67 protein-coding genes are annotated in these 56,061 nt (G+C 45.4%); 7 read left to right on the plus strand and 60 right to left on the minus strand.

The genetic code is table 11. The features are described from left to right. The 5 genes from B3L97_RS06095 to radA all read right to left on the minus strand — a co-directional run. Nucleotides 1-310 (minus strand): hypothetical protein (locus tag B3L97_RS06095; protein WP_286934581.1); only part of this gene is annotated, 310 nt, incomplete at its 3' end. Then, nucleotides 310-2,796 (minus strand): leucine--tRNA ligase, encoded by a 2,487-nt coding sequence (gene leuS / locus B3L97_RS06100; RefSeq protein WP_286934582.1) that lies wholly within the window; start codon nt 2,794-2,796, stop codon nt 310-312. The genes leuS and B3L97_RS06095, both read right to left, overlap by 1 nt. Before the next feature lie 78 nt (nt 2,797-2,874). Beyond that, the gene (locus tag B3L97_RS06105) at nt 2,875-3,666 is read right to left on the minus strand and encodes a slipin family protein (protein ID WP_286934583.1); all 792 of its coding nucleotides are present in this window, start codon (nt 3,664-3,666) and stop codon (nt 2,875-2,877) included. Between the two features lie 2 nt (nt 3,667-3,668). Continuing rightward, on the minus strand, nt 3,669-5,036 hold the full coding sequence (locus B3L97_RS06110; RefSeq protein ID WP_286934584.1) for an NfeD family protein: 1,368 nt from the start codon (nt 5,034-5,036) through the stop codon (nt 3,669-3,671). Next, entirely contained in the window at nt 5,033-6,376 is a 1,344-nt protein-coding gene (radA, locus tag B3L97_RS06115; protein WP_286934585.1) for a DNA repair protein RadA, read from the minus strand. Before radA ends, B3L97_RS06110 begins: the two co-directional genes overlap by 4 nt. Nucleotides 6,377-6,520: 144 nt before the next feature. On the opposite strand from radA, the gene hisD reads away from it, so the two are divergent. From hisD to hisIE, 7 genes are read left to right on the plus strand one after another with little or no spacing between them, the layout of a single operon-like run. Continuing rightward, nucleotides 6,521-7,777: a histidinol dehydrogenase gene (gene hisD / locus B3L97_RS06120; protein WP_286934586.1), complete on the plus strand. Its 1,257-nt coding sequence runs from the start codon at nt 6,521-6,523 to the stop codon at nt 7,775-7,777. Beyond that, nucleotides 7,774-8,985, plus strand: a complete 1,212-nt coding sequence (locus B3L97_RS06125) for an ATP phosphoribosyltransferase regulatory subunit (RefSeq protein ID WP_286934587.1) — start codon at nt 7,774-7,776, stop codon at nt 8,983-8,985. Before hisD ends, B3L97_RS06125 begins: the two co-directional genes overlap by 4 nt. Then, entirely contained in the window at nt 8,973-9,623 is a 651-nt protein-coding gene (hisG, locus tag B3L97_RS06130) for an ATP phosphoribosyltransferase (protein WP_286846351.1), read from the plus strand. Before B3L97_RS06125 ends, hisG begins: the two co-directional genes overlap by 13 nt. After that, entirely contained in the window at nt 9,613-10,182 is a 570-nt protein-coding gene (locus B3L97_RS06135; protein WP_286846352.1) for an imidazoleglycerol-phosphate dehydratase, read from the plus strand. The genes hisG and B3L97_RS06135 overlap by 11 nt, the downstream gene beginning before the upstream one ends. 42 nt (nt 10,183-10,224) lie before the next feature. Next, a complete protein-coding gene (locus B3L97_RS06140; protein ID WP_286934588.1) occupies nt 10,225-10,947 on the plus strand; it encodes a 1-(5-phosphoribosyl)-5-[(5-phosphoribosylamino)methylideneamino] imidazole-4-carboxamide isomerase in 723 nt (240 codons plus the stop codon). Continuing rightward, on the plus strand, nt 10,938-11,702 hold the full coding sequence (gene hisF, locus B3L97_RS06145; RefSeq protein WP_286934589.1) for an imidazole glycerol phosphate synthase subunit HisF: 765 nt from the start codon (nt 10,938-10,940) through the stop codon (nt 11,700-11,702). The genes B3L97_RS06140 and hisF overlap by 10 nt, the downstream gene beginning before the upstream one ends. A 2-nt stretch (nt 11,703-11,704) precedes the next feature. Then, on the plus strand, nt 11,705-12,340 hold the full coding sequence (gene hisIE, locus B3L97_RS06150; protein WP_024822502.1) for a bifunctional phosphoribosyl-AMP cyclohydrolase/phosphoribosyl-ATP diphosphatase HisIE: 636 nt from the start codon (nt 11,705-11,707) through the stop codon (nt 12,338-12,340). On the opposite strand, the gene B3L97_RS06155 is transcribed toward hisIE, so the two are convergent. The 55 genes from B3L97_RS06155 to rpsH all read right to left on the minus strand — a co-directional run bounded on the left by B3L97_RS06155 (nt 12,337) and on the right by rpsH (nt 56,040). Continuing rightward, nucleotides 12,337-13,128, minus strand: coding sequence for a PHP domain-containing protein (locus B3L97_RS06155; protein ID WP_286934590.1), 792 nt, complete (start codon nt 13,126-13,128; stop codon nt 12,337-12,339). The two genes, hisIE and B3L97_RS06155, sit on opposite strands and share 4 nt — an antisense overlap. After that, complete coding sequence (locus B3L97_RS06160) at nt 13,100-13,441, minus strand: serine kinase (protein ID WP_286934591.1); 342 nt, start codon at nt 13,439-13,441, stop codon at nt 13,100-13,102. The genes B3L97_RS06155 and B3L97_RS06160 overlap by 29 nt, the downstream gene beginning before the upstream one ends. A gap of 13 nt (nt 13,442-13,454) precedes the next feature. Beyond that, nucleotides 13,455-14,753 carry a [Fe-Fe] hydrogenase large subunit C-terminal domain-containing protein gene (locus tag B3L97_RS06165; RefSeq protein WP_286934592.1) on the minus strand — a complete coding sequence of 433 codons (1,299 nt, stop codon included), beginning with the start codon at nt 14,751-14,753 and terminating at the stop codon, nt 13,455-13,457. 18 nt (nt 14,754-14,771) lie between these two features. Next, on the minus strand, nt 14,772-15,155 hold the full coding sequence (locus B3L97_RS06170; RefSeq protein ID WP_286846390.1) for an ATP-binding protein: 384 nt from the start codon (nt 15,153-15,155) through the stop codon (nt 14,772-14,774). Between the two features lie 54 nt (nt 15,156-15,209). Further along, nucleotides 15,210-15,575 carry a DRTGG domain-containing protein gene (locus B3L97_RS06175; protein ID WP_024822507.1) on the minus strand — a complete coding sequence of 122 codons (366 nt, stop codon included), beginning with the start codon at nt 15,573-15,575 and terminating at the stop codon, nt 15,210-15,212. A gap of 24 nt (nt 15,576-15,599) precedes the next feature. After that, entirely contained in the window at nt 15,600-16,799 is a 1,200-nt protein-coding gene (locus B3L97_RS06180; RefSeq protein WP_286934593.1) for a hypothetical protein, read from the minus strand. Nucleotides 16,800-16,808: 9 nt separating this feature from the next. Further along, on the minus strand, nt 16,809-17,306 hold the full coding sequence (locus B3L97_RS06185; RefSeq protein WP_024822509.1) for an adenosine-specific kinase: 498 nt from the start codon (nt 17,304-17,306) through the stop codon (nt 16,809-16,811). Nucleotides 17,307-17,359: 53 nt separating this feature from the next. Further along, complete coding sequence (locus B3L97_RS06190) at nt 17,360-18,190, minus strand: HAD-IIB family hydrolase (protein WP_286846361.1); 831 nt, start codon at nt 18,188-18,190, stop codon at nt 17,360-17,362. A gap of 90 nt (nt 18,191-18,280) precedes the next feature. Next, nucleotides 18,281-18,724: an OmpH family outer membrane protein gene (locus tag B3L97_RS06195; protein WP_024822511.1), complete on the minus strand. Its 444-nt coding sequence runs from the start codon at nt 18,722-18,724 to the stop codon at nt 18,281-18,283. Between the two features lie 121 nt (nt 18,725-18,845). Continuing rightward, a complete protein-coding gene (locus tag B3L97_RS06200; RefSeq protein ID WP_286934594.1) occupies nt 18,846-19,529 on the minus strand; it encodes a cytidylyltransferase domain-containing protein in 684 nt (227 codons plus the stop codon). Next, nucleotides 19,526-20,692 (minus strand): UDP-N-acetylglucosamine 2-epimerase, encoded by a 1,167-nt coding sequence (gene neuC / locus B3L97_RS06205; RefSeq protein ID WP_286934595.1) that lies wholly within the window; start codon nt 20,690-20,692, stop codon nt 19,526-19,528. The genes B3L97_RS06200 and neuC overlap by 4 nt, the downstream gene beginning before the upstream one ends. Further along, nucleotides 20,692-21,729 (minus strand): N-acetylneuraminate synthase family protein, encoded by a 1,038-nt coding sequence (locus B3L97_RS06210; protein ID WP_286934596.1) that lies wholly within the window; start codon nt 21,727-21,729, stop codon nt 20,692-20,694. Before B3L97_RS06210 ends, neuC begins: the two co-directional genes overlap by 1 nt. A 30-nt stretch (nt 21,730-21,759) precedes the next feature. Further along, entirely contained in the window at nt 21,760-22,776 is a 1,017-nt protein-coding gene (locus tag B3L97_RS06215; RefSeq protein ID WP_024822515.1) for a class I SAM-dependent methyltransferase, read from the minus strand. A 121-nt stretch (nt 22,777-22,897) separates the two neighbouring features. Beyond that, a complete protein-coding gene (locus B3L97_RS06220; protein ID WP_024822516.1) occupies nt 22,898-23,254 on the minus strand; it encodes a flagellar protein FlaG in 357 nt (118 codons plus the stop codon). 79 nt (nt 23,255-23,333) lie between these two features. Then, on the minus strand, nt 23,334-25,691 hold the full coding sequence (locus B3L97_RS06225; protein ID WP_286934598.1) for a flagellin: 2,358 nt from the start codon (nt 25,689-25,691) through the stop codon (nt 23,334-23,336). A gap of 123 nt (nt 25,692-25,814) precedes the next feature. Continuing rightward, nucleotides 25,815-28,346, minus strand: coding sequence for a motility associated factor glycosyltransferase family protein (locus B3L97_RS06230; protein ID WP_286934599.1), 2,532 nt, complete (start codon nt 28,344-28,346; stop codon nt 25,815-25,817). After that, nucleotides 28,340-28,600: a carbon storage regulator CsrA gene (gene csrA, locus B3L97_RS06235; RefSeq protein ID WP_024822519.1), complete on the minus strand. Its 261-nt coding sequence runs from the start codon at nt 28,598-28,600 to the stop codon at nt 28,340-28,342. Before csrA ends, B3L97_RS06230 begins: the two co-directional genes overlap by 7 nt. Beyond that, nucleotides 28,600-29,073 carry a flagellar assembly protein FliW gene (locus B3L97_RS06240; RefSeq protein ID WP_286934600.1) on the minus strand — a complete coding sequence of 158 codons (474 nt, stop codon included), beginning with the start codon at nt 29,071-29,073 and terminating at the stop codon, nt 28,600-28,602. Before B3L97_RS06240 ends, csrA begins: the two co-directional genes overlap by 1 nt. A gap of 30 nt (nt 29,074-29,103) precedes the next feature. Further along, nucleotides 29,104-31,797 (minus strand): flagellar hook-associated protein FlgL, encoded by a 2,694-nt coding sequence (gene flgL / locus B3L97_RS06245; RefSeq protein ID WP_286934601.1) that lies wholly within the window; start codon nt 31,795-31,797, stop codon nt 29,104-29,106. A gap of 11 nt (nt 31,798-31,808) precedes the next feature. After that, complete coding sequence (gene flgK, locus B3L97_RS06250; RefSeq protein ID WP_286934602.1) at nt 31,809-34,295, minus strand: flagellar hook-associated protein FlgK; 2,487 nt, start codon at nt 34,293-34,295, stop codon at nt 31,809-31,811. 12 nt (nt 34,296-34,307) lie between these two features. Then, complete coding sequence (flgN, locus tag B3L97_RS06255) at nt 34,308-34,757, minus strand: flagellar export chaperone FlgN (RefSeq protein WP_024822523.1); 450 nt, start codon at nt 34,755-34,757, stop codon at nt 34,308-34,310. A gap of 4 nt (nt 34,758-34,761) precedes the next feature. Then, nucleotides 34,762-35,046, minus strand: coding sequence for a flagellar biosynthesis anti-sigma factor FlgM (gene flgM, locus B3L97_RS06260; protein ID WP_286934603.1), 285 nt, complete (start codon nt 35,044-35,046; stop codon nt 34,762-34,764). Nucleotides 35,047-35,106: 60 nt separating this feature from the next. Further along, on the minus strand, nt 35,107-35,733 hold the full coding sequence (locus B3L97_RS06265) for a ComF family protein (RefSeq protein ID WP_286934604.1): 627 nt from the start codon (nt 35,731-35,733) through the stop codon (nt 35,107-35,109). 14 nt (nt 35,734-35,747) lie between these two features. Then, the gene (locus B3L97_RS06270; protein ID WP_024822526.1) at nt 35,748-36,173 is read right to left on the minus strand and encodes a GNAT family N-acetyltransferase; all 426 of its coding nucleotides are present in this window, start codon (nt 36,171-36,173) and stop codon (nt 35,748-35,750) included. Next, the gene (locus B3L97_RS06275; protein ID WP_024822527.1) at nt 36,157-36,378 is read right to left on the minus strand and encodes a hypothetical protein; all 222 of its coding nucleotides are present in this window, start codon (nt 36,376-36,378) and stop codon (nt 36,157-36,159) included. The genes B3L97_RS06270 and B3L97_RS06275 overlap by 17 nt, the downstream gene beginning before the upstream one ends. A 14-nt stretch (nt 36,379-36,392) precedes the next feature. Then, nucleotides 36,393-37,559, minus strand: a complete 1,167-nt coding sequence (locus B3L97_RS06280) for a DUF3084 domain-containing protein (protein ID WP_286934605.1) — start codon at nt 37,557-37,559, stop codon at nt 36,393-36,395. A gap of 97 nt (nt 37,560-37,656) precedes the next feature. Further along, nucleotides 37,657-38,094 (minus strand): YkgJ family cysteine cluster protein, encoded by a 438-nt coding sequence (locus B3L97_RS06285; RefSeq protein ID WP_286934606.1) that lies wholly within the window; start codon nt 38,092-38,094, stop codon nt 37,657-37,659. Then, nucleotides 38,084-38,410: a hypothetical protein gene (locus tag B3L97_RS06290; protein WP_024822530.1), complete on the minus strand. Its 327-nt coding sequence runs from the start codon at nt 38,408-38,410 to the stop codon at nt 38,084-38,086. The genes B3L97_RS06285 and B3L97_RS06290 overlap by 11 nt, the downstream gene beginning before the upstream one ends. Nucleotides 38,411-38,423: 13 nt before the next feature. Then, a complete protein-coding gene (locus B3L97_RS06295; RefSeq protein WP_286934607.1) occupies nt 38,424-39,542 on the minus strand; it encodes a flagellar basal body P-ring protein FlgI in 1,119 nt (372 codons plus the stop codon). Between the two features lie 14 nt (nt 39,543-39,556). Continuing rightward, nucleotides 39,557-40,138: a flagellar basal body L-ring protein FlgH gene (locus tag B3L97_RS06300; RefSeq protein ID WP_286934608.1), complete on the minus strand. Its 582-nt coding sequence runs from the start codon at nt 40,136-40,138 to the stop codon at nt 39,557-39,559. Continuing rightward, nucleotides 40,135-41,025: a flagellar basal body P-ring formation chaperone FlgA gene (flgA, locus tag B3L97_RS06305; RefSeq protein WP_286934609.1), complete on the minus strand. Its 891-nt coding sequence runs from the start codon at nt 41,023-41,025 to the stop codon at nt 40,135-40,137. The genes B3L97_RS06300 and flgA overlap by 4 nt, the downstream gene beginning before the upstream one ends. Before the next feature lie 48 nt (nt 41,026-41,073). Continuing rightward, nucleotides 41,074-41,862, minus strand: a complete 789-nt coding sequence (gene flgG / locus B3L97_RS06310; RefSeq protein WP_024822534.1) for a flagellar basal-body rod protein FlgG — start codon at nt 41,860-41,862, stop codon at nt 41,074-41,076. Between the two features lie 18 nt (nt 41,863-41,880). Beyond that, the gene (gene flgF / locus B3L97_RS06315) at nt 41,881-42,690 is read right to left on the minus strand and encodes a flagellar basal-body rod protein FlgF (RefSeq protein ID WP_286934610.1); all 810 of its coding nucleotides are present in this window, start codon (nt 42,688-42,690) and stop codon (nt 41,881-41,883) included. 21 nt (nt 42,691-42,711) lie between these two features. After that, complete coding sequence (locus tag B3L97_RS06320) at nt 42,712-43,764, minus strand: rod shape-determining protein (RefSeq protein ID WP_024822536.1); 1,053 nt, start codon at nt 43,762-43,764, stop codon at nt 42,712-42,714. A gap of 47 nt (nt 43,765-43,811) precedes the next feature. Then, nucleotides 43,812-44,633, minus strand: a complete 822-nt coding sequence (gene truA / locus B3L97_RS06325; protein ID WP_024822537.1) for a tRNA pseudouridine(38-40) synthase TruA — start codon at nt 44,631-44,633, stop codon at nt 43,812-43,814. Further along, entirely contained in the window at nt 44,630-45,445 is an 816-nt protein-coding gene (locus B3L97_RS06330; RefSeq protein ID WP_286934611.1) for an energy-coupling factor transporter transmembrane component T family protein, read from the minus strand. Before B3L97_RS06330 ends, truA begins: the two co-directional genes overlap by 4 nt. Beyond that, complete coding sequence (locus B3L97_RS06335; RefSeq protein ID WP_286934612.1) at nt 45,442-46,293, minus strand: ATP-binding cassette domain-containing protein; 852 nt, start codon at nt 46,291-46,293, stop codon at nt 45,442-45,444. The genes B3L97_RS06330 and B3L97_RS06335 overlap by 4 nt, the downstream gene beginning before the upstream one ends. Then, the gene (locus tag B3L97_RS06340) at nt 46,281-47,111 is read right to left on the minus strand and encodes an energy-coupling factor transporter ATPase (RefSeq protein ID WP_286934613.1); all 831 of its coding nucleotides are present in this window, start codon (nt 47,109-47,111) and stop codon (nt 46,281-46,283) included. The genes B3L97_RS06335 and B3L97_RS06340 overlap by 13 nt, the downstream gene beginning before the upstream one ends. 2 nt (nt 47,112-47,113) lie before the next feature. Continuing rightward, complete coding sequence (rplQ, locus tag B3L97_RS06345) at nt 47,114-47,467, minus strand: 50S ribosomal protein L17 (RefSeq protein ID WP_024822541.1); 354 nt, start codon at nt 47,465-47,467, stop codon at nt 47,114-47,116. 4 nt (nt 47,468-47,471) lie between these two features. Then, on the minus strand, nt 47,472-48,497 hold the full coding sequence (locus B3L97_RS06350; RefSeq protein WP_286934614.1) for a DNA-directed RNA polymerase subunit alpha: 1,026 nt from the start codon (nt 48,495-48,497) through the stop codon (nt 47,472-47,474). A gap of 12 nt (nt 48,498-48,509) precedes the next feature. Further along, nucleotides 48,510-49,139: a 30S ribosomal protein S4 gene (gene rpsD / locus B3L97_RS06355; RefSeq protein ID WP_024822543.1), complete on the minus strand. Its 630-nt coding sequence runs from the start codon at nt 49,137-49,139 to the stop codon at nt 48,510-48,512. Nucleotides 49,140-49,170: 31 nt separating this feature from the next. Further along, a complete protein-coding gene (gene rpsK, locus B3L97_RS06360; protein ID WP_034326853.1) occupies nt 49,171-49,563 on the minus strand; it encodes a 30S ribosomal protein S11 in 393 nt (130 codons plus the stop codon). Between the two features lie 33 nt (nt 49,564-49,596). Next, nucleotides 49,597-49,974 carry a 30S ribosomal protein S13 gene (rpsM, locus tag B3L97_RS06365; protein ID WP_024822545.1) on the minus strand — a complete coding sequence of 126 codons (378 nt, stop codon included), beginning with the start codon at nt 49,972-49,974 and terminating at the stop codon, nt 49,597-49,599. A 7-nt stretch (nt 49,975-49,981) separates the two neighbouring features. Further along, nucleotides 49,982-50,107, minus strand: a complete 126-nt coding sequence (gene rpmJ / locus B3L97_RS06370) for a 50S ribosomal protein L36 (RefSeq protein WP_084043922.1) — start codon at nt 50,105-50,107, stop codon at nt 49,982-49,984. A 121-nt stretch (nt 50,108-50,228) separates the two neighbouring features. Beyond that, nucleotides 50,229-50,450 carry a translation initiation factor IF-1 gene (gene infA / locus B3L97_RS06375; RefSeq protein ID WP_024822546.1) on the minus strand — a complete coding sequence of 74 codons (222 nt, stop codon included), beginning with the start codon at nt 50,448-50,450 and terminating at the stop codon, nt 50,229-50,231. A gap of 4 nt (nt 50,451-50,454) precedes the next feature. Further along, the gene (locus tag B3L97_RS06380) at nt 50,455-50,781 is read right to left on the minus strand and encodes a KOW domain-containing RNA-binding protein (protein ID WP_024822547.1); all 327 of its coding nucleotides are present in this window, start codon (nt 50,779-50,781) and stop codon (nt 50,455-50,457) included. Beyond that, entirely contained in the window at nt 50,766-51,542 is a 777-nt protein-coding gene (gene map / locus B3L97_RS06385; protein ID WP_024822548.1) for a type I methionyl aminopeptidase, read from the minus strand. Before map ends, B3L97_RS06380 begins: the two co-directional genes overlap by 16 nt. Continuing rightward, complete coding sequence (locus B3L97_RS06390; protein WP_024822549.1) at nt 51,539-52,195, minus strand: adenylate kinase; 657 nt, start codon at nt 52,193-52,195, stop codon at nt 51,539-51,541. The genes map and B3L97_RS06390 overlap by 4 nt, the downstream gene beginning before the upstream one ends. Nucleotides 52,196-52,212: 17 nt before the next feature. Continuing rightward, complete coding sequence (gene secY, locus B3L97_RS06395; protein ID WP_286846383.1) at nt 52,213-53,511, minus strand: preprotein translocase subunit SecY; 1,299 nt, start codon at nt 53,509-53,511, stop codon at nt 52,213-52,215. Beyond that, nucleotides 53,512-53,958, minus strand: coding sequence for a 50S ribosomal protein L15 (rplO, locus tag B3L97_RS06400; protein WP_024822551.1), 447 nt, complete (start codon nt 53,956-53,958; stop codon nt 53,512-53,514). It abuts the gene before it with no gap. A 12-nt stretch (nt 53,959-53,970) separates the two neighbouring features. Further along, complete coding sequence (gene rpmD / locus B3L97_RS06405; RefSeq protein ID WP_024822552.1) at nt 53,971-54,156, minus strand: 50S ribosomal protein L30; 186 nt, start codon at nt 54,154-54,156, stop codon at nt 53,971-53,973. 14 nt (nt 54,157-54,170) lie between these two features. Beyond that, a complete protein-coding gene (rpsE, locus tag B3L97_RS06410; RefSeq protein WP_024822553.1) occupies nt 54,171-54,683 on the minus strand; it encodes a 30S ribosomal protein S5 in 513 nt (170 codons plus the stop codon). Nucleotides 54,684-54,698: 15 nt separating this feature from the next. Further along, the gene (gene rplR / locus B3L97_RS06415; protein ID WP_024822554.1) at nt 54,699-55,064 is read right to left on the minus strand and encodes a 50S ribosomal protein L18; all 366 of its coding nucleotides are present in this window, start codon (nt 55,062-55,064) and stop codon (nt 54,699-54,701) included. 15 nt (nt 55,065-55,079) lie between these two features. Continuing rightward, entirely contained in the window at nt 55,080-55,619 is a 540-nt protein-coding gene (gene rplF / locus B3L97_RS06420) for a 50S ribosomal protein L6 (RefSeq protein ID WP_286846384.1), read from the minus strand. A 16-nt stretch (nt 55,620-55,635) separates the two neighbouring features. Further along, nucleotides 55,636-56,040 (minus strand): 30S ribosomal protein S8, encoded by a 405-nt coding sequence (gene rpsH, locus B3L97_RS06425; RefSeq protein WP_024822556.1) that lies wholly within the window; start codon nt 56,038-56,040, stop codon nt 55,636-55,638. Nucleotides 56,041-56,061: the final 21 nt, after the last annotated feature.

A 56,061-nucleotide genomic window follows, 5' to 3' on the forward strand; every position in this document is an offset into this window, starting at 1 on the left:
TCATCGACAGTTCTTCTTGTTTAGAAGGGCTCCCTTCGTAAACAAGAAGAACTGTCGATGACTCATCTCCTTGAAAGAAAGGGACCATTTCTTTAGGGAGGGGACCCAGATCCTCAGCAGACTCTACGACCAGCAGTTGTCGATCAACAAAAAGGCTTTGATTTTGTCCTACGGCTAGGACATCTTGCCAAAAGCCTCCTTCTTTTCTGCCAGAAAGCATGAATCCTTTTTTTTGATACCTTTCTATTGTTTCGGAAAGAAGGCGCCTCTGAGAAGCCTCAGAGGCGCTAATTATCACTATATGGGGCACTAGCCCTTCACCACCACATTAACAAGCTTATCTGGAACAACAATAATCTTCACTACGCCCTTTCCCTCTATTCGACTTCGTACCGCCTCTTCGCCCATAACCTTGTTTTGCAATTCTTCTTTTGAAAGGCCCGCAGGCAAATCTAATCTATGGCGAACTTTGCCATTTATCTGGACTACTATGGTGACTGAATCCAGAACAAGGGCAGAAGGATCAGCTTGGGGCCAGGGGAGCATGGACAGCTGCACATCATTGCCGACAAGCTGCCAGAGTTCTTCACTAATATGAGGGCAGAAAGGGTTAAGGCAAGCCAGCAATGCCTCTACTCCTTCTCTGATAAGAGCCCAATCTTTAGCGTCTTCTGGTTTACATGACGAAGTAGTATTTAAAAGTTCCATGAGCCGAGCAACAGCTGTATTAAACTGTCGTTCCTCTTCTATGTCTCGCGTTACACCAGCAATAGTCGTATGAATTTTCCTTTTGAAATCGCGACGATCCTGCTGGGTTAAACTCTCCATAGCCACTGGCTCTTTAGAAGCATTTTTTAACCCTTCGAGGTTTTCTTCTACATAACGCCAAACTCTGTTGAGGAATCGGTGGTTTCCTTCTACACCTTGCTCAGACCACTCCAGATCATTTCCAGGAGGAGCCGCAAAGAGAATAAAGAGCCGAGCCGTATCAGAACCGTATTTTTTAATAATTTCATCAGGATCTACAACATTCCCTATGGATTTCGACATTTTTGCCCCATCTTTAATGACCATCCCTTGAGTAAGAAGGTTGGTAAAAGGTTCCCGTGCCGTGCACAAACCAAGATCGGCAAAAACCTTCATAAAGAATCGAGAATAGATGAGGTGCATACAGGCATGCTCTATACCACCAATATATTGATCCACTGGCAACCAATAATCAGCGGCTTCCCGAGAAAAGGGTTTCTTATCATTCCATGGGTCAGTATAACGAAGCTGATACCATGAAGAACATATAAAAGTATCCATGGTATCTACCTCACGACGAGCAGGGCCTCCGCATATAGGGCAAACCGTATTACGCCACTCGTCGGCTTCTACCAAAGGAGACTGACCGCCTTCTTTAACCGTCAGATCTGTAGGCAGCAAGACTGGAAGGTCTTTTTCCGGCACAGGAACAACTCCACAATGATCGCAATACACCACAGGAATAGGAGCACCCCAATAACGTTGACGGGAGATAAGCCAATCTCGAATACGGAAGTTCACCTCGCGTTTGCAGAACTTCTTCTCCTCGCCCCAGTCGAGCATACGAACAATAGCTTCTTGAGTAGGCAAGCCACTAAACTCGCCAGAGTTAAAAGATAATCCGTCCTCTTCGAAAGCCTCTTTCATTGTTTCCCCGTCTAGCTTCTCTCCATCAGAGGGCTGAATAACGACTGTCACTGGAATATTATACTTTCTGGCGAACTCGAAGTCTCGCTGATCATGGGCCGGAACTCCCATAATTGCTCCCGTACCGTAATCCATCAAAATATAGTTCGCAATCCACAAGGGAGCTTCTTTGCCAGTTACCGGATTAGTGGCATAGAAACCTGTAAAAATTCCCTTCTTCTCTCCACCTACAGCCGTTCGGTCTATTTCGCTCTGGCTAATACACTCGTCTACAAAAGCCCTAATCTCAGATCCATTAGACGCTTTCTCTATAATAGTTTCTACAAGAGGATGTTCAGGAGCCAACGCCAGGAACGTAACGCCAAAAATCGTGTCAAATCGAGTAGTAAAGGTCTCGATTTGCTGGTCAAGTCCTTTCGCATGGAAAGTAAGACGAGCTCCCTCTGAACGCCCAATCCAATTTTTCTGCATTAGACGCACTCGTTCCGGCCAGCCAGGAAGATGGTCCAGATCGTCAAGAAGTTCCTGCGCATAATCTGTAATGCGGAAAAACCACTGCTCAAGATTTTTCTTCACGACTTTCGTATTACAACGCCAACAGTGTCCTTCGCTATCTACCTGCTCATTCGCCAACACTGTATTACATTTGTTACACCAATTTACCGGCGCCTTCTTCCGGTACGCCAACCCCTTCTTAAAAAACTGAAGGAAAATCCATTGCGTCCAGCGATAATAATCAGGTTCACATGTCTCTACACATCGTCGCCAGTCGTAGCTACAGCCCATCCGTTTCAACTGATCGATCATGTGTTCAATATTGTTCTTCGTCCACGTATACGGTGGAAGGCCATATTTTAGGGCTGCGTTTTCTGCAGGGAGGCCGAAGGCATCAAACCCCATAGGATGTAAAACATTGTACCCTTTCTTCCATAGGAATCGAGCCATCATATCACCAATGGAATAATTGCGGAGGTGCCCCATATGAAGAGCACCGCTAGGGTAAGGGAACATCTCAAGACAATAAAACTTCTTTTTGGAAGGATCGTTTTCTACGTTAAACGTTCCTTCTTCCTCCCATATTTTTTGCCATTTTTGCTCAATAGAATGGAAATCGTAAGCCATGCATCTGCCTCCTTGCACTCAATACATGAAATCGTATTTAGGGATTATATCCCTCAGACTTAAAATGTGCAAAAATTCTTACGACGGATCTTCCTCTTTTGCACGTCTAAGAAACGGTTTTATCAAATCCATAGGGAGCGGAAAAAACGTCGTAGAATTCTTCTCGCTGGCAATTTCTTTCAATGTTTGCAAATAACGGAGTTGTAATGTTATGGGAGAGACCTCCATCTGGCGAGCAGCTTCGCTCAAAGTTGTAGCTGCCTGCAATTCTCCCTCTGCATTAATAATCTTTGACCGCCGCTCTCGCTCTGCTTCTGCTTGTTTCGCCATCGCTCGTTTCATGGTCTCAGGCAATTCAAGTTCTTTCACTTCCACAGCGCTTACTTTGATTCCCCACGGATCTGTCCTCTCATCAATAATTTTCTGGAGAGCGCTATTGATCTTCTCTCTGGACGAAAGAACCTCATCTAGTTCCGCAGCGCCAATTACCGAGCGAAGAGTGGTCTGAGACAAAAGGCTCGTAGCCAGCATGTAATTTTCCACTTCAATAACAGAGTTAGTTGGATCCATAACCCTGAAGTAGACAACTGCATTCACCTTGATAGGAACATTATCTCGAGTAATAACTTCCTGTACTGGAACATCAAGAGTGACCACTCGAAGGTCTACTCTTATAATCTTATCGACAAATGGTATCACTATAACCAAACCTGGCCCTTTTGCCCCCGCTAGTCTACCAAGACGAAAGACGACAACTCGCTGAAATTCTGGGACTATCTTAATTGCCGATGCCAAGAAAAAAAGAAGAATAATGATAAACCCAAAAGAGCTGCCTAGATTAAAAAGGAAATATAAAAGACCATCCATCATATTTAACTCCCCTCTCTTTCGTTCAGAACAGATTCTTCCCGTTCTACAGCCACGACAAGAACCAAGCCCTCTACTTCAACAACCCGAACTGGCGTACCTGGCAAAAGTCTTTCCCCAGATTCGCTTCGCGCCTTCCAAAGCTCCCCATGGCACTTAACCAATCCATCCGGTTCCAATGCTTCAAGAACTTCCGCCCTATACCCAACAAGTCCTTCCTGACCAGAATAGGGCTGTCTCCTCATAGATTTCCAAATATATACTACGGCAACACAGAATAAAAAAGAGATGGCTACTGTCATTCCCACAATAACGCTTCGCGATACATTCAATAGCTCACCCCCTGGAGCACGGAAAAGAATTAGCCCTCCCGTCACGAGAGCTGCCATTCCGAACAAACTCAAAATACCGATCCCACCTACGAGAAGGTCAAGAATAATCACTATAACTCCCGCTAGTAGCAGAATAAGCCCTGCCCAATTAAAGGGAAGCATTCGAAGGCCATAAGCCCCCATAAGAGCCATTACAGCTCCAGATGTTCCCAACACAAATCCTCCCGGAGTCAAAACTTCCATAACAATAGCAAAAATACCTGCCGTTAAAAGGATATACGCCACATTAGGGTCAGAAAGGAACTGAAGCATTTTTTCCCGGGGAGTCATGTCTATTTTTACTATAGTAGCTCCTGAGACCGATAGCAAACGCTCTCTCCCCTGAACAACCACAGCACGTCCATCAATAAAGCGTAATAACTCTTCCTCGTCACTCGCAATGACATCTATTATATTGCTCTTCAAAGCCTCTTGAGCCGTAAAGGAGAGACTTTCCGTCACCATTTTCTCAGCAATAGAGGAATTTCGTTTCCGCATTTGAGCTAAAGATCTCATATGAGCGGCTAAATCATTTGTCACTTTTCGCTTCATCTCTTCATCGGGAACATCCTTGTCAGAAGCCACTACTGGATGAGCCGCCCCCACATTAGTCCCTGGCGCCATAGCTGCTATATGGGCAGCTTCTAAAAGGAACGCCCCTGCCGAAGCAGCTCGTGCCCCTTTAGGAGAAACCCATATCACTACAGGAAGAGGAGCATCAAGAAGAGAAGCTGTCATAGCTCTCATTGATGAGACAAGTCCACCTGGCGTATCAAGAGTAAAAACAACCGCTTCGGCCTGACTTTGCAATGATTCTTCCATAATACGACCCATATATGATTCCATGGAAATTCCTACTGTTCCTTCCAGTGGAGCTATAACAACAATACGGCCAGAGACAGTTGAAGCATTTAAAACAGTGGTCATAAAAACGAACAAAAACAAGGCCAGCAGCCACGTTCCAACTCCCTTTGCCAACTGCCACTGCTTCCAGAGTCTCACGGCATAACCTCCTTCAGAACATCTCGCAAAGTTCTTACCGCACGAATATCCATTTCGTGAGGGTATTCTCCCTTCTGCTGTGCGCTTACTATCGCTCTTTTAAACCCAAGTCGCGCAGCCTCTCGCAACCTTGTCCCAATGCGACCTACAGGACGGATTTCACCTGCCAATCCAACCTCTCCGAGGAAACAACAATCTGCGGGTAATGATCTGTCACAGACAGAGGATGCCAATGCTACTGCTACAGCGAGATCAGCTCCAGGATCCTTTATAACCAAACCACCAGTTACATTCATATATATATCAAAAGAACTGCTGGGAATTCCACCTCGTCTTTCGAGCACAGCTACAAGAAGATGAACCTTATTAATATCTATGCCCCTTGCCGTTCGTCTGGGGTATGGGAAACTCGTAGCGTTCGCCAATCCCTGAATTTCCGCCACAAAAGGAACTGATCCTTCCATAACCACCGTCATCGCTACTCCAGGCACAGAAACATCTGCCTTATTCCAATACAGCCCGCTGGGATCATCTACAGTCACGAGGCCTTGCTCCGTCATTTCAAAAATTCCAAGCTCATCGGTATTCCCGTATCTATTCTTTGTTCCTCGAAGCATACGATACGCCGACACATCGTCGCCAAAAAAAAGGAGAACTACATCTACCATATGCTCCAATAACATAGGACCGGCAATACGCCCTTCTTTCGTAATATGCCCTACCATCACAAAAGGAACATGTACTCCTTTAGCGCGATCCATGCACCGTTGCGCCACAGCTCGGACCTGAGAGGGTGTGCCCGGCCAGCCAGACTCTTCTGGATCTTTCATGGCCTGTACGCTATCAAGTACTATTAATTGATGGCCTTCTATGTGGGAAAGAGCCGTTTCCACATCACTATCACAAAAAAGATCCACATTTTTATTCACAGCATGGAGACGTTTGGCTCTAAGAGCCACTTGAGAAGCAGATTCCTCCCCTGAGATATAAAGCACGCGTTTCCCCTGGTCAGCCATAGCTCCGCACACCTGCAAAAGCAAAGTAGATTTACCTATTCCCGGCTGTCCGCCAAGAAGCGCCACTCCTCCTGGCACCCATCCTCCTCCTAGAACACGATCAAGCTCTAAAATTCCTGAAGGAATACGGGCTGGCGGTTGCACGTCAATAATATTCATTGCCGCTGCAGGTGACGTACGAGAACTCCCCTTCCCTAGCCCCTCCATCTCCTCTTTAACGTACGTTCCCCACATGCCACAAGCAGAACACCGTCCTACCCATGTAAGACTTACATTCCCGCAATTGGAACATACATATCGTGCTCCACCATCTTTTTTCGCCATTTCATCGTCCCTCTCATAGAAGTGACTAAATTGTATCCTTATTTTTTTTACATGTCGATACTTTACAGATATAGAAGATCATGATAACATGCCATTCAAATTAATTATCACATTATCATTTTACCATGATAAAGGATGGCATACATGCGCTATATAAAACAACCTCAAGTAGTTTCTTGCGATGGGAACAACACCTTTCAGCACGTTACACAAAATATTGTTATGCGGGTGCAAGAGGAAGGTTGGCCTGCTGTGAAAGAATATGCCCGCGATTTCGATAATCATAAAGGGTCTTTTTACGTCTCCAAAGAAGAAACGAACCAGGCCCTATCCTCTCTTTCCTCCTCTATTCGCAGCGCCCTGGAACGAGCTATCACAAATGTGCGGATTTTTCATAAACGACAAAAAGAAATGTTCCAACCCATATTGTGCCCAATCGAAAAAGGGGTCACGGCACGCTTACGTTTTTTGCCAGTCCGACGGGTTGCCATATATGCCCCAGCTGGACGATACCCTCTCCCGAGCACTGCTATTATGGGTATTGTTCCCGCTCAGGAAGCAGGGGTTCAGGAAGTGGTCTTGTTTTCCCCACCTACAAAAGAGGGAAAACTGGCTCCAGTAATTGCGGCTACTGCTGCCTTGCTGGGCATAGAAGAAGTATGGGCTCTTGGTGGAGCTCATGGTGTTGCTGCTATGGCTACAGGAGCAGGCCCTATCAAAAAAGTCGACATGATCGTTGGCCCTGGGAATGCCTATGTTACTGAAGCTAAGCGAATTCTATCTGGCATTGTAGGAATAGATGGACTGGCTGGCCCAAGTGAGGTCCTTATTATTGCTGATAATACAGCGCACCCTCTCTGGCTAGCTGCCGATATTGCCGCTCAATCTGAACACGATCCTATGGCCACTAGCACTCTTCTCTGTACCGATGAAGACATAGCAATACAAACACTTAAAGAATTGAATAAATTATTAGAAACCCTTTCTACGGCAAATATTGCAAAACAGGCTTGGGAAACAAATGGAACCATCGCTGTATGCTCTTTAAAAGAAGCTATTATCGAATGTAATAAACTCGCCCCCGAACATCTTCAGCTTTGTGTAGATACTCCAGAGACTGTTTTAGGGGCATGCACATCCTATGGTGCCGCTTTTCTAGGAAACTGGACACCTGTTTCCTTTGGAGACTATATTGCCGGGACAAATCATACTCTCCCAACCAGCAACAGGGCCCGTTATGCAGGAGGGCTCTGGACCGGTACCTTCTTACGCCCCATGACCTCACTACATATTGATAGGAACGGGGCAGAACTTTTAGCGGAAGACGGCATGAACCTGGCCCATATTGAGGGACTCGCCGCCCATAGTCTGTCTATGGCTTTACGGAGGAGCCGTCCATGAATCGTCTACCACGAGGCTGTATCAATGTAGGGGGCCCTGTAGCTATTTCTATGGATCGCTGCAGAAAAGTTTTTATGGATCTCTTTGCTCCTTTTGGATATGAACCTTTCTGGCCATCAGTTCTACAACTTCTGGAATCGGCTTGGTCACATCTCCCGCTCCCTTTTCGACGTCGACTTATTGCTCTCAACACACCCTATGGGGAACCATGCTGCCTAAAAGCCGATTTAACTTTAGCGGCAGTCGCTTATTTCGCTTCTCACTATGCCCCCGGACAACAACCCTTACGCCTTTGTTATGCTGATCGTATTTTTAAGAAGCCCGAAAGGCATGAGAACCGTATAGAAAGCTTCCAGATAGGTGCCGAGCTTTTGGGGTGGGAGGGAGAGGGCGCCGACATAGAGATACTCTGGCTCTTATTGCAATGGCTCGACGGGATAGGACTTGATCAGAGTGTTCTTGTTATTGGCGATGTAACCTTTCTTCAGTACGCTCTGACCAACGTAAAGGCTACGGTGGCAGAGCGCCTTTCAACATACCTTCAGGAGGGGAATCTCGTAGCGTATGAAAAGGCTCTCTCTACATATGACATTCCAGAATATAGCTATAACATTCTGAAACATCTTCCCCATCTGAAAGGGGGGGAAGGCATTTTAAATAGAGGAGACAGTCTCATCGGTTCGTCGCAACATTTGGCTCCTCTACGGAAAATATTTCACACTCTTGATGATCTTGGATATGCCGAGAGAATTACCTTAGATCTGAGTCTAATTCGAGAGCTTCATTATTATAGCGGTCCAGTCTTTCATATCTATGCCTGCCCATCTGGTCCTCTGATAGGTGGAGGCGGTCGCTATGATGGGCTCCTTGCAGAATATGGGCTAGGGGGCCAAGCAATTGGCTTCGCCGTTGACCTGGAAGAAATAGCCACTCTATCTCATCATTTCTCAACGCCCCGTTCCGCCATGATATGGAGCGCACTTCTTCCGCCAGAGTCTGCATTAAAGCGTGCTTCAGCCATATTCAAACGTGGCATAAGAGGAGAAATAAGCTGGAATAATAATGAGAAGCAATCTTATGATTCAGCTAAAGAAAGAGGCTATGAATGGTGGATCAATCTGGCAACAGAAGAGGTAACGAACCTGAAAACACACAAAAAAACGCCCCTTACACTATGGAAGAGGGGGGAGATACCATGCTCACAATAGCTTTACCAACAGGCCGCGTCATGAGAAATGCTATAGATTTTTGTGAAGAGATGGGGCTCCCAGTAGCAAAATTGAGAGAAACTGGACGTCAATTAGTTGTTCAAGAAGGGGATTTCCGTTACATACTGTCTAAACCTTCAGATGTTCCTCTTTATGTAAGCCACGGGGTTGCTAATATTGCTCTTGCGGGAAGCGATGTACTCAGAGAATGTACTGTGGATTACGTAGAACTAGCAGACACAGGGCGTGGACAGTGTCGGATCGTTATAGCCGGACCTCAAAAATTAAGAGCTCTCTTTTCTGGACACCCATCAGAGCTAATGTGGCTCAAAGTTGCTACAAAATATCCCCATATAGCTGACTCTTACTTTTCAGAAATGGGCGTTCAGGTAGAAATAATTCACCTTCACGGATCCATAGAACTTGCGCCAACTCTCGGCATGAGCGACTGTATTCTCGACATTGTTCAGACAGGAGACACGCTTAAAGCCAATAAACTAGTAGTACTTAAGGAAATAGCACCCGTCTCTCTTCGGCTTATAGCAAGCCGGCAAAGTGTCTCTTTAAAGTGGCAACAAACAATGGCTCTTCTTAAGACCATAACAAGACCGAAAGGAGAAACGTCATATGAGCACTGAACTAGAGCGGCAAAGCAGAGAAACATCCGTTTCTCTATGTATATCTATCCCAGGAGATACGTGGACTCTAGATATACCCTGCGGCTTTCTTCGTCATATGATCCATCTTTTTCTCTTTCATAGCAACATTGGGGCTATTATCAAAGCCACTGGAGACCTCGAAGTAGATGCCCACCATCTTACGGAGGATATAGGAATTCTTCTCGGCAGGGCTTTTCTGAAAGAGCTGGAAGGACAAACTATACATCGTTACGGCTGGTGCGCTATGCCTATGGATGGCTCCCTTGCTCTTGTAGCAGTAGACATTAGTGGGCGGGGACAATTCTTTTGGGATGGAACTTTCCCTACAGCCACATGTGGAGATTTTGATCTTGAGTTAGTTCCTGAATTTTGGAAGGCATTTTGCAGGGAAAGCCGCATGACAATCCATGGACGTTTGTTGGCTGTAGATAATAGTCATCATGGCACGGAGGCTCTTTTTAAAGGTATAGGGCGGGCAATGAAAGACGCCGTAACATCTACAGACAGTCTTCAATCCACAAAAGGAATACTATTATGATCGACACTCAAATATATTTTATAGAAATTGGAGAGGTTTTTCATGATTATTTATCCCGCTATTGATCTTTACAAAAACAAGGTTGTTCGACTTCGACAGGGAGATTTTAGCCAACCGGTGTATTATCCTCTCTCACCTCTGACTGCTGCCAAATCTTTTGTAGAAGCTGGAGCATCGTGGGTTCATATTATAGATCTAGAAGGAGCCCAAGAGGGGCATCCTGCCCATTTACACATAATAAAGCCTATGCGGGAACTAGGACTTTCTGTTCAATACGGAGGCGGGCTTCGAACTATCAAAGACGTAAAAGAAGCTTTTCAGGCCGGTGCTAGTCGCCTCTATGTCGGAAGCCTCATTTGTCAATACAAAGACATAGCAGAGCAGCTCTACAAAAGTTGGGGAGACCTCATTATTCCAGCTATAGACATTAAAAGAGGGAAAGTGACAGTCAAAGGATGGACAACAACTCTTCAGTATTCTCCCGCCCATCTCCTGGACTATATGTATTACATTGGCTACACCACCATGCTCGTAACAGCTGTTCAAAAAGACGGTACGGCAGAGGGTCCAGACAAAAATCTCTACATCAAGCTTAAGCAAAAATTTCCAGGCCTCTCTTTTATCGCTGCAGGGGGTATCGCTTCTCTAGTAGATATAGCAGAACTCAAAGCCATGGGATTAGAAGGAGCTGTAGTAGGACGAGCTCTTTATGATGGAATCATACATCTAAAGGATATTTTAAATGAGGTGGCTCTATGTCAATAAAACGCATTATTCCGTGTCTCGATGTAAAAAACGGACACGTCGTAAAAGGAATCAACTTTGTAAACCTAAGAGATGCTGGAAATCCTGCTGAAATGGCCCAACACTATGAGAAAGAACAAGCTGATGAATTGGTTTTCCTCGATATATCCGCCACACAGGAGGGTCGCAATACTCAAAAAGAATGGGTGAAAGATGTGTCCAACAACCTATCCATTCCTTTCACCGTAGGAGGTGGAATAGACTCACCTCTTATTGCCCAAGAACTCCTATCTCTTGGAGCCACTAAAATTTCTCTCAATACTGCTGCCGTACAAAACCCAGAGCTTATTCGTCTTTGCGTTGATCTTCTAGGAGAGGGCAAGGTTGTACTCGCAGCGGATGTTAAAGAGACCCAAAAAGGATTTTGGGAGGTCTTCATAAATGGAGGGCAAACCCCTACGGGACTTAATGCTTCCCAGTGGATGAAACAGGGAGTAGAAATGGGGTGTTGCGAAATACTACTTACGTCTATGGATCGTGACGGAACCATGAAAGGATACGATATTCCTCTCCTCTCTTCAGCAGCACAAAATCTTCCTGTCCCCATCATAGCTTCAGGTGGAGCCGGAACAAAAGAACACATACTCGAAGGACTCCAGATCGGATGTGATGGTGCTCTTGCAGCCTCCATCTTTCACTTTGGGGCTGTGCGTATTCCGGAATTAAAAAAATGGCTACAGGCTCATGATGCCTCAGTTCGCCTGAAAGAGGATTAAAAATGGATTTTTCAAAAGTATGTTTTGACGATCAAGGGCTTATACCCGTAATAGTGCAAAATAGTTCCAGCAAAGAAGTTCTTATGCTGGCTTATGCCAATCGCCAGGCATTGGAAGAAACGGAAAAGACTGGAGAAATGTATTTCTGGAGCCGCTCCAGACAAAAACTATGGCATAAAGGAGAAACAAGCGGCAATACGATGAGAGTGGCAGGTCTTAGTCTCGATTGCGATGGCGATACGATTCTAGCGGAAGTGGAACCAGCCGGTCCTGCATGTCATACAGGGGCACGAACTTGTTTTTTCCGATCCTTACTTGAAAATACAATATGCTCTGCTCCTCATAAATACACAGCCCATTTTTTGGAGAAGCTTTGGTTTTATTTAACTGAACGCCAACATCACGACCCTTCCAAAAGCTATACAGCTCAACTCATTCAATCTGGGAAGAAAAGAACCGCCCAAAAAGTAGGAGAAGAAGGGGTGGAAACAGCGTTGGCTATTGCCGCTGGAGATACGGAAGAGGTCATCTATGAAGCTGCAGATTTAATCTACCACCTCATGGTAGGATTGCTTTCTGCCCATGTTTCTTTTTGGGACGTAATAGAGGAACTAAAAAGACGCCATAAAACTGCTTAATTAGGCCATGGGGAAAGAACACATCGCCCTTTTTTTTTGCCGAGGGCCAACACAATTTCATCAAAAGACGCCTCTGCTAAAAGGAGTACGGAACCATTCTCTGCTACGAGGCTCTTCAGCCAGTGAGAATCGGAGGATCGTAAAAAAGTCCTTCCCGGATACTGAGCCTGAAGTGCCTCTACTTCATTAGGGAAACATCGCCAGGAGATTTCAAGAGCATCGACAGGAAAGGATGATGGGATTGGTCCCAAAACAGCAGGATAGGAAAAAGAAGGCCGATCAATATGAGCCAAAATAACAAGGCCACCCTGTCTTTTCGCTTCAAGAGCTACCTCATCTACAGAATATCCAACCCCTTGGACTAAGAGTATCTCCTCTTCGTAAAGAATATCGTTCTTCTCAGAAATAACCAATTGATCTCCAAATATCTCGGGGCGATTGTGGATAAAAGGCATACGCTTCCAAAGCCAATTCTGAAAGATTTCCGCCGTTTTATAATCTCTAAAGAGGGTAACGATATGAATATCTTCTATTGTCTGGACCTCTATACCTGGAATAACCACAGGATTACTTTGTGCTGCCCTAAGCACAGCAGGTACATTCAAAGCAGAATTATGATCTGTTACAGCTATAATCTCTATCCCCTCTCTCCGGGCCTTCAGCACGATGTCTGGAGCACCCATTTCCAGCTCGCCACATGGAGAGAGAACCGTGTGGATATGAAGATCCACATGAAAAGGTTTAAGTGGCATGGAGATCTTATACAGATGCCCGCAATCCCATTTCATATAATTGCCCGCATATTTCAAAAACAGGCAAGGGAGAACATGCCAGAGTCAATTGTTCCTCGCGGCACCTCTCTATTAAATCTTCTGCTGGGCGACGTCCTGTGCCTATGATAATCAAGGGAATATCTTTTAAAACAGCAACTGCCGCTATATTCAAATGAGTCTGGACAGTGATCCATACCCATCTTTCTTTTGCCGAGGCCATGACAAAACTTAATAAATCGCCAGCAATAGCTCCCTCTACATTTACATCCTCTCTACCTTTTGCTACAACTTCAAGACTAAGTTTCTCTACTACAGTCTGAGTATTCAAAATCGCCCCTCCTTTACGAGCCAAAAGCATGAGGCACTCTCCCTGACAAATTAGAAATCTCTTTACTCAAGTCAAGAATTCGTTCACGAAGCTTAAAAATGCAATCCGTCATTTCACCCTTCCCTCGCACTATATCTTCAGCCATGGCTCGACAGGATGGACGACCACATGAGCCACAATCAATATGGGGTAATTCCGCATAAATAGCATTCATATCTTTGAGCTTCGCCATCGCCTCACCTAAGTCGCTAGAAAGAGGAAGCCTCTGTTTAGGTTCAATTGTCTGTTCCAACTGCCAAATCCCTTTTTCATACCAACTGATGATCCGAGCCATTTCTTCCTCAGAAATGCTCCAATCCATCTTCATGTCGTCTATACGCAATCGTGAAAGGAACCGGGACTCATGAGTACCTACCCCTCCAATACACCCTAAATCACATGCCCGGCACTCCACGTAATCCACCCCTCCCAGACGTCCTAGCTCAAGCTCAGTTAAAAGATCCATGGTGTTTCGTAACCCCGATACTGCCACAGTGCGTAAGGGGCGATGGGAAAAAGATGCCACGTGGCGAGACTCTCCACCGGTTATAGACCACTTCAACCACCGATCATTTGTTTTATGAAGAACCTCTCCAGAAACTTTGGGGCTTCCAGCAAGAATGTCGTGGACAACCCGTCGAACCGACACAGTATAAGCGATAGTACTCAACTCTCGTCCTACAGGGTTTCGAACAAGAGTCATTTTCGCAGGACAAGGCGCAATGAGGGTAATATCATCTTTTCGTTCCGTAGCATCTCGCCATAAAGCAACACTTGACTCCAAAGGGGATTCTACAGGCACCAAACGACCGGTAAGTTCGGGGAAATTGATCTGGATCAATCGTATAACTGCAGGACAGTAGGTAGAAATCAAAGGGAGGCGCTCTACTTTTTCAGATTCTATAGAGCGGGCAATGGCATATGCCGCTACATCAAATGCCATTGCTTCATACTCTAGAACATCCTCCATTCCATCAGATTCCAAAGCCTCTTTAACAAGGGAAGGAGACTCATATGAACCAATTTGCACATAGAAACAAGGATCTGCAATAAGAACAAGCTTTTTCTGGGATCTGAGAAGTTCCCACTCGTCTTCATTGAGAATTATGGCTTTTTCTCGACACTTACGAATACACTCACCACAATCGATACAGAGATCTGAAATTATGTGGACACAGCCGGTAAATACCCGCATCGCTTCAGTGGGACACGTTTTAATGCAATTCGCACAACCTCGGCACCGTACCTCCTGAACCCTGACTCCGCCAGCCATGAGAATACCCCCTTCTCTCTAGCCCTTGTGAAAGAAAATAGTGGCGCTTAAAACAGTTCCCTTCCCTATCACAGAGTCAATCTTCATCTTATCTGAATGCCGTTTAATGTTAGGAAGCCCCATCCCCGCGCCAAAGCCCAACTCTCGCACCTCATCTGAAGCAGTGGAATATCCTTCCTGCATAGCCAGATCTATGTCGATAATGCCTGGCCCCGTATCGATCGCCCATATTTCAAGACGATCTGTATACACAGCTAATCGAATAGTCCCCCCACCTGCATGAAGGACAAGGTTCATTTCTGCTTCATAAGCAACAATAGAGGCGCGGCGGATAATATCTGAGGCAATACCCAACATTTTCATCGTAGCTTTGAACTGGGTAGAAGCTTCGCCTATAGCCATAAAATCCCGTCCTGCCACAGTATATTCTTCTATGTACGGCTCCTGTACCAAAACCTACACCTCTCTGGCAGGAATATCGCAGGGCAGGACTCCCTCTCTATAGAGAATTCCACACGTCTCGAACATACTGTTATGGCATAAAATTACAGGCATTTCCAGCTGAGCAGCTAATTTCACCGCCCCTTCCTGCGGTCGTTTCCCACGTACAAATACTACCGCTGGAATATCAAGCATTTGTGCCGTACGAATAATCTGTACATTTGTGAGCCCTGTAAGAAGCAAGGATCCAGGTCGTGCAAAAGCTAAAACATCGCTCATAAGGTCAGCTCCATAAGCATATTCAATCTCTATTGTATCGAGCAAATTTTCACCATACAATATTTCGCCATGAATGTGCCTTACTACTTCACGAAGTTTCATCCCCCCAACCTCCCACCTCTCTGTTTAGTCTGCGTTTGCACCTCGAACTTTCAACACAGCTATTGTCTGAAACCTATTGTTTTCTACTTTCATAATCGCAACTTGCCGCTCTTCAGGACGGTGTGTTAAAGAGTTAAAACGCAAAGGTTCCTTCCCTAAAGTAATGCCTTCTACATCTGTCATCCCTTTAGCTATAACATCTGGAGAAGACGTCCCAGCCCTCTGAAGGGCTGATAAAAGCCACATGCCACTTGTCCAGGCCCGCGCCGCTGCCACGCGATCTGGAATATGTTTTCTCGTAATCTGCCATATTTTTCTTTCGAGGACAGCCAAATATGGATCTTCCTCCAAGGGTCTTTTCTGGCTTACCGCTATCAAGCCAGTACACCTCAACAGCTCTCTATCAATAGGTTCTCCGCCATACCAGAGAGCAAAAGCCTCTCCTCTTTGATGACGCTGCCGATAGATATCTGTAACAGATAGAGCATCCAGCCAGAGGATAAAAGCTTTCGCCCCTCCCTGTATAGCCTCCTGACATTCCATCTGGTATCCATTATCGCCCGCCCCCCTCTTCTCCAAAAACAAAGATGAGCGTCCACGTTGGTCGGCAAGAGCTGCATACAAATCAGCACACATCGATAAAACAGGGTCAAGGCCATCTACAAACTGGGCTACAGGCGCCCCTTTGGAAAGCGTTTTTTCCCCATATTGAGCCAAAGCCCCTGCTCTGTATGATAAAGGCAAATCGAGGGCAAAAGCGTAGGGATACACTTTCCCCGTCGTATCACGTAGAGAAACTCCTTCTCCAAAAGCAGAAAGAAAAAGAGGCCCCATCACTCCCACTTGGGGGATAAGCTCTTTATCTACATGATCACCAGAAAAACTTAAAAGAGCCACACGATTGCTCCACTCGCCTAACCGTTCAGTTGTTTTCCCCACTTCCAGAGGAGACTCTTTCACAAACAAAACATCGTATCCGGCAAGACCCCGGGCACTTTCATTCGTCTCTTTTTCTAGTATGGAGAGGGCAAGAGAGATGGACTGTCCCTCATCGCTCTCCCATCCCCCTGCTGGAGGCAGAACAGAAACGATCCAAATCCACCCTTCCTTTAAGCCTGTCTGCTGGTCTTGAGACAAGACTGCCCCGCAGCTCGGCCCAATTAATAAACAAACAATTACACCCGCAACAAAAGCAACAAATGAGATCTTTCGTAAAACCTTCACGATTTCTACTTACCGTTTATACCCAATAATATCCCGCAACAGCTTTTTTCGCGCCATTACGTCTTCTTCTTTTTCAACACCTTTAGGAATAAATCCGTCTATAACCCCCACAACACCTCGCCCTTGCTCGGACTCACAGATAACAGCCTGAATGGGGTTCGCTGTCGCTGCAAAAATGCGGCAGACTTCCTGGCAGTTTTTAATGCGGTCAAGAATATTAATGGGATATCCGTTGCGAAGCACTATGATAAAAGTATGCCCTGAGCTCAGCTTTTTAGCGTTATTGACAGCTATTGTTATAAGATCTTCGGCATTACCATCGCAGCGAATAAGGCAATCACCTGATGCCTCACAAAAAGCAATTCCGAACTGAAGTGAAGGGGACGAAGTGATAAGGGCTTCATATAGATCCTCTACGGTTTTTATAAAATGGCTCTGCCCAAGAATAATATTACAATCTTCAGGATACTCCATCTGCTCAAGAACCCAACGACGAATCTCTGGCATTTATAGCTCCTCCTTGCTTCTCATAGTAGTAAAAGTTAAATATCTACATATTTTTATAATACTACACGTTTGCTTCCTCTGCCATCGGACCAACGGCCTGAAAGGAGGTAATCGACCAGATGTACAAATCCCTGTTTTTTTACAGAAGGCATAATGATATGGGCACGTTCAAGAATTTGAGGAACAGCATCCTCTGGCGCTACACGAATATGAGCCTCATCAAAAAGAGCAAGGTCATTACAATGATCTCCAGCCGCTACAACAACTTCTGGAGCAATAGGCAATCGCTCTAGATACCAAGAAAGAGCTGCTCCTTTAGATACCCCTATAGGCACTACATCAAGGAAGTCGTCGCCTGAACGCATTACATCGACAACGTCTCCAAGAACTGCCCCAATATGCTCTTCAAGACGCAATATTTCTCTGGGGTCTCCATAAAATATAATACGAAAAACTCGCTCTGTTACATGAGGTGTTTGCAGAGTATCGTCTACTGAAACATTGGCTCGAGTAAGGAATCTTCGAGTCTCTTCGTCTGTTTTACGGCATATTGCAGATTCATCGGTAAATATTTGCATCTCAAGAGGGACCTGCCAACCGATGTGAAGAACTTCTTCCACAACGTCAGTGGGGAGGGTTGCCTCCCACAAAACTTTTCCCGAAAGGGGTTCCATAAGCCGGGCTCCATCATAAACTACTGCCGGGAGCCAGGCACCAATGGATTTAATATGGTCAATAGCTGTGGCTAAAATACGCCCTGTCGCCACCATGATCTCCCATCCGTGATTTCGCAAGCGATCACAGGCTGCAATAACATGAGGGTGCACAATCTCTCCATGGGAAAGGGTTCCGTCAATATCGGTCACAAGCATCTTCCTCTTCATATATTTCCTCCGTTTCTCTATACAAAAAGAGGGTTGCGCCAAAACGGACACAACCCTAAACGGTCTTCATCTGTTTCTCTAATCTATGCGTTACTTCGTAGCAGCACTCTTTTTCAGTTCCTGAACAACGTCATCAGTGATATCAATGCCACCGAAATATACGGCGCTTTTTTCGATCACCACGGTGATGCCCTTCATTTTAGCTACAGTTCTTACAGCCATCTGTGCTTCCTTGAAAAGAGGCTCCATCAGGCGCTGCTCTTCCATAGCCAGTTCATGCCGCTTCGTTTGATAGATTTCCATCTTTTTGTTCTGATCAGACTCTTTTTCAACAGCAGCTTTCATTTCGTTTTCTTTGGTCTGGCTGATGGTCTTCAACTGCTGGGTTACCCCTTCAAACTTAGGGTGCTGGAACACGATTTTCTGAGAATCAATAACCCCTATTTTTTCCTCAGCCATAGCTGCGCCAGCGAGCAGAAACATCGCTAAAAGAGCCAGAGAAACAATAAAAACCAACCTTCTTGACGCTATCATTCAAAGACCTCCCCCAAAACGGAAAAGTTACTCACTTCCAGGAATTGTAACGTTGAAACAATTATAAGTCTAGGTGGGAAATACTGATTCCATAAAAACGTAACTATATCTCTGCCCAATTTTACAGTTTCTTTCTAAGAAGATACTCTGCATAAAGAAGATCCGATTCGCTATCTATATCCACACTCGATTCCTCGTCCATAAAATAGGGGTAAAAAGGGAAATTGATGAAACGCTGTTTTTTTAAAAAAACATCTGAATGGATATAATATATTGCTCCATTTATTCTCCATGTCTTAGGTAAATTTTGTCTTGGCATTTCAAAATACTCTTGCCCCATCAGAGGGGTTAACGTCTCCTCTTCCTCCACAAACATCTTATAAGGTGTATGATTAACCTCTGTAAGGCTCACAGCACAATTGAAATGTTCTTCTCTTGCAGATCTGATACACTCATCTATTTGTAAAGAATTTCTTAAAGGAGATGTCGGTTGAAGCAACACTATCTCTTCCTTCCCACAACTATGTATCCCCATAGCGTCAAGGGCATGAAGAACTACTGGAGCTGTAGGCGTGTCATCTCTAGCAAGATCCACTGGTCTGGATATTACTTGTATACCTAAAGAACGTCCATATTCAGCAATTTCTAGATCTTCTGTCGTTAACCAACAATAATCAATACATTTAGATTGCAATGCTGCCTGGATTGTCCATCCTAAAAGAGGTTGCCCGCCGAGAATACGCATATTTTTTCTTCGTATTCCCTTGCTCCCTCCTCTGGCTGGAATAATAGCAATACATCTCACAGATAACCATCCTCTTTTCTTAAAAATAAATCCTGAAACTGTTTTTGACGAGATTTCTCCCAAACATGTTTTCCAAGAAGGACAGACAAAAAACGCTCTGTGCTTTTTCCGTCGCCAAATTGGAAAGAGGATGCTATTTCGCTCTCTTTCATGTTAATAGCCTTATGTATAGCACCAATAATGGCTGTTCTCTGAGGAGGAGTATTTAGGACTGAAGGGAGACTGGTTCTACCATTCTGACGAGAACCTATATCGATAGTGGGAATTCCATAAACTGGAGCTTCATGAATGCCCGAGCTGGAATTTCCTATTATGAAATCAGCATTTTTAAGAAAAGTAAGAAAAAATTCAAAACGAAGAGACGGGAAAAAACGAAATCGCGAAGATTTTTGTAATGTTTTATATGCTTCCAATATAATATCGCAGCCAGGGTCATTATTAGGATATATAGCTATAAATTGCCTTCCACTTTCATCTATTCCCAAACAAATTTCTTTTATTTGTTCTCTCAAAGAAGAAAGCTCTGTTGTAACTGGATGAAACATAAAAATTCCATATTTGTCAAAAGGAACATCGTAACGTTGCTTCGCCTCTTCTATAGAGGGCAAATCTTCAGAAAGCATTATATCAATATCTGGGGAACCTATAACATAAATAGAATCTTTAAGTTCCCCCATCTGCACTAACCTTTGCGCTGACTGATTATTAGCCACAAAGTGAAGATGGGCAAGTTTAGTTATGGAATGACGTATGGTTTCATCAATTGTTCCCGATATTTCTCCACCCTCTATATGAGCAACTAAAATATTATTCAATGAACCAACAATCGCCCCCGACAAGGCTTCCACTCTATCCCCATGTACAACAATCATATCCGGCGTCACTTCGTGAACATACCTAGATAAGCCAGCAACTGTATTAGACAAAACCAGATCCATCGGCTCTCCATATATCTGATTCATAAATACGTGAATATGTTCAGATAAGCCATCTTTTTCAAATTCGTTAACGGTATAGCCATATCTAGCCAACGTATGCATCCCCGTAACAAAAACCTTGCATTCAAGGGAAGACGTTTGCTTAACGCCACGAATCAAAGGTTTTAACTTGCCATAATCTGCCCTTGTTCCCGAAATAAAGAGAATCACTTTCTTTTGAACCACTACAATAGATCCTCCCATCGTATCTGATTCCCTGCAAAAATATTACTTTTCGCCTTACGCCCTAAAATGGAACAATATTCACTTGCCGGAATTTCTCCCGTCCCTGGTCGCTTAACCCATATATTCGTTTCTGTTAATATATCTCCCTGCTTTATATCTGTTTCTGCAACAACACAGGCATACGCAAAATCTATAGTTGGTTTTTCTTCCGGAAGAATATCCTTTGTCCCTCCTAGAGCCTTATAAATAGCTTTACTTCCGTATATAAGTTCCCCTAGCTCCTTAGGATCCATAGAGATAGGGATATCTGGCCCCGGCCATGCTTTATCAGAAGTAAAATGTCTCTCTAATATAGAAGCACCTAGAGCCACTGCTCCCAAACACGGATAAATTGTTTTGCAATGATCTGAAAGCCCTAGAACTGCATCAGGGAAAGCCGTTTTTAACTGCGGTAAAGCTCCTAGGCGAACCTTATCATAGGGTGTAGGGTACATACTTGTACAGTGTAAAAGAGCGAAAGGAACTTGATATTTTCGTAAAATATTTACAGACACCATTATTGATGCAATATCATTCATACCAGTACTTAATATAACAGGTTTTTTAAAGGAAGCGATGAGTTCTACCAAAGGATAATTGTTACATTCTCCCGACCCTATTTTATAAGCTTCAACACCCAAACGCTCCAAACGAAGAGCTGCTGCACGAGAAAAAGGAGTACTTAAAAAGATAAGCCCCTTGCTCTCTACATACTTTTTTAATTCTCTCTCTTCTCCTTCTGAAAGAGAGCATCTTTTCATTATGTTCCATATAGACTCTTCTGCATTAGAAGGGATTATATTTTGAGCGCTAGGAACCATTTCATCTTCTATAATATGAGACTGAAACTTTATACACTCACAACCGACAAGGGCCGCATCATCCACCATTTGAAAAGCTTTATTTAAACTCCCCTCATGGTTTATACCAACCTCAGCTATCACTAAAGGGCTATACCCCTTTCCAATGTAGCGTTTCCCTATTCTAAAGCAAGGCATCATTTATCACCCCAAAACACATAAATAAGGTTATTTTTTACATATAATAATCATCGTATCAGAAAAGCCTAGCTCATCAACTCTTTTTTGCAAAACAGGAGCCACACTCATTAAATCGTCTATAAAACTACTTTTTGTTATATTTTTACTTGCCGAAGCAGTCATAATAAAATCGGATATGTCTTGTCCAAAAGTCCATACATTTATTGGTTTTAATTTCGCTTTTTTAAGCATAATTTCCGCAGATTTTTCTGTAAATATATGGATATGATCAGGAGGGTATATATGCCTACATGCCATTTCATTAAAAATCAGGTTACTAAAGCTACTGATCGACGGATGTCTTGGAATCTCCATAACTATATACGAACCTTCCATTATGTTAGCACTCACATTTTCTAACATAGAAACAGGATTCTCTAAATGTTCTAATATATTGAAAAGAGAAATAATGTTGCCATTCACTAAATAATTATGAGCATTTAAATCACTCACATAATCACATATAATATTGATTCCCTTACACCTAGCAAATTCAATTTCTTCTGTATCCGCATCTATACCTAAAACTTTATATCCTAAACCTTGAGCTGCGAATAAAATTTCCCCTGTTCCACAACCTATATCGATCCAAAGTCCTTTCTTTTTTACTTCGCTAGAAACCCATTCGACTTTAGGAGAGGCTATTTGTTCTACTCTTTTTTCAAAAAGCTCTTCGCTTAAGTAGACCGTATGTTGCAGACTTTTGTTCTGACCTCCTTGATAAAGTTGTTTCATTTCTTTCTTACCTATTATATCCCTTAAATAAATATGACCACAATTTAGACATTGTTCGTAATCGAAACCATAAATTGTTACAAATTTCACGTGATTAGACCGGCCACATATAGGGCATTTTTCTATACATCCTTTATGCCCGTAGTTTAAGGCTAGTTCTCGATGTTTTTCTGCACTTTTAATCTTCCAAGTCAAATCTCTGTTAAGATTTTGCATATTTATATCTTTGCTATATTTCCTATTGATTTCCTTAAACGCCCCATAGTTCATTTATTGTCTCTCCCTATTAATCTCATTCAACCTAAACTAATTAAGGGATTTTGTTCCTGAGGTATAAGAACACCATTTACAGTAAATAATAAAAAGCCGGCTTTGAAGCCGGCTTGAGCATTTATGCTTTCACATCTAACATCATCCCAAGCAAATCTTGTACGTGTTTTACAAGATTCACGACTTCATCGGGTGGAATTTTCCGTACTACCTGATCTTTCACAGTGTCAATTACCTCAACCTGAAAAAGATCGGCTTCTTCCACATATTTGAACTTCAAATTACGATCAAAAATCCGAACTATTTCCTCCGCTTGGGAAAGCACATTCTTTAGTTCTTCCTTATTTTGCACAAGAGGAAGCTCTTTGCGAGATGAATTACTCGCACCCCGACTAACCCCAACCTGCTGAATAGGCAAAGGAGAGAGCGACATACCAACAGGACTGGAGGCGATTCCTTGTTTAAATGAAATATCCACTATAGTTCCTCCATTCCTCTTTTATAAAAAGAGGGGCTTTAGGCCCCTCTTACGACACGATATATCTCTCTTTTTTTACCTACCGAAGCAGCTGCATAACAGCGTTCGGCAACTGGTTAGCCTGAGCAAGCATGGAGTTACCAGCCTGCATAAGGATGTTGAGCTTCGTAAAGGTCATCATCTCTTTGGCCATATCAAGGTCACGAATACGACTTTCAGCAGCGGTCAGGTTCGTACTGGCAGTAGTCAGGTTATTGATAGTATGCTCCAAACGATTCTGGTATGCACCAAGGTTCGCTCTCTGGCTGGACACACGATCTATAGCGCTATCAATAACCGTGATAGACCGAGTCGCAGCCTCCCTATCGGTTACAAGAACCTTATTGAGTCCAAGAGAACGAGCACTCATATCACCAATGTAGACTCCCATATCTTCCTTCTCGTTGGCACCGATCTGGAATACCGTTGTGTTATCCGCAAGGTGAACAGTAGTATCATAGGCCTGAGCAGTAGCAGAAACAGTCCATTTCTTAGCCGCATCATCCCACTTTGCTTCAAGACCAGCCATTGCATCAATTTCAACATCTATATTGGAATGTACAACTCCTACAAGCTGATTACCAGTTACCTCTACCTGATTCACGTTCGTACCAGTATGTGCATTAGTAACTCTTACATTGAATGTGTTTTCTGTAGCCTTCTGAACTTCATTCAAGCTCAGGGCTTTTACTACATCCTCATCGCCAATGAAGTTTAAGTTCCCAGCCTTTCCTGTAATAGCGCTGGAAATAACCAAGGTTCCTCGCACAGAATAGGGAGTATTGTCCGTATCCTTCTCTACAAAGTTAGCGAAGTTCACCTTATTATCGTCACGATTTGCTGCATCCAATACTTTTATTTGGTCTAAGCCAGAAGAAATGGCGTTGTTAAGCTTTAAGGCCAGATCTCCAAGGGTATCCTGACTATAGAGAGTAATACTGGCATCTTTACCGTCTCCCTGAATGAGCTTAATAGTTTGAGGATCGTCGATAAGGAAACGCCCAGAAGAAGCATCCCAGAACTTGTCGAGGTCTCGAAGGCTCACATCTGCGTAGGCTTCATCTCCAGCGTCAAGCTGTCGGAAAGTAGCTTCACCAGCTGCTAGTGTTCCCATGCCAAACTTGTAAGTAGAAAGTTGAGCCGTGCCATCCTCATCAAAAGCCCAGAACTTCAATTCTTTCTGCGTATCGTTTATTGCATCATCAGCAAAATAGAACTGCATGGTCTGTGCTTTACCATTATCCGGTGTCACTGTAAATTTAAGCCCATCCTCTGAAGCATCAGCTGCCTGACGTCCCACATTAATTATAAACTGCTCTCCTACTTTGACATCAGTAATCATAGTGCTTGTGACATTCCCACCAGTCAAAGCTTTAAAGGCAAGCCCCGCAGCAGAAGTGGCAGCTAAAGCAGTTTCAGCATCTGCAGCAGCGAAATCAATAGTAATGTCTTTTTCCGCACTCTGCATTACCTTACCAGCAGTAGAACCCATAGTCTGCACTTTAATGTTAAATGTTACCTTATCTCCATTAATGGCTTTTACTTCCCACAAAACCGAGCCATTCACTGTATTTCCAGTGAACATTGTCTTTGCAGCAGTTGCAAGGAAGCTCGTAAAGCCAGAGGGGACATTATTTTGCGCACCAAAGCTATAGCTCAAGGTCACGTTAGCTGTGGTAGCCCCTGTTAAAGTTGCATTTATCTTCACAGAAGTAGCATTGGCGCTCGCATGGACAAGTCCTTCTCCAGAAAGAGTTTTAATACCAAGAGCTTCTTTGCCAGAAACATCAGCGATAACATCGTCATGCTTTACCTTGAAGATATCGCTCTTTTGCACTTGAGCCTGTCCTGCCTTGGCTTCAACAGAAAGCTTGTAGTTGCCTTCAGCTACGATCTTCTGACCATACTGGTCGATTGTGCGAAGTCCGCCACGTACAAAAACTTTGGTCTCAAGCTGATCTGTAGACCAGAGCACAGAAGCTGAACCATCAAGAAGCTTCTTTTTGTTGAACTGGGTTGTTCCGGAAATACGGTCAATTTCATCTCGAAGCTGATCTACTTCAAGCTGAATGTACTGACGATCCTGAGATGTCAGAGTGTCGTTTGCACCCTGTACGCTCAGTTCACGCATTCTCTGAAGAATAGAATGAGTTTCGTTCAAAGCTCCTTCAGCAGTCTGGATCATGGAAATGCCGTCTTGTGCGTTGTTCACTGCCTGGTCCAATCCCTTGTACTGAGCGCGCATTTTTTCACTGATGGCAAGTCCAGCCGCATCATCGGCAGCACTGTTGATACGAAGACCTGTGGAAAGTTTGTTAATGGATTTCTGAAGGGAACCATTTGTCTGGCTTACAGAATTGTAAGCAAAAAGTGCAGGAATATTATGATACACTCGCATTATTATTTCCTCCTCCTTGAGGGTTATTAAAATTCTTCCTTGAAAATTCCATTATTTCATTTGTAAAGCCGTATTCTTCTTTAGATGTCGTTTTCACCTCCTCACGTTTCCTTTACTACACATTTATATATCGACAGTTTTTTCTGCCTTCTTAAGGGGGACACCCCAAAAAAACGATATTTTTTGCGCATATTTTTCCTGTTTCTCTTTCGATAAGCCAGACAAGAAGCGTTCTGCAGTCCAGGCTGCCCAATTTCCTCCAGCTGATTTCTTAAAAAACTGGTGGAATGGTTCATTTTCTGGCGCGTCTAAAATACAACAACAAGCCCTATTAAAGGTTTCTTGATCCCCTTCCCAGAAAGAGGCTTCGCCATCAAGAAGTGTGACAAGAAGAGAGTTAAAAGCACTCTCCCCTCCCTTTTTCTGCTCTATATACACTGCAAAACTTCGCAAAAGAGCAGGAAGAAGAGCCGTTAAAGACATCGCTCCGTCGATCTCTGCCTCTGTTACCTGATACGCGTTATGGCGCACCGCAAAAATAAGTCGGGCTATTTCAATATATCCATTAAGCTCTCCCTCTATAAGTTTCTTCCATGCCATACACCATTCACCTAAAAAACCGGGGAAGTGTGCCGAAACCCATTCGATGAATATATTGAGATCCTTATCTAGGCCAGCGAGATAGCTCGTTAAAAGAAGTCGCCCCACAATAAGAGGCTTATTGCTGTCAAGACAAGATTCAATCCACGGTTCCCACCACTCGTCTTCGCCTTTTTTTATTTCACGCCATAAAGCGCGAGAAGAAAGGGCATCCCCTTCTTCTTCGCTGAGAGCTAACTCAACCCATAAGTAATGTGTTCTTTCAAGATACGCAGCCACTGCCGCTACGTCTTCGTAGACATGGGCCCAGAAAGAGGTAAAATCCTTATGTTTCCACGTATCTGGGAACGGCCTATTCCAAAATTCACCAGATTTGGAAAATACCATAATAGACTGCAAGCCGACAGACACCTTTTGTGCGTCATACCATAAAAGTTGCCACCGATGGAAAAGAGTTACAGATGTAGGGTGTAGATTTTTTAAAGACAAATTCAACCCTTGACGGTACATGCTCTGAATTTCTTCTAAAAGATCAGCGCACCGGTGCTGTAACATTTCAATTTCTTCAGCCACACATACGGCCCGGTCCCTATCTACACCACTTTCAAGAGTCTCTTCTTCACTTTTTTCATAAGATACGGCAAGATGCTTTTCTTTCCAATTCTCTATACGTTGTGCAAAAGAAAGGTGTATTGCCCCTTCAATCCAGGCTCCCCCTTCTGTACAGTTATAAACAGGAGTTTGCGTAGAAGCTATACAACGCTCAAAATAGACGAGAAACGAATACCAATGGTCATTGGTTTCTACTGTAGTACTTTTATCCCAGCTTTGAATAGCAGCGAACCCTTTCTGGCCATACTCATGATGCCCAAATGACGAAGCATGAGTCTGCCCATCTGGTCCATAAGCCAAATCTTGTCCTATAAAAACAATTTCACTGGGCTGTAAGGCTTCAGCAAGGTGAAAACACAAATGGCTGACACATAAACCGCTTCGTATATCTGGCATTTTCATGACCCCAGCCAGGTACGACCCCAACGCATCACAATTTGTAAGGGATACTGACCCTGGCCAAGTGGCCACAAGAGCTGGGTGAACTTTGGTTCCAGCTACAAATACGGCGTGAGAAGCCTCTTCCCTAAAGTCACGTATAATAGGCTTCATGCGTTCGTAGATAATTCGAGATGAATCGAGAGCCACAATAGCGTGGGGGATAACACCCGCCTCAAAAAGTCCTTGCGCTATAACGTCATTGGCTATAATCACCGCAAAATGTTGGGCTTCTTTAAGAAGGGGAATCTGTTTGTCCAAGGAGGGTCCTGCCGACACGATAATAGCCGGTTTGCTATGCCAGAGTTCCTTCAAACGCGTCAGGGGAACCATGCCTCGATGCCGTACAGTGCAGCCATTAACAATATTATGGGCCATCTCACGATAGGCCCGTTCAGCATCAATAAACTGTGATTGTATTTCTCCCCCTAAAGCTGTTTTAAACTCTCTGATAATTTCCCGAACCTCATCAATACGGTTGTTACTATTTTTCGTATTATGAACAAAAACACAAGGGGCCTGATTCAACAGACCACCATGCCTCTGGAATACCTGCCGCCACTGGTTCTCTCGGTCTATAGATGTTTTCCCAACCACCCATGAAATACCGGGGCTCGCCAAAAGTCCTTCCATTTCATGAATATGCATACACCAGTAAAGAAGGGCCGGGTCGGTTTCCACTATTACAGCCCGATTCATGCGCTCCTGAGTTATTGTATGGGCAAAACTGTACCCCAGGCCAAAACCTACATACAGGTTAATGTCTTCTTTTCGGCCTCCATCTATCTCAAGAAAAGATTTGCCTCGAAGTTCCAGGAAACGCGTTATGCCTTCAGTATCGCGGAGCTCTGCATATTGCTCATTTATGTTCAGAGAAAAAGTACTGTATTTTTCATCTTCTGAGTAGCCCAACAACAATTCCGCAGCCTGAGGATTGCTTTTTTCCAAGGCCCTTAGGTTTCGCTGCCAAAGTTCGAAATTAGGCGTAAGGGATCTCATTAGCATTTTTTGTTATCCTTGTTGCTCTCTCGCAATGTTTTACGAAGGAGCTCTTCTGTTTCTTTTCCTATACTCATGGGCGCTGCCGCCTTTATATTTTCCCGAGCCGTCTCAATCCAGATCTCTTTTCTCCAGACTCTCACGTTCCGAGGCGCTTCTATTCCAATACGCACAGTGTCGCCACGTACTTCGAGAATAGATATTTCTATGGCATCGCCAATCACAAGAGCTTCGCCAACTTTTCGGCTGAGAACGAGCATCAGGACTCGCCCCCTACAGCCTGTTTCCTCATTAAATCCCGAACGTTCTGAGGCAACACTGGCGTTCTCACCTCGTAGGCTTCATTACCCGAAATTACCTGTTTTGCCATGCGCTCTTCGTGGTTAACAACAATAGGTGCACGCAGGTTCGCAGTCATATCCCACGGAGCTGCTGGAGGGATAGTAACGACAACCATAACAGTCAATTTATGTGCATCTCCGCCAAGAGCCTCTAAATCCTCGCTGCTCAGGGCCGGATCATAATTTTTCTCTATAAGAAGGGGGGAAACAACAGGCAACGCTACATCTTCGTCTTTAACGCTCTGCAGCCATTTTATAGGATTCTCGTCCTCTCCTGCCACCACCCATTCGTAATGGTCTTCAAATCCCGGAAGGCCTTTGGGGAAATAAACCACCGCTTCCGATGTCACTTCTAAACGGCCGAAACGGGTCGTTTCAAGTACGCGGGTCATAATCTATACACCTCCGCACAAATCGTTTATCTATCGCAAAAAGTCCACAAGGGTGGGCTGCACTATGCGCGCGATAATCGCCAAACTCGCCTGATATACGGCTTCGTTCATCTTATATTGGGTATAAGCTTCAGCCAGATCAACATCAGACACTTTGCTATAAAGATCTGTCAAGTTCAGGTTATTCTGCTTCAAACGAGCATTATTGGATGTATATCGTTTTTGAACGGCTCCTTCTCGCGTCCGAATACGAAGCAGGTTATCTTGAAAACTATCTATCTTTCCCATCAACGCACTACTAATGCCCTCTTGATCCCCTTGGCGGACAGCCCTGGCTAAATTATCCAAAACCCCAAAAAAATCACTGGCCTCTCGATCAGCTCCTGTTCGCACAGCTACCCTTTGAGAATAGGGGCCAGATCCGCCTCTGTTTGACGTTTCCATGGCCGGAGTCCCTAATAGGGCGCTAGAATCGTCTCCATTCTGCTCTACCTTAAAGGAATATCCTTTTGGAGACCAGAAAACAAGCCGTTCCTCTCCGCCATCTTTAACAATTCCCGCCCGTATATCTTGCCCCTGAAAACGGCTGTTGATTGTATTGACGAGGTCTTGTATTCCTACAGGGTGACCTGCCTCTGCTGGAGCAAGAGTAGAGAGATCAATAGAGTGTTTCATCCCCTTTATCGATACCGTGAGGGTTCCGTTCGCAGGAGGAGTCCATCCCGATATGTCAACTGTTCCCTTTACCGCATTGTCGATGTTCATCATATCACTGGCAACAGATCCCTTTACGTCATATACAGTTAACGGCGAGCCGTCTTTAGCCACAAGACCGAACTGTATTTGGGAACCATTTACGCCAGGCTGAGGGTCAAAATAGGAAACATCTATCCAATCCCCTGCTGCTTCCCGAATTCGCCGAGCTACGTCCTCTGGAGAACTGCCCGGATCAATGGTAATATCCACACTTTTGCCGAGAGTAGCAATACGAAGGGTTCCACCACTTGTCGTCGCTGTGTCAGAAGTACCGGTTCCGCCTACAAGGCCAGTCTGAAGCCCCATCTGAAGGGCCAGTCCGCCCGAGTACTGGGCAAAGGAAGGATCAGAGAAATTCATATCTCTGATGACTACCGGCTCACCTGTTTTTGCATAAAGAGCCGCATACCCCGAATCTTTATCTAAAACATCCAGGCCCAGGATATCCTCACCAACCTGAGCCACTATCTGCTCCATTACTTTAACAGAATCTACGTTGTTCCCGCCTGTACTGCTCCGTACATCATCGAGATAGATTTTTACTATATGATCCTCTCCGCCTACCGACACCTTCATGAGGGCAGGAAGGCTTGGGTCGAGGCCATCGGCGTTCGGGAAGGTTACAGAAACACCTGAAGCGGTTTCCTGAGCCGTAGAGAGGCCCCATTGTGCAGCGTAATGGGCACTTGGCACTGTAGAACGATCATATACTGTAAGGGGGGCATTCTCCTTAGGCCGCAAGAGGAGTTTTTTCGTAGCTCCCTCAAGATTCCCATCTTGTACCTCCTCGTTGTCAGACTGAACAACAACTTCTAACCAATCTCCTGCCACTTGACGAATCCGCTCTGCCAACTCTTCCACAGTTAACGAAGCGTTGGCGTCAATTTGTAAATCAGCTTTATGGTCACCACTTTGGAGCCGCCAATGAAGCCCCCCCCCATCAAGAGAAAGAGCATCTGAAGAAAATTCTATGCTCTGAAGAGTGGTCTCCATGCCCAGCAGATCTATAAGGCCTATATGGCTGTGATCGACCTGGTCTTTATCGGTCTCAGGCCAGCTGGTCACCTGAATAGGTTCCCCTGTATGCCCCACAAATTCGAGATATTGAACTTGCTTTTGAGGGTCTGTCATCACTCGTACTGTTGCAAGTTTGCTGACGCTTCCCATTTCCGCACTGTTGTTAATAATATCTGCTATTTGTGAGAGGGTATACCCCTTCATCTCTCCCTGATCTCGGAATCCGTTTTCATCTGAAGGTTGGTCGATACCGGGAAGCTGATCATCGCTCCACTGCTCTGGAATGCGCACTTTTGCGACTCTATCTCCTACTTTAAACTGGAGGATCTCAGAGCGGCCTTCCCACCTAAAATTCATGGGGAGAGCCCGACTCCGAATAGCATAATTTGTCTCATTCTGGGGGAAAAGTTCCCGGCCATGAAAAGACACCTGGCCAACTACGCCCTGTTCCACCTCAAAATTTACATGCTCTCTATTTCCTGTGTACAGGACTCGACCAGATACATCTCGCTGAAAAGGAGGAACAGACGTATTGAGACCGGCAAGAAGGAACCTTCCTTCTACAGAATAATTAGCAATATTAACAAGTTCTTCCTGAAGCTGAAGAATTTCCTCGGCAATAGCGTTCAGCTCTGTCTCGCCTAAACCTCCGTCACCTGCATAAACAGACAACTCTTGAATACGTTGAACCACATCTGTAATCTGGTTCATGGCTGTATCTGTATTAGAAAGCCACGTTACAGCATCATCAAGGTTTCTCTGATACTGAGAGTTTTCAAAAATAGAAGTATGAAGCCCTAACTCTCGAGTCACATCGATGGGGTTATCCGATGGACGCGCGTGCTTTTTTCCCGTATTCAGCTGACGCTGCTCTTCAAGCAAACGAGCTAAGTTTTTATGCATATCTGAAAGCATGGTTCTCTGAAGCATAGGGTTCGTCACTCGAAGCATGAGGATCCCTCCTATCGTCCAACAATGCCCATACCATTAATAAGCCGGTCGAGCATTTCGTCTATAGTCGTAATATATCGGGCCATGGCGTTAAATGCCTGCTGAAACTTAATAATATCCAACATCTCTTCGTCCATATTCACTCCCATAGTAGACTGGCGCTGGGCGTCAATCTGCAACGTCAAATGCCGTTGGTTCGTAGCCATGGTTTTCGACTGCAACCCTCGAGAGCCAAGCTCTGCCAGAAAAGAAAGATAGTACTCATTGAAGCTTGCGCTGCGGTTTTGGATAACCTTTCCCTGCTTAAGCTGTGCCAGAGCCAGAGCGTTGCTTCCATCGCCAGATCCCTTTGAATGCCCCGTTCCGTCTCCTCTCGCTGCAGCTATAAGGCTTGAGTCTTTATCAATAGCACTATTGAAAGCAAAACGTCTGGAGGCTCCGTATCTCGCCCCCACTTGCTCAAAAAAGGCAACACCTGTGGTCATTGCCGAATCCCCTGTTCCATGACCTGCATAGTGCCTTGCGTTTATTTCCGTAACCAGACCGTAGGTTATTTCATCAAACTGGTCTATAAAGCCAAGGATCATGTCATCTCGGGCTTCCATAAGACCTCTCATAGCGCCACCCTTTACGTGATGTTTTATTGTTACACCCGCTTGCCCCACGCCTCGAAGTTCAAAACGCAAGCCTGGGGAAAACTCTTCAAGCACCGACGCAGAATAATCAGATTGACGCGGAACCCGCCGGGCCTCTTTTAGGGCATTGCTGCTGGAGAGGTAGGTTTTGCCGTCCACAGAAAAAACTGCATCTTGTGAAGCTTTTATACAGCTCGTGGCATCCTGATCTCCCAAAAGGCCGAGGCGACGAGCAATGTTGAGGGAACCATTTTCATCCCCCATCACATTAATTCGCGTTCCTTCACCTACAACATTACTTTCAAGGGTCAAGAAGTAGGTTCCTGTAGCTTCATCTTTTTCTATTGCGGCATGGAGCCACTCTTCAGGCCTATTAGGTCCTCCTTCTTCCCCATAAGCCGCATTAATTTTATTCCGAATTGTCTCTAAGGAATCCTCCTCAGTAACATCAATAGAGACCTTCTTTCCCGACATGTTCAACCCTAAATCCGACATCAAATGTCCCTTCATGTCAGTAATGGAAAGAAGATGGTTGTTTCCCGAACGAAGGGTCAGCTGATTCCCGTCAAGGGAAGCTGTGATCTGAGCTGAAGCAAGGCTCGTGTTGAGAAACCCGTTCAGGTCAGTTAAAGACAGAGTCCCATCTGCTGATTGAGAGGTATTTGTGCCATCAGAGAGATCCCACTTTCCGTCAGCATCGTTCCAGACAATTGAAATGATCCTCTCTTCACTCCCTGCTGCCACGCGAAAAGAGTATGCATCACCATCTTTACCAGAGGCAAGAATTGTGTCTGAAGGGAGAATCTTTGAACGGGACAACACACCTTGGCTACCTACACTCAAACTAAAACTTCCACGAATATTAAGGGCTTCTGTCTCTGATTGGGGACGAAGACGAGGCGTCTGGGAAGAGCTTCCTCCGCCAATTTTCCATGCCGTTTCAGAAGCGAGTCGGTCAACGTATACAGAATGAACACCTTCAGGAGAATTTTGCCCTGGTGTAACAAAGAGGACGTCAGTATTATCCACAATGTCGAACAGGTTATCTTCTACTTGAACATCATGAAAACCTTCGTTCCCTGGCACTGAAACCGCTACTAAATGCCGAGTTTTATCTCCCTGTACCAAAAGTTTGCCATGAAGATATACTTTAAAATCTCCATCATCCATGTCAGAGGGAAGAGAAACTTCCACATCTACTAACTCGCTTAATTTCTCTACCAGCAAATCTCGTCGATCGAGAAGGTCGTTAGGGTTTCCACCAACCCCCTGCACTTCCGCAATGGTACGATTTAAGGCTGCAATCTGATCTATATAGTCGTTTGCTTCCTGAACCTTTAACACAACTTCTTGATCTAGAGATTGTCTGTATTGATCGTAATTACGAACAAGCTGGTCCATAAAAACAGTCAGGTTTTGGGCACTCTGTACTACTGTTTCTCTCACCGACGGTACATCTGGCCTTTTATGGAGTTCTTCCAGACTTTTCCAATACTCGTCAAGAGCAACTTTAAATCCTTCCCCTGCAGGCTCGTTCACGTACAGTTCTATGGTGTTTAAGGATTTTTCCAAAACCTCCCAATAGCCTTGTACAGAAGTTTCTTCCCGAAATTGGAGGTCGAGGAAATCGTCTCGTAACCTTCGAATTGCGTCTATTTTGACCCCCGTTCCAATCTGCCCGGGGAGACCTGGTCGAGAAAGTCCAGGAACCGTATAAGGGTCTGTCGAGGAGGCTTCCACTCTTTGGCGCGAATATCCTTCTACGTTGGCATTCGATATGTTATGACCGGCAGTTTCCATAGCACGCCGAAAGTAATCCATGGCGCGCCGGCCCATTTCCAGGCCAAAAAAACTGTTAAACATGGATATTCCTCCTTATACAGACATATCCAGCCCCCCGCAACCGGGAGCTGCCATTCCTTCTAAACGACGCCACTCAGCAAGCAAGATGTCGCTAAGGGCCCTATTTTCGTCAACGAGACGAGATAAAATACCTATTTCAGCCTGTAGGTTCCGCACTACGGGGATAAGAGCTTCGGCGGCCTCCCGTAGCTCAACTCCTTCTTGTTCTGGTAAAAAAGAACAAAACTCCATAATTGTAGGGGCACAATGATACGCAGAAGAAAGGCGACCAGCCAAACGTCGGCGTTCCTGTTCCAATGCCTCCCCTTCAAAGGCTAGAGATTGCTGTTCTTTCATAAGTTGCTGTAATAATTCGAGGCGCCCTTCCTTGAGCGCCTCACGCTGTTTAACCACAACACTATGCATTTTCTGCAACACATCAGTCTGCTGCAGAAGGACTTCTACCAGCGATTGTCCGTCCATGGAATCATTCGTCCTTGTCAAGCAACCCTGCCCGGATCAAGCCCTCTGCTACCTTATGGAGATCCGGACGATATTGCCCGCTCTGAATCTGTTTTTTTAGTTCTTCTACCTTCTCAAAACGGACATCTGGCACTTTTTTAAGCTCTGTACGGGCTTTCGCAAGCTCCTTGGCAAAAGCACTAAATTCAACACCGTCAGTCTCCTCTGCTGAAGAATGACCTAGGTACTTTTTACCATTGACTTTGCCCACAGGGCTAGGGCCATAGATACCACGAATTTTATCGATCATTAATGATCACCCCGCTCTAACCTTTCTCATATCTATTATCGGAATACATCTTCAACAGCTTTAACGGGAAAAACGAAGAGATGTAGACCATGTTATGGCATAAGGGACTTTCACCCCTTTTCTCTTCAATGCAGATGCTCCACGACGTAAGGTCGTTCCCGTAGTACATACATCATCTACGAGAATAACAGGCATTGCTTCAGGGAAAGGACACGTCACTACGAAGGCGTCAGAAGCCATAGACCGCCGAGCTTCTGATCCGCCAGACGTTTGGGCCGAAACATGTCGTCTCCATTCCAGCCCATAAAGAACCGGCACATTCCATTCTTGAGCAATGCCCCTGGCCAGAAGAGCTGCCTGATTCCATGGCCGTGTACTTTTCTTATGGAGAGGGATAGGGACAAGACAACAGGGTATTCGAGAAAAGGTTTTTCCCAAAGCTCTCCCCATGGATATTCCAAGTTGCCCCCATCCAGCGTATTTCAATTTTAGAACCATATCTCGGCAAATATCTTTATGAAGGGCACCTGAAAAAAGCTGTAAATCTTTTCCTATGGCGAGTTGAAGCGGATGACATAACAACGATTGGAGGCACGATACACACCCTACAGAGCCAATTCGGCCACACATCGGACACTCTGTCGGCCAGAAACAATGCTCTATAAACTGGGCTATTCTATGAAACATAAAAGTAAAGTAGCTCAAGAATATTCAATGGGGCAACGCAACAACATTAAAGCCCCTTCCTTCTCCTCAAAACCATATTGAGCCAGAAAAGGCCCCAACTCGCTGGTGTATGTAAGTATCATGGGAATAGAGTGTATAGCCGGGTGATTGAGGGCATAATCAATAAGAGCAGAGCCAATACCCTTCCCTTGATGGTCTGGATGAACCATAATATCCCAAAGAGTTCCCCGAAAAACAAAGTCTGTAAGGATACGACAAAAAGCAACTAATTTCATATCATGCCGGACAGAAAAACACATGGTTGTTCCGTCTAGCATGCGCTGTATATCTTCTAAAGAGCGGCTTCGCCCCCATTGGGTAAAACGGTAAAGATCGCGGAGCTCAGCAGGAGTTACCGCTTGCTTACTGTCGTAGAAAGCATACTCAAGCTTGGTTTTCATGTATTGCTGCCACCTTAGAGAAAGATAATCCATGAATGATTTTCCTTAAATCACTTTTTCTCGCGTCGGCAGAAACCTGTAATTGAAGGATCTGACCTGTACCGCAGCGGGGACAGATCCACATGGCTCGAGCGATTCCATCGCTATCGGGAGTTCCTGCCAACACTTTAGTCTCTCCGCATATTTGACATGCTACTATGAGCATTTCTATTCCTCCTACTAGGAAGAGGCCCCGAGGGGTGTAATATGAAAAACGATTTGGACGGGGCCTTCGGTATAGATATTTTCCGCAGCCAAAACCTTTACACTCATCACTTTTGTAGCCTTTTGCAGTTCCTCTACAGCATCAAAAAAAGCTGTCGCATCCATAGCTCCTACCTTGCCACTTACAGGATCTGGCATAATTCCCTCGTCCACTGCTTGATGATTAACCTCTGCCAAAAGATCATGGAGAAAGGATTCTGCATCTGCACCTTTAGGAACCCAAGATCGGGAAGCAATATTCTCCCCTTTAGAATAAACCAGCCGGCTATCATATACCTCATAACGCACTCTCACATCTTCACCTTGTAAAACGTTAGCGTTCGCTATAATGCGTATAAATTTCCTATTTTCCGAGTTCGTACACTCCTGAATTTTAGCTTTTTCTTCCTCTAGGTCAACTGTCAATGTAATTTCGTCAGTAGAAACTCCCGATCGAAGCCCCACTACAAACTCGGCTCGACGGCGAAGTTCTTGAAAAAGGGCATCTACTTTACTTGGGGAACTTTTAGGTTGAATAACGTGCTGCCCAAGAAGCTCTCCTGCAAAAACAGCGATACGGCCACTGCGAACCTGAATTAACCCCTCTCGCAAACGGCTCGCTTCTTGGCGAAGACTTCCTACTTCCTCATCAAGTTTATATTTTTCTCTCTCAAGGGCATTCTTCTCATTTTTTACCTGAGACAAATCACCCCTGGCCTTTTTCAGCTCTGGACGGACAGAAGCCAGTTGGTTCTGAACTTCCTGCAACTTCTTCTCTTGGGCTTCAAGTTTACTCTGGCTCTCTACAAGACGTATAGACATGAGCTGTACTTCATCCCGACTATCTTGAAGCTCTGCTGTGAGATTTGTAAGTTGGCTCTGTAAAAATTTCATGGAAAAAAGGGCCGTACGAACGTTCTCTGAAACGACAGACATGGTTCCAAGAATAGCGATAGATATAAGCACTCCTGTAAATGCGGTAATAATTTGGCTCGTATGGCGGGGACGTAAACCGAAAAGAGAGATTCGTTTCTTCCCTATACGCATCCCAACCCTGTCACCTAAATACGCCAGGATAGCGCTGACAACAAGGAGCGTTATAATGAGTCTCCAGTTCATATCAGACCATATCTGGGCTTGCACAGCACTGCCTCCATTTCATAGAGCACATCTATCTACATATCTCAGAATAACACGAAATGGGGGTAGCCACAAAGGACTACCCCCATTTTCAGCAAAATTACATACGATTTACTCTAGGGAACAGCATAGTCATAAACTTTATTTCCCGGGCTGGGTATAGTCGCCCTTGATTCATCCCAGGGCACATTTGGGCTGTCTGTTCCCACGATTGAGGGGTACGCACTACATGAGGCCAAAAGGGGAAAAGGGAGCACTGTATCGGCCTCACAGAATAAATAGCACAACGCCCCGTTTCTAGAGTATAAAACACACATGCCCCTCCTTCTTTTTCGCGAAGGCTGGGGGCTCCCCATCTTTGAGTTTCATTTTTTATTCGTAATGTAGGAATATCTATGTTCAACCAACAGGCGATCCGTTCCTCATCTATAGGAGAGACCCAAATGGCGCCAGGTTCTCCTCTGCAACATCGTCCGCACCCTATACAGGAAAAACGCAATCCCTCTCTCCACCACGGAAGGGGCTCTTCATTCTTCATGCGGGGAAGCATCACTTTCCAAGGATGAAGCTAACTGGTTGTAGAGGACCTTCCAAAGTCCCACACCATTTTGCTTCGACAAAGCCTCGGCAGACATTTCTACAGAAAGATCTTCCATCGCTCCAAACGGCCGTTTTTCGTCACGCCCCGATATCCTTTTAGCGTCACGAAGCATATTTTTCCATATCTGAGATAACAAGACCCCTTCAAACTGACGACATGCTTCTTCCAATTGTTCCCGCTGCTTCTTGTGATCTTCCGAAACAAAATTTTTCTGCACAACATGATTTTGAGAAGCATCAACTTTATTCAACATTATTATGCCTCCACTACATAACAACGAGGTCTCCATGGAGAGCCCCAGCCTCTTTCACTGCTTGAAGGATAGAGATAATATCTCTGGGCGTTGCACCTACCGCATTAAGAGAATCCACAAGCTGATTAACCGTCGACGAGGCCTCAAGAGAGATAAGGCTTCCGCCCTGCTCTTCCGCTTCAATTTCCGTTCTTGGCTGTACTGCCGTTCGTCCTTCTCCAAAAGGCTGAGGCTGAACGACCTCCGGCTTCTCCGTAACGCGTACTGTCAAATTTCCATGAGCGATTGCTACAGCGCTTATCTTTACATCACCACCCATAACAACCGTACCGGTTCTTTCGTTCACCACTACGCGAGCTATGGCGTCTGGTTGCACCGTGAGAGCTTCTATTTGGGATATAAAAGAAGAAGGAGCGGAAGCGAACTGTCCAGGAAGGGCAATGGTGACCATTCCCGCATCAACAGGTGTCGCCACTGCACCAAAACGAGAATTAATGGACTTAGCAATTCGTTCTGATGTAGTAAAATCAGGCTCCCTGAGAAGCAGGGAGACAGTTCCATCGGCAGTAAAAGCCATAGGTACGTCCCGTTCCACTATAGCTCCCCCAGGAATTCTGCCAACCGTAACTACATTTTTAGTCATAGAAGCTGCTTGTCCACCTGTTGCAAAACCTCCTACGAGTACCGGTCCTTGGGCTACCGCATAAACAAGCCCATCCGCTCCTTTTAGGGGAACTTGAAGCAATGTACCGCCTTGAAGACTCTTGGCATCTCCCATAGTGCTTATCGTTACGTCTATTTGCTGTCCTGGACGGGCAAAGGGAGGAAGTTCGCACGTTACTGTTACAGCAGCAACATTCTTACTTTTTATAGCTCCATCATCAAGAGTTAGGCCAAACTGGCTCATTACGTTACGTATCATCTGAAGCGCCATCTTCGACTTATCGCCAGTACCCTGCAACCCCATAACAAGCCCCACACCAACAAGCTGGTTTGATCGAACTCCTTGAATATCTACTAGATCCTTTATTCGAACTCCAGGATGAATGGCTGCCCACAAATTCGTCACCTGAGAGCTCCATAAGAAAAAGAGGGTGAGAAAGCATATGGATATTTTTGCACTTCTTTTCATGTATTACTAGCCTCCTAGAAAATCGCCTGTAAAATCTGTGTGAGCAATCCTGGACGCTGGACTTTGGAAAGTGCGCCCTTCCCCTCAATGCCAATCTCTGCGTTAGCTATTTTATCGCTAGCGATAGTATTATTACCATCTACATCCTGGGGACGAATGACTCCTCGAATGCAAAGCTGTAGTTTTTCCTCGTGAGTTTCTACATCCCTAGCGCCCTCTATAACGAGATTTCCATTGGGAAGAACTTCCGTAACAAGACAAGCTATGCGACTTTTCGCCGTGTGAGTTCTCTCTGTAGATCCATCGCCTTTCACAGAACTTTTCGAGGAGAACCCTAAAGCCTTGATAAAATCGAGGACCCCTACTCCGTCACTCACTGAACTGTCATTCTTTTTGCTTACGTCAGTTTTAGCCTCATCTTTCGTAGTTGTTTTTTCCGACACTACGACTGTTACAAGATCCCCCACTTTACTAGGGCGCTGATCGGCTACCCAATTTGTATTGTCATTCCAAATAGACTGGGCAAAAGCGATGGGACTGCTGCCTGAAAAAGTTATAACAATCACCACCAAAAGAGCAAACATATTCTTTTTCATTGGGTATCTACCTCCACTCTACCTGGACTCGCCACTCGCCCTGTAACCACTGTTCTACTGGCTATATTGCGAACTCGTATAAAATCGCCGGGCTGGCCCTCATCAAGAGCTTCACCTGGAACTTCTATTAAAAGTGTCCCTGCCTGCGCCGCAATAATAACACGATCTCCTCTTAAAATTATCGGCTTTGTCTCAAGAATGTTGAGAGAAACAATATCTCCCATCTGCCCGTCTCTTCGTAACACAAGCCCTAACACATCCTCAATACGGCTTGGCAATTCGCAGGGCTGACTTAAACGCACTCTTCGCAATACTACGTCCTCTTCAGAGAGAGGTTTTCCTCTGGGAAAAGCTCGTTGAAGAACAACGGCTGGCTGATACCAATTAATGCGTACTGGGACAGATTTTTCTCCTCTGGCACTCCGGAATTTAAGGGTTGTTGATCCAACACCAGGGGTTAAAGAACCAGGTTCCAGAAATTCTTCCGTGTCTTTAGGTGCGGCTCCTGATAGAGGATTTACGTCTACCTCCCACGTCCATCCTGAAATACGGCGAACAATGTTCTGAAGTCGAGGTTCCAGAAGAACAGGAACTCGCTCTGCCATGAGAAGAGAGAGACGTATACCACCTATTCCTCCCTCCTGCAAGGCATTAATAATATCTTCCCTTGATATATAACCAGTTTTTTTAGGGAAAGGAATCGCTCGAGCCTTTTCTACCACAGGAGAAGGCCCGTTAATAATTGCCACATTTCCCAGCCGCATTCCATCTCCCCAATAAAAAATCGAGGCAGGGATATCTATGGAAAGGGGGCTTGCGGCCATAGCAGGGGTATACATGGGGGCAAAAAATCCAATCCACAAAAAAACAAAAAACAGGCGGGACACATACCTCACCCGCCTGTAAAACATGCTTTTTCTCTTCATTGCTATATTTTATCGACGAAGCCCGTTAGCAATTCTCAAGAGTTCATCGGCGGTTTGAATACTTTTAGAGTTGGCCTCATATGCTCTCTGGGCTACAATAAGGTTGACCATTTCCTCTACCACCTGAACGTTTGACATCTCAAGAATCCCCTGATGGAGATACCCCAGGCCATCCTCTCCTGGAAGGCCTGCTATCGCTTCACCGCTGGCAGGCGTTTCTTCAAAAAGATTTCTGCCTATAGCTCGAAGACCAGCTGGGTTCACAAAACGGGCGATTTCAATCTGTCCAATTTCGTCGGCTTCCTGATTCCCTACTGTTTTGACGGAAAAACGCCCCATATTATCGATAATGATTTCGGTTGCATCTTCTGGGACGGTGATAGCCGGTTCTAATAAAAAACCATCGGTTGTTACAATCTGGCCATCTCCATCTATCTTCCAAGAGCCATCTCGCGTATAAGCAATATCCCCGTTAGGGCGCACAACTTGAAAGAAGCCATCGCCTTCGATAGTAACATCAAGAGGATTATTTGTTACCTGCAAGTTCCCCTCAGAAAACATTCGGCTGGTTCCGACTACTTTAGTGCCCAAACCTACCTGAATTCCAGTTGGGACAGTAGCTCCTGTTTCCACTGGAGCGCCAGGTTCTCTATCTATTTGATAAAGAAGGTCCTGAAAGTCGGCTCGCATTTTCTTATATCCTGACGTGTTCACATTAGCTAAGTTGTTAGATGTAACGTCGAGATTTGTTTGTTGGGCCACCATTCCTGTTGCTGCAGACCATAGAGCTCGAATCATTTATCATCCCTCCAGAAGTTAGACGGCTCTGCCGAATGTGGTAATAAGCCGGCCTGTCATCTCGTCATGAGTAGATACTGCTTTCGAAGCACTTTCATAAGCTCTGTGGGCTTCAATCATCCGTACCATTTCTTCCACCACATTGACGTTAGACATTTCCAGTGCCCCTGACTGAAGCTCAAAATCCTCTACAGCATCTGGCTGGCCCGACTCTCTTGTCTCTGATAGGAGAGATCCTCCTATTTGCCTCAAATACGAGGGGCTTTGAAAAGATACGACCTGAAGAGTATCTACTACCTCATCATCTGCAATAAGGCGACCGGAGTTATCAAACTCTATTCGCGTTGCATCCCCTATTTCCAAAGGTCCTCCATTGCCTAACACCAGCATACCGTCGTGTGTAACAATTCTTCCTTCAGAATCAAGTTGGAAATGACCAGAACGGGTATAGAAAATGTTCCCACCCAAATCCTGTACAACGAAAAATCCATCCCCTTGCAACGCCACATCCAAGTTTTTTCCTGTTATCTGAAGCATTCCTGCCTCTGTTTTCATCGCCGTTTCTGAAAGGACGTTGGCAAGAGGTATATCACCTATAGGAACTCTTCCTCTAAAAACGACACTATCTGGAGGCACTACTTCTATTTTCCCTTCTCCAGGATCAAGTTTTTCCAGGCGATCCATAAAGACCTCAGGGAAAGACTTATTAACGGCAATCCTTCCTTTAAAACCAGCGGTGTTTACGTTGGCCAGGTTGTTGGCGACTACATCGCCCATTCTCTCTTGTACTAGCATGGCTGACGCAGCAGCATAAAGCCCTCGATGCACTGGACAATCCTCCTATAGACTCTAGAGTTTTTTCTTCCGTCCTTTCTTTGATGCGCTGGTCATTAATATTCCGCTCCGCCCAGTAGCCTTCAGCTTATCGATCTCCGCAAGCGCTTTACCTGTCCCAACAGCAACACACTCCATAGGATCTTCGGCACAGAAACAATTGATGCCAGTTTGCTGTGTAATAAGCTCTGGGAGACCTCGCAGTAACGATCCACCGCCAGTAAGGACGATCCCTCTATCTATAATATCGGCCGAAAGTTCCGGTGGCGTTAGCTCTAATACATTTCTTACTCCATCATTAAGAGCCTGGATCATTTCACCAATGGCTTGGCTCACAGAAGCACTGCTAATCTCTATCTGGCGAGGGAGGCCTTGGACTAGATCTCTCCCTTTAATGGTCATCGTCATTTCTTCCTCTTCCTGGCCACAGGTTCCGATAGTAATCTTCAAATTCTCAGCTGTCTGTTCTCCTATAGCAAGGCTATAGTGTTTACGCAAATAACGCATTATTGCTTCATCAAATTTATCTCCACCAATGCGCAGCGACTTAGATACAACAATTCCCCCCAAGGAAATAACTGCAATATCGGTAGTTCCACCACCAACATCTACAATCATTTTTCCTCGAGGCTCTTCTACGCTGAGGCTGGCCCCTATTGCAGCAGCCATAGGCTCTTCAATCAGAAAAGCTTCACTGGCTCCTACTTCAACCGCGGCTTCTAAAACAGCTCTTCGTTCTACATCAGTAGCTCCTGATGGGACACAAATCATAACCCTGTTTCTAAAGAAACGACTGAACCCTTTGTTGACTCGCTTCATAAAATAACGAAGCATGGCTTCTGTCATGGTATAGTCGGCAATGACTCCATCACGTAGCGGCCGGACTGAAATTACGTTTCCCGGGGTACGCCCCACCATATTTTTTGCTTCATTGCCTACTGCAAGTATTTTCCCATTTTCTAGATCTATGGCAACCACTGAAGGTTCCCGAAGAACGATCCCCTTATTTTTTACATAAATAAGCACTGTCGCTGTTCCAAGGTCTATACCGATATCGCTTCCGAACACGAAGGTAGCCTCCTTATCTGCAAAAACATTCCCTCTCTGGGAAAGTATTATATGTGTTTCCTCCAAAAATCAGAAGGGACAAATATGCCTGCTTTTTCCTTTATTTTTGGAAGGCCGTTAAGAAATGGAGATGCATCGTACCCAACTCTCCAAAAATACAAGCCATGAGCCGGCACCGTCATTCCTGATTCCCTACGACTCCCTTTCCCATTAAGTAAGTCTCTAATCCACTCTGGACTCTGCTTGCCTTTTCCTACAAGGTCTAGACTTCCTATAAGAATGCGAACCATGTTCATAAGAAAAGCGTTACCGCGAATAGTAACAATCGATAGTTGCCCATTTTGATGCCAGCGGAAAGTGTAAATGGTACGGATAGTATTGTCTGGACACTCTTTGATTGGACAGAACGCCCTGAAATCGTGGGTCCCTTTTACGTACTCGCAAGCCTTTCCCACGGCTTCTTTATCCCATTTCCAGCGATTCCACCACGCCCGTTCTCGAAGATACGGAGGGAAAGCAGGGCCATGCCATATATAATATCGGTATTCTCTCCATAAAGCACTAAAACGAGCGTTAAAATCGTCAGAAACATGATAAATATTCATAATACGTACCGTTTCTGGCAAGTAATAATTGATAGCTAACAATAATCTGCCAGGATCCCATCCGACAGGAAGCTCAAAGGAAACAACTTGTCCTTTCCCATGAACACCGGCATCAGTTCGACCAGCAGCAAAAACAGTGGTGGGCTCACCAAATATTTTGCCTATAGCTTCTTCCAGAGATTGTTGAACGGTAGGGACTCCTGATTGTCGCTGCCAACCACAGAAAGCGGTTCCATCGTAACTTATTGTGGCAGCATAGTTCATAAAACAATCACCCTTCGATCTATATATATTAATAAACCAATGGTAAGGATGAGAACGATCAATGCTGCGCTATCACGCATCTTCCAGCAAAGAGGCTTGAACCTGGTTCGTCCATCCCCCCCCCTGTAACATCGAGCTTCCATAGCTGTAGCCAGGTCGTCTGCTCGCTGAAAAACAATGACAAAAAGAGGGACCAGCACCGGAAGCATCGCCCGCAAACGTTGCCATAGGTTCCCTTTATCGAGATTGGCCCCCCGCGCAAGCTGAGCCTTCATAATGCGGTCTGTTTCATCAAGAAGGGTAGGAATAAACCGCAAAGCAATGGTCATCATCATGGCTAACTCATGGGCAGGAAAACCTAATGGCGCCAAGGGCGAAAAAAGTTTTTCCAATCCATCTGAAAGTTCCATGGGGCTAGTTGTTAATGTGAGGAAACAAGCAAAAAGAACCAGAAAAAGAAGTCTCAAGCCCATATAAGCCCCCATACGAATGCCTTCTGCGGTAATAGAAATGATGCCCCATTGAAAAACCGGCGTCCCTTTAGTGAAGAAAAGGTGTATCAGAGCTGTAAAAACAACCAGAATCATCACAGGTTTTACAGAACGAAGAACTAAAGAAAAAGGAAGTTTGGAGAAAAAAGTCATGACAAGAAGCAATAAAGCCCACACACCAAAAGCCATGGGATGCTTTATTAAAAAAATCCCCGTTAATAGGAGCATGGTTCCTAAAATTTTACATCGAGGGTCAAGTCTATGGATTATCGAGGGAGCAGGCACAAATTGACCGAAGGTAAGATGATTAAGAAACTTCATGATTTTCTCACCCTTTTTACTATGGATTGAAAAAGTTTACGTTGATTCCAAGTCAATGGCACCTTCCAGCCTCCTTGCTCTAAAAGAACTGCTAACTCTAAGACATCAGGAAGACATAGGCCTCGCACTGGATTTTGACTAAGTGCTTGAACTATCTTTTCTGGATCACCCTGTACAACCTCTTTGCCCCCTTCGAGAACAAGAATAGAATCACTGGCAGTAAGGGCTATTTCCAAATCGTGAGTAACAAAAACAATACCTCTCCCTTTCTCTTTCTGGGACAAGAGAAGCTTTACGAGATCTTTACGACCAGTGGCGTCAAGCCCCGCCGTAGGTTCATCCAGAACGAGATAGGCGGGATTAGCTGCAAGAACAGAAGCAAGGGCTATACGTCTTTTTTCGCCCCCAGAAAGCTGAAAGGGATTCCGATCTAAAAAACTTTCAGAAAGCCCCACTTCACGAAGGGCGCCTTTCACGACTTCCTCGAGATCTTTCTCTGCTACCCCCCAGTTTCTAGGGGCAAAAGCCACCTCTTCAAAAACTGTTTCAGCAAAAAGTTGTTGTTCAGGATATTGAAAAACAAGACCTACAGTATGTCTGATACTTCTTAACTGAGAGCTACCTAGACGAGATAAATAATTTTCCACAGACACCTCTCCACGTCCAGCCTCAGGAACCAGCAACGCATTCAAATACTGGGCAAGAGTAGACTTACCGCTACCAGTATGCCCTACAATAGAAAGCCATTGCCCCTTTTCCGTACGCAAATTCACATCCTTCAAAGCCACTGTTTCCAATGGAGTGGAAGGATGATAAATATGGGTGAGGTTTTTTACTATAATAGACATAAAGCCTGTCGAACTCCATCTACTGTTGCGGGAGTATTACGAGAAATAATATTCTCCCTCACTAGCATTTGCCATAACTCGACAAACGGAGGACATTCTAACCCCCATTCTTCAAGTTTTCCTCTATGCGTAAAAAGTTCCGATATACAACCGCTCCACTCTACCCGACCTTCTTGAAGAACAAGAGCTCTATCACAAAACACTGTCTCTTCTAGACGGTGAGTAATATACACTATTGTCCGGCCCTGGCTATGGAGCGTCTTTAAAATACTAAGCAGATCTCGTCGCCCTTGAGGGTCAAGCATGGCTGTAGGCTCATCCAAAACGAGACAAGGTGGATCCAGAGCTAAAGCTCCCGCTACAGCTAAACGCTGTTTTTCCCCTCCCGAAAGAGAGTAGGTAGGATTTGTCGCCTTACCTTCAAGGCCAGTTACAGATAAAGCCCAATCAACACGCTTCTTTATCTCTTCTGAAGGAAGCCCGAGATTTTCTGGTCCAAAAGCTGCATCATCTTCTACTACAGTACCAACTATCTGATTTTCGGGGTTTTGAAACACCATGGCAACATGGCTCCGAATTGTCCAAAGATTCTGCTCGTCCCGAGTATCCATGCCATAAACAAAACAAGCGCCCTGCGTTGGGAGCAGCAGGGCGTTTAAATGTTTGGCCAGCGTGGACTTTCCTGAGCCATTGCTGCCCAGTAAAGCTAGCCATTCCCCCTCCCTGACCTGGAAGGAAACACCGTCCAAGGCAGGCCTGTCCGCTTCAGGGTAGGTATACCCTACATCCTGAAGCGTACAGATGTCCTTTGGGGTCATCGTTAATCAACCAGCTCGATTATCGCCATGGGCGATCCGTCGCCGCAACGATTGCCCGTTTTTATTATTCTGGTATAGCCACCGGGACGATGTGCATACCGCTTGGCCAGATCTTCAAAAAGCTTGATCGAAGCCTCTTTATGTCCTAAACGGGCACGAATAACCCGGCGATCATTGAGAGAATCCCCTTTAGCTCTGGTGATAAGCTTTTCAGCTACTCGACGAAGTTCTTTCGCCCGGGTCACCGTTGTAGTGAGGCTCTCCTCTAAGAAAAGGCTGGCGGCCATATTAGCTAACATTGCTCTGCGATGGCTTCCATAACGACCAAGCCTTCTATGGTCCATACGGTGTCTCATGGAACTAGTCCTCCTTTACTGCTTTCTCTTCGCTCTTCTCTGTGCTGAGGTGAAGCCCCTGCTTTTCCAGTTTCTCCTCGATTTCTCTCAGAGAAATTTTCCCAAGGTTACGAATCTTCAACAGATCTTCTCTACTTCTTGTTATGAGCTCGCCGATGGTATGAATTCCACCACGAAGGAGGCAGTTCTCGCTTCGAATAGAGAGTTCAAGCTCTCGCACAGGCCTTGAAAGAAGATCATCTTCCTCTTTTGCTGCCGCTTCAGCTGCCTCAGCTGCTGCCGCTTCGGCTGCTGCCAGAGCAACATCCTCTTCTTCAGCCCCTTCTACCGGATGAAGCTTGTCTATATCCTCAACGATAAACCCAAAATAGGTACGTATAACCCTCGCAGCTTCGCCTACCGCCACATCTGGTGCTATAACACCATTTGTTGTTACGTCAAGAACTAGCCGCTCAAAGTCTGTACGTTGGCCTACACGGGCCGCTTCCACATCGTAATGTACTTTCAAAACCGGCGAAAAAATAGCGTCGATCAAGAGGGCGTCTGCCGGAAGATACGCAGGGCGTGGTCGATCGATGGTAGCATATCCTGTCCCCTGCTCTATGTAGAGATCCATTGAAAGTTGGGCTCCCTCTTCCAACACGCAAATAGGTGCGTCAGGATTAAAAAATTCAATTTCACTATCAGGCTGAATATCTGAAGCTACAACTGCTCTAGATCCCTCTGATTCTAAATGAAGGACCTTCACATCTTTGCTATAAGAACGAACAGGAATATGCTTCAGGTTCAACATCAGTTCGATGACGTCCTCGCGAACCCCTGGGATGGTACTGAACTCATGTAGAACGCCATCGATACGGACTGAAGTAATAGCCGCCCCCTTAACGGAGGAAAGCAGTACCCGTCGCAGAGCATTGCCCAGCGTTACTCCGTATCCTCTTTCAAGGGGTTCTACAATAATTTTACCAAAGGTGGGGCTACACTCTTCAATTCGGATTTCAGGCCGCATCAGTTCCACTTTGTCCAACACCTTTCATGCCTACTATCTGGCATAGAACTCAACAACGAGCTGCTCATTGACGGGAACATCAATCTGTTCTCGCACAGGGATGGAAACAACATTAGCTTCCATGCGCTCGGTATTAACCTCCAGCCATTCCGGAACGGTTCTTGACGCTGCCACTTCAGCGTTCTCTCGAATCAACGCAATTTCCTTGCTATTTTCCGCAACAGCTACCGTAGAGCCAGCCCGAACGAGGAAACTCGGCACATCAACTTTACGGCCATCAACTACAAAATGGCCATGAAGAATAAGCTGTCTGGCCTGGCTTCGGCTAGCGGCAAATCCCATTCTGTAAACCACGTTATCAAGGCGTCGCTCAAGAAGCTGAAGGAAGTTATGTCCTGTCACTCCAGCCATTCTGTTTGCCTCAGCAAAGAATCTCCGGAACTGGCCCTCGTTCATACCATAAAAGCGGCGCAGCTTCTGCTTCTCGCGAAGTCGAATTCCATATTCACTAGCCTTCGAGCGAGGCCTGCCCCTCCTTTGTTTACTTTTAGACTCTCCCCTAGTAATAGCACACTTCTCTGTAAAGCAACGGTCTCCCTTGAGGAAAAGCTTTGCTCCTTCAGCTTTACAGAGACGGCATACTGGTCCTGTATATCTGCTCATAAGTTCTTTTTCGCCTCCTTATCGGGGTGAACTACACTCTACGACGCTTCGGCGGTCTACAGCCGTTATGAGGAATAGGCGTCGCATCTTTAATCATGTTAACCTGAAGTCCTGCAGCTTGAAGAGAACGGATTGCCGATTCTCGGCCAGGTCCTGGTCCCTTCACCACTACATCTATTTCTTTCACCCCGTGGTCCTGAGCTGTTTTAGCTGCCTGTTGAGCAGCAATCTGAGCGGCAAAAGGAGTCGATTTTCTCGTTCCCTTAAAGCCCACGTTTCCACCAGAAGCCCAAGACAGGATATTCCCGCCTTTATCGCAGATGCTCACTATAGTGTTGTTAAAAGTAGAAAAAATATGAGCAACTCCATAGCTTACATTCTTTTTTTCTCTTCTTTTACCTCTACGCTGTGTACGTTTGGCCACGTGCGTCAGCCTCCTTGATATCTCTAAACTATATTATTTACCGGCCTGCTTTTTCCCAGCTACCGTACGGCGTGGCCCTTTCCGTGTACGTGCGTTGGTCTTAGTTCTCTGACCACGAACTGGAAGCCCCAGCCTATGTCGTAGTCCTCTGTAACAGCCGATATCCATCAACCGCTTGATATTCATTGTAACTTCGCGCCGCAGGTCTCCTTCTACCTTATAGTGCTCTTCTATCTCTTTACGGAGCTTCTGAGCTTCCTCTTCTGTAAGGTCTTTCACGCGAGTATCCGGACTAATGCCGGTAGCCGCAAGAATTTTGTGTGAAGAGGGAAGTCCTATCCCATAAATATAAGTGAGCGCTATCTCAACCCGCTTTTCGCGAGGCAGGTCTACACCAGCTATACGGGCCATATGCTCGTTACCTCCTTGCACCCTGTCTCTGTTTGTGGCGCGGATCCTTACTGCAAATAATCCGTACCACGCCTTTGCGCCGGATAACCCGGCAAAATTCGCATATCGGTTTTACCGATGGTTTCACTTTCATTCGTTCCACGCTCCTCCGAGAAAACCTTTACCCTGCCTTGACAGACCTCTTCGGTTCTATCCCGACAATCTATTCAATGCTTTTCACCAGCCGCGGTTAAAGCATAAGGGCAGAACACAAGTTATTTATATCTATACACTATTCGTCCGCGTGTCAAGTCGTAGGGCGAAATCTCGACAAGAACCTTATCGCCTGGGAGAATACGTATAAAATGCATTCTCATCTTCCCCGACACATGGGCCAGTAATTTGTGGCCGTTCTCTAATTCTACCCGAAACATGGCATTTGGAAGTGGCTCTATTACGGTCCCTCGCACCTCTATGACTTCGTCCTTGTTGGCCATACGGTTATGTCAACCTCCCTGCATCTGACTCACTACTCACTATATTTCTCACCTGAGAAAAAAGATATTGTAATCTCCCGCTATCTATATTTTCTCCCCTGGAAATCTTCCCTGCAATCTCTTCAAGAACCCATCGAGTAGGCTGAAGATGACTCAGATTTTTAAGTTTAGGGGCAGACACTTGAAATCTCTTGCCATCTGAAAGATACGCCCTATTTTTTTCAGGTTCTACCTTCACGACAACATACCATTTCCCCGTGTCTTTTCCCTTTCTCGAAATAACGACCTGACCAACCTGAAAAGTCCCAGCCACAATCAGGCCCATTCCCAAGGAGTAAGTACCTCTGCCCCATCTTTTGTGATGAGAACGGATCTTTCAAAATGAGCAGCGTCAGAGCCATCTGCAGTGAGAACTACCCAACGGTCTGGCCCAACAACAGTATCTTCCGCTCCCGACATAACCATAGGCTCTATGGCTATAGTCATACCTGCTTTGAGAGTCACGCCTCTTCCAGGGCGTCCAAAATTCGGGACTTGAGGTGGTTCGTGTAAGTGTTTCCCCACACCATGCCCAGTGTAATCTCTCACGAGCCCAAACCCTTTAGGAACAACATAGGATTCCACCGCATATCCAATGTCTCCTATGGTATTCCCATCTTTTGCTACAGAGACTGCTCTGTTTAAACTTTCAAGGGTCACGTTAATAAGAGTTTGGCGTTCAAGACTCACCTGTCCGACAGGGAAAGTACAAGCTGCATCTCCGTAATAGCCTTTATAACAAGCCCCTACATCAATGCTTATAATGTCCCCCTCTTCCAGATATCGCTCCTGAGTAGGTATCCCGTGAACTATCTCTTCATTAATAGAAGCACACACAGCTCCCGGAAAAGCGACGGGGATACCTGGAACCCGATACCCTTTAAAGGCTGGCGTTGCACTTTCCTTTGTCATAAGCTCTTCTGCAGCTCGATCAATATCGGCTGTGGTGATGCCGGGCCGGACAATCCCTGCTATGAGATCGAGAACATCAGCAACGATCCGGCCCGCTTTCCGCATATATCGGAGATCTTCTTCCGTCTTAAGTACAATCATTCAGCTACCTTCTTAGTAAATAACGCCTCAATTGCAGTCATTACGAGAGAACTTGACGTCCCAGCATCGACCCGTCGCAATAAATTTCTCTCCTCGTAATAAGCAATGAGTGGTGCTGTCTGTTCATGGTATACCTTGAGACGACTTCGAATCACCGATTCTTTATCATCGTCGCGCTGATATAGTTCTCCACCGCATTTGGCGCAATGGGCACCTTTGAGGGAGGGTTTAAACGTCACATGATAAATCTCCCCACACTGGCGGCACATACGACGACCACACAATCTTTCTACCACTAAATCATCATCCACATCAAGCAATATAACAGCATCAAGAGCAAGATGCATTGCTTGCAAAAGTTCATTTAACGCTTCAGCTTGCGGAACCGTGCGAGGAAATCCGTCTAACAAAAACCCCTTCTCACAGTCCTTCTCTTTCAACCGCTCGCCCATCATACGAACAATAATATCGTCAGGAACAAGCTTTCCGCCATTCATATACTCTTGTGCTTGACGACCTAAGGACGTCTGATCCTTTACGTTTTGTCGGAGAATATCCCCCGTAGAGATATGGGCTACATCATACTTCTTTTTTATTTCTGCCGCCTGGGTTCCTTTGCCTGCGCCAGGCGGTCCTAGCAGAACGACTCGCATAGCTTCTTCTATCCCCCTTAGAATCTGAGGAAGCTTCCGCTCTTAGAATCACGGCGCTTCAATATACCTTCATAATGCCGCATGAGAAGCTGTCCTTCGATCTGGTGAACAGTGTCAAGAGCTACTCCTACTACAATCAAGACCGCAGTTCCACCAAAGTAAAAACTCGTAATCCCCATAATATTCGTCATTAATGTGGGGACGAGGGCAATAATCGCGAGAAAAATCGCTCCACCGAGAGTAATTCTGGTCATAACCTTTTCTATAAACTCCGACGTAGGGCGACCTGGGCGAATCCCTAATATAAACCCGCCATACTTCTTCATGTTATTGGCAATGTCCGCTGGGTTGAAGACCACCGCTGTATAAAAGTAAGAGAAGAAGATAATAAGAGCAATATAAAGTACCATATAAACAGTACTGCCAGGCTCAAACATCTTCTGAACAGCTAAAGCGACGTTCCCAGAGAAGAATCGGGCAATAGAATAAGGGAACAATAGAATTGATGATGCGAAGATGATAGGCATAACGCCAGACTGGTTAACCTTTAATGGTATAAAGGTACTTTGTCCGCCATATACCTTGTTCCCAACCACCCTTTTCGCATATTGCACTGGAAGACGTCGCTGTCCTTCTTGCAGAAGAATACACCCTGCAATTACAGCAAACATAAGAAGAAGAGCCAAGATCAAAACAAATATGCTCATTTCTCCTAACCGCAACATTCTCCAGCTACGAATAATAGCTTCTGGGAGCCGAGCAACGATACCAGCGAAAATAAGCAAAGAAATGCCATTACCAATTCCATGATCTGTAATTTCCTCGCCAAGCCACATCACTGCTAATGCTCCAGCAGTTACCGTCACAACTACGATAACCCCAGCAAAAAAGCCTCCATGGAATATTCCCACTCGGCCAAGCCAGAACGTCATGCCTATCGCTTGTATGCCAGCAAAAAGAATCGTCCCCCAACGGGTAATACGAATAATCTTTTTCCTTCCTTCCTCGCCTTCTTTCTGCATTTTTTCCAAGGCAGGAAAGACAATAACGAGGAGCTGCATAACAATGCTCGAGTTAATATAGGGTGTAACGCCGAGAGCGAAAATACTGAATCGCCTCAGCGCACCACCCGCAAAAATATCAAGGAACCCGAGCACACCAGCACCCTGTTCAAAAAGTTGGGCCATAGCAGACGCATCAATGCCAGGCGTTGGAATATGGGCGCCAAGACGGAAAATAAACAAAACTCCAAGTGTAAATAGTATCCGTCTCTTTAGATCTGGTAGCTTAAAGGCATCCCTGAAGGAATCTATCACTTAGATCACCTCAGCCTTCCCACCTGCAGCCGCTATTTTTTCAGCTGCCTGGGCACTGAAGGCGTGGACCCTAAGTGTAAGTCCCTGGGAAATTTCTCCTCTCGCGAGAATTTTTACCGGCTTTGTCAAATCTCTAACAAGACCTGCTCGATAGAGATCCTCTACCCCAACCACAGACCCCGCCTCAAAACGATCTGCGAGCTGTTCGAGATTAATAATCTGATAGCTCTTCGCAAAACGGGCATTGTTGAATCCGCGTTTGGGAACTCTTCGTGTAATGGGCATCTGCCCGCCTTCAAAACCAGGACGAACTCCTCCGCCAGCTCTTGATTTATGGCCTTTTGTTCCCTTCCCAGCTGTTTTGCCATTCCCACTACCAATTCCCTGTCCAAGACGTTTAGCTTTCTGGCGGGAACCAGGAGCAGGTCGAAGATCATGCAAATTCATGGTGCGTCCCTCCTAGTCTTCCACAACGGCCCATTCCACAAGGTGGTGGACCTGATTGATCATGCCACGAATTTGGGGGACATCCTCGTGCTCTACTGTCTGATGAAGTTTTTTGAGCCCAAGGGCCTTGATTGTCTTCTTCTGTCGAAGCTGATGTCCAATCGCGCTTCTAACCCATGTAATACGCAGTTTAGCCATAGGACAACCCCTCCTTATTCCGCCTCAGTCTGAGCGGTCTGTTTCCCTCTCAGACGCAAAATTTCTTCGGGCGTCCTCATCGTTTCAAGGGCCTGGAGCGTTGCCCAAGCAACATTAACAGGATTAGATGTTCTTCCTATAACTTTAGTAAGAACGTCCTTTACCCCACCAAGCTCCATAATGGCACGAACCACTCCACCGGCAATAACTCCAGTACCTGGTGCTGCTGGCTTAAGAAGCACATGAGCCGCACCAAAGTTCCCGTCTACCGGGTGGGGAATGGTGCTCCCTACTTTTTTCAATTCCCGAAGGTTCTTCGTCGCCTTATCAATACCTTTACGAACAGCCTCGGAGATTTCTTTGGCTTTGCCCATCCCTACACCTACGTATTGCTCGCCATCTCCAACGACAACAAGGACGCTAAACTTAAAACGTTTTCCACCTTTTACAACCTTGCTGACTCGGTTAATAGCCACAACACGCTCGGAGAGCTCTAAGCCTTTCGTGTCGACACGTTTCATGGTCATTCTCGGACCTCCCCTTTAGAACTTCAGGCCGGCTTCGCGAGCTGCTTCGGCAAGGGCTTTGACTTTTCCGTGGAACATGTGCCCACCCCTATCGAATACAACTGACACTATGCCTTTTTCAAGGGCCCGCTCTGCCGCAAGCTTGCCTACTGCTTTGGCCGCTTCGATGTTGCAGTGACCTGAAAGGGATCCCTTAAGTTCCTTTTCAAGAGTCGAAGCCGAGACAAGAGTATGGCCTGCCATGTCATCGATAATCTGAACATATATATAGTTCAGACTGTGATAAACGGCCATTCTAGGGCGCTCCGGCGTTCCGGAAACTTGTTTCCTGAGTCTCCGGTGCCGGATGATTCGCATATCATTTCTGCTTTTCGTTTTCATCCACGTCACCTCAGGTTACTTGGCACTGGCTTTGCCGGCCTTACGGATAATATGCTCGCCAGCATAGCGGATACCTTTCCCTTTATAGGGCTCAGGGCTCCTGAATGCTCGAATGATGGCAGCCACCTGGCCAACAAGCTGCCTATCAATGCCTTTAACGGATATTTTAGTGGGGCCATCGGTTAGAATTTCAATCCCCTTTGGAGGATCGTATTCCACCGGATTGGAGTACCCCACGTTGAGAATAAGTTTTTTACCCTGCATCTGCGCACGGTAACCAACTCCAACAATCTCCAGGTTTTTCACAAAACCCTCTGTTACTCCAGTCACCATATTTGCTACAAGAGCCCGCATCATTCCATGATAGGCTCGCGTTTGTTTCTCATCATTTCCTCGAGAAACAACGATGGCATCGTTATCGACAGAAACAGAAATCCCAGGTACAAGAGCAGAAGAAAGCTCTCCCTTGGGCCCTTTTACTATAACCTTGCCATCCTTTATTGTTACAGATGTTCCCTTGGCGAGGGTAATGGGTTTACGTCCAATTCGCGACATAGAAAATCCCTCCTCGCTACCAGACGTAGCAAACGACCTCTCCGCCAAGACCAAGCTGAGATGCCTCAGTATCAGTCTTTAGGCCATGGGAAGTGGAAATAATAGCAATTCCGAGACCACCCATAACCTTGGGGAGATTGTCTTTGCCCACATAGATCCTTCTGCCCGGTTTGCTGATCCGACGAAGTCCCTGAATAATTCGTTCACGGTTAGGACCGTAATTCAGGAAAATACGCAAAACAGCATAGGGCTTTTCAGGATCGTTGATGACTTTATAATTCCGGACATATCCCTCTTCTTTCAAAATCTTAGCTATGCTCAGTTTCATATTGCTGTGAGGGATATCAACACTCTCGTGGTACACCACGTTAGCATTCCGGATCCGCGTCAGCATATCAGCTATTGGATCGGTAACATACATTCCTGTGACCCCCTTATGTTC

Origin of the sequence: Aminobacterium sp. UBA4834 (assembly GCF_002400205.1) — a bacterium.
Taxonomy (GTDB): Bacteria; Synergistota; Synergistia; order Synergistales; family Aminobacteriaceae; genus Aminobacterium; species Aminobacterium mobile.

Excerpts from the sequence above, each read along its gene's own strand:
- rplO (WP_024822551.1), bottom strand. The coding sequence starts at position 53,958 with ATGAATTTGCATGATCTTCGACCTGCTCCTGGTTCCCGCCAGAAAGCT.
- B3L97_RS06275 (WP_024822527.1), bottom strand. The coding sequence starts at position 36,378 with ATGCTCATAGTAGCATGTCAAATATGCGGAGAGACTAAAGTGTTGGCA.
- B3L97_RS06135 (WP_286846352.1), top strand. The coding sequence starts at position 9,613 with ATGAGCACTGAACTAGAGCGGCAAAGCAGAGAAACATCCGTTTCTCTA.
- csrA (WP_024822519.1), bottom strand. The coding sequence starts at position 28,600 with ATGCTCGTTCTCAGCCGAAAAGTTGGCGAAGCTCTTGTGATTGGCGAT.
- rpsH (WP_024822556.1), bottom strand. The coding sequence starts at position 56,040 with ATGTATGTTACCGATCCAATAGCTGATATGCTGACGCGGATCCGGAAT.
- B3L97_RS06215 (WP_024822515.1), bottom strand. The coding sequence starts at position 22,776 with ATGAACTATGGGGCGTTTAAGGAAATCAATAGGAAATATAGCAAAGAT.
- rpsE (WP_024822553.1), bottom strand. The coding sequence starts at position 54,683 with ATGACCATGAAACGTGTCGACACGAAAGGCTTAGAGCTCTCCGAGCGT.
- B3L97_RS06165 (WP_286934592.1), bottom strand. The coding sequence starts at position 14,753 with ATGGCTGGCGGAGTCAGGGTTCAGGAGGTACGGTGCCGAGGTTGTGCG.
- B3L97_RS06390 (WP_024822549.1), bottom strand. The coding sequence starts at position 52,195 with ATGCGAGTCGTTCTGCTAGGACCGCCTGGCGCAGGCAAAGGAACCCAG.
- B3L97_RS06330 (WP_286934611.1), bottom strand. The coding sequence starts at position 45,445 with ATGAAGTTTCTTAATCATCTTACCTTCGGTCAATTTGTGCCTGCTCCC.
- B3L97_RS06175 (WP_024822507.1), bottom strand. The coding sequence starts at position 15,575 with ATGAAACTTCGTGAAGTAGTAAGGCACATTCATGGCGAAATATTGTAT.
- flgM (WP_286934603.1), bottom strand. The coding sequence starts at position 35,046 with ATGATCGATAAAATTCGTGGTATCTATGGCCCTAGCCCTGTGGGCAAA.
- B3L97_RS06285 (WP_286934606.1), bottom strand. The coding sequence starts at position 38,094 with ATGAAGAATGAAGAGCCCCTTCCGTGGTGGAGAGAGGGATTGCGTTTT.
- B3L97_RS06195 (WP_024822511.1), bottom strand. The coding sequence starts at position 18,724 with ATGATAGCGTCAAGAAGGTTGGTTTTTATTGTTTCTCTGGCTCTTTTA.
- rplF (WP_286846384.1), bottom strand. The coding sequence starts at position 55,619 with ATGTCGCGAATTGGACGTAAACCCATTACCCTCGCCAAGGGAACATCT.
- B3L97_RS06125 (WP_286934587.1), top strand. The coding sequence starts at position 7,774 with ATGAATCGTCTACCACGAGGCTGTATCAATGTAGGGGGCCCTGTAGCT.
- flgL (WP_286934601.1), bottom strand. The coding sequence starts at position 31,797 with ATGCTTCGAGTGACGAACCCTATGCTTCAGAGAACCATGCTTTCAGAT.
- B3L97_RS06170 (WP_286846390.1), bottom strand. The coding sequence starts at position 15,155 with ATGGCTATAGGCGAAGCTTCTACCCAGTTCAAAGCTACGATGAAAATG.
- rpmD (WP_024822552.1), bottom strand. The coding sequence starts at position 54,156 with ATGGCTAAACTGCGTATTACATGGGTTAGAAGCGCGATTGGACATCAG.
- map (WP_024822548.1), bottom strand. The coding sequence starts at position 51,542 with ATGATTGTACTTAAGACGGAAGAAGATCTCCGATATATGCGGAAAGCG.
- truA (WP_024822537.1), bottom strand. The coding sequence starts at position 44,633 with ATGAACTATGCTGCCACAATAAGTTACGATGGAACCGCTTTCTGTGGT.
- B3L97_RS06155 (WP_286934590.1), bottom strand. The coding sequence starts at position 13,128 with ATGAAATGGGATTGCGGGCATCTGTATAAGATCTCCATGCCACTTAAA.
- leuS (WP_286934582.1), bottom strand. The coding sequence starts at position 2,796 with ATGGCTTACGATTTCCATTCTATTGAGCAAAAATGGCAAAAAATATGG.
- hisG (WP_286846351.1), top strand. The coding sequence starts at position 8,973 with ATGCTCACAATAGCTTTACCAACAGGCCGCGTCATGAGAAATGCTATA.
- B3L97_RS06240 (WP_286934600.1), bottom strand. The coding sequence starts at position 29,073 with ATGACCCGCGTACTTGAAACGACCCGTTTCGGCCGTTTAGAAGTGACA.
- rplR (WP_024822554.1), bottom strand. The coding sequence starts at position 55,064 with ATGAAAACGAAAAGCAGAAATGATATGCGAATCATCCGGCACCGGAGA.
- B3L97_RS06300 (WP_286934608.1), bottom strand. The coding sequence starts at position 40,138 with ATGAAAAAGAATATGTTTGCTCTTTTGGTGGTGATTGTTATAACTTTT.
- rpsD (WP_024822543.1), bottom strand. The coding sequence starts at position 49,139 with ATGAGCAGATATACAGGACCAGTATGCCGTCTCTGTAAAGCTGAAGGA.
- B3L97_RS06140 (WP_286934588.1), top strand. The coding sequence starts at position 10,225 with ATGATTATTTATCCCGCTATTGATCTTTACAAAAACAAGGTTGTTCGA.
- B3L97_RS06295 (WP_286934607.1), bottom strand. The coding sequence starts at position 39,542 with ATGAAAAGAAGTGCAAAAATATCCATATGCTTTCTCACCCTCTTTTTC.
- B3L97_RS06190 (WP_286846361.1), bottom strand. The coding sequence starts at position 18,190 with ATGAAGAGGAAGATGCTTGTGACCGATATTGACGGAACCCTTTCCCAT.
- hisF (WP_286934589.1), top strand. The coding sequence starts at position 10,938 with ATGTCAATAAAACGCATTATTCCGTGTCTCGATGTAAAAAACGGACAC.
- radA (WP_286934585.1), bottom strand. The coding sequence starts at position 6,376 with ATGGCGAAAAAAGATGGTGGAGCACGATATGTATGTTCCAATTGCGGG.
- hisD (WP_286934586.1), top strand. The coding sequence starts at position 6,521 with ATGCGCTATATAAAACAACCTCAAGTAGTTTCTTGCGATGGGAACAAC.
- B3L97_RS06230 (WP_286934599.1), bottom strand. The coding sequence starts at position 28,346 with ATGCTAATGAGATCCCTTACGCCTAATTTCGAACTTTGGCAGCGAAAC.
- infA (WP_024822546.1), bottom strand. The coding sequence starts at position 50,450 with ATGGCCAACAAGGACGAAGTCATAGAGGTGCGAGGGACCGTAATAGAG.
- flgN (WP_024822523.1), bottom strand. The coding sequence starts at position 34,757 with ATGGACGGACAATCGCTGGTAGAAGTCCTTCTGCAGCAGACTGATGTG.
- B3L97_RS06340 (WP_286934613.1), bottom strand. The coding sequence starts at position 47,111 with ATGACCCCAAAGGACATCTGTACGCTTCAGGATGTAGGGTATACCTAC.
- rpmJ (WP_084043922.1), bottom strand. The coding sequence starts at position 50,107 with ATGAAAGTGAAACCATCGGTAAAACCGATATGCGAATTTTGCCGGGTT.
- flgK (WP_286934602.1), bottom strand. The coding sequence starts at position 34,295 with ATGTTTAACAGTTTTTTTGGCCTGGAAATGGGCCGGCGCGCCATGGAT.
- B3L97_RS06335 (WP_286934612.1), bottom strand. The coding sequence starts at position 46,293 with ATGTCTATTATAGTAAAAAACCTCACCCATATTTATCATCCTTCCACT.
- rplQ (WP_024822541.1), bottom strand. The coding sequence starts at position 47,467 with ATGAGACACCGTATGGACCATAGAAGGCTTGGTCGTTATGGAAGCCAT.
- B3L97_RS06105 (WP_286934583.1), bottom strand. The coding sequence starts at position 3,666 with ATGATGGATGGTCTTTTATATTTCCTTTTTAATCTAGGCAGCTCTTTT.
- B3L97_RS06210 (WP_286934596.1), bottom strand. The coding sequence starts at position 21,729 with ATGCCTTGCTTTAGAATAGGGAAACGCTACATTGGAAAGGGGTATAGC.
- flgG (WP_024822534.1), bottom strand. The coding sequence starts at position 41,862 with ATGATTCGAGCTCTATGGTCTGCAGCAACAGGAATGGTGGCCCAACAA.
- B3L97_RS06270 (WP_024822526.1), bottom strand. The coding sequence starts at position 36,173 with ATGAAAACCAAGCTTGAGTATGCTTTCTACGACAGTAAGCAAGCGGTA.
- hisIE (WP_024822502.1), top strand. The coding sequence starts at position 11,705 with ATGGATTTTTCAAAAGTATGTTTTGACGATCAAGGGCTTATACCCGTA.
- rpsM (WP_024822545.1), bottom strand. The coding sequence starts at position 49,974 with ATGGCCCGTATAGCTGGTGTAGACCTGCCTCGCGAAAAGCGGGTTGAG.
- B3L97_RS06290 (WP_024822530.1), bottom strand. The coding sequence starts at position 38,410 with ATGTTGAATAAAGTTGATGCTTCTCAAAATCATGTTGTGCAGAAAAAT.
- B3L97_RS06265 (WP_286934604.1), bottom strand. The coding sequence starts at position 35,733 with ATGTTTCATAGAATAGCCCAGTTTATAGAGCATTGTTTCTGGCCGACA.
- B3L97_RS06185 (WP_024822509.1), bottom strand. The coding sequence starts at position 17,306 with ATGCCAGAGATTCGTCGTTGGGTTCTTGAGCAGATGGAGTATCCTGAA.
- B3L97_RS06225 (WP_286934598.1), bottom strand. The coding sequence starts at position 25,691 with ATGCGAGTGTATCATAATATTCCTGCACTTTTTGCTTACAATTCTGTA.